Source organism: Streptococcus sp. HMSC078H03 (genome assembly GCF_001808655.1).
GTDB classification, from domain to species: Bacteria; Bacillota; Bacilli; order Lactobacillales; family Streptococcaceae; genus Streptococcus; species Streptococcus salivarius_G.
The window spans coordinates 52366-110036 of record NZ_KV794113.1 but is presented as its reverse complement, the minus strand read 5'-3'; the positions used below and the strand labels follow the sequence as shown (position 1 = coordinate 110036).

At 40.8% G+C, this 57671-nt stretch carries 51 protein-coding genes (1 of these 51 running past the window's edge); 46 read left to right on the top strand and 5 right to left on the bottom strand.

Annotated features, from left to right (window positions below; genetic code table 11):
• The 5 genes from ptsP to HMPREF2607_RS06400 form a co-directional block, all read left to right on the top strand.
• A protein-coding gene (gene ptsP / locus HMPREF2607_RS06420; protein WP_013990779.1) for a phosphoenolpyruvate--protein phosphotransferase crosses the window boundary here: on the top strand, positions 1 to 258 show its end. Its footprint begins 1476 nt before the window's first position; the window shows 258 of its 1734 coding nt (coding positions 1477–1734); the start codon falls outside the window, past its left edge; it ends in the stop codon at positions 256 to 258.
• A 218-nt stretch (positions 259 to 476) separates the two neighbouring features.
• Positions 477 to 1910, top strand: coding sequence for an NADP-dependent glyceraldehyde-3-phosphate dehydrogenase (locus HMPREF2607_RS06415; protein ID WP_021144358.1), 1434 nt, complete (start codon positions 477 to 479; stop codon positions 1908 to 1910).
• 115 nt (positions 1911 to 2025) lie between these two features.
• Positions 2026 to 2853: an alpha/beta hydrolase gene (locus HMPREF2607_RS06410; protein ID WP_002884105.1), complete on the top strand. Its 828-nt coding sequence runs from the start codon at positions 2026 to 2028 to the stop codon at positions 2851 to 2853.
• Between the two features lie 47 nt (positions 2854 to 2900).
• Positions 2901 to 3641, top strand: coding sequence for an esterase family protein (locus HMPREF2607_RS06405; protein WP_002884014.1), 741 nt, complete (start codon positions 2901 to 2903; stop codon positions 3639 to 3641).
• A 46-nt stretch (positions 3642 to 3687) separates the two neighbouring features.
• Positions 3688 to 4851, top strand: coding sequence for an ATP-grasp domain-containing protein (locus tag HMPREF2607_RS06400; RefSeq protein ID WP_070476382.1), 1164 nt, complete (start codon positions 3688 to 3690; stop codon positions 4849 to 4851).
• Between the two features lie 52 nt (positions 4852 to 4903).
• Here HMPREF2607_RS06400 and HMPREF2607_RS06395 read toward each other — a convergent pair whose 3' ends face one another.
• Entirely contained in the window at positions 4904 to 5986 is a 1083-nt protein-coding gene (locus tag HMPREF2607_RS06395; RefSeq protein ID WP_070476381.1) for a DEAD/DEAH box helicase, read from the bottom strand.
• 91 nt (positions 5987 to 6077) lie between these two features.
• On the opposite strand from HMPREF2607_RS06395, the gene udk reads away from it, so the two are divergent.
• From udk to mprF, 5 genes are all read left to right on the top strand, one after another.
• The gene (gene udk / locus HMPREF2607_RS06390; RefSeq protein WP_002890688.1) at positions 6078 to 6713 is read left to right on the top strand and encodes a uridine kinase; all 636 of its coding nucleotides are present in this window, start codon (positions 6078 to 6080) and stop codon (positions 6711 to 6713) included.
• Positions 6714 to 6749: 36 nt separating this feature from the next.
• Entirely contained in the window at positions 6750 to 8669 is a 1920-nt protein-coding gene (locus HMPREF2607_RS06385) for an ABC-F family ATP-binding cassette domain-containing protein (RefSeq protein WP_021144355.1), read from the top strand.
• Between the two features lie 89 nt (positions 8670 to 8758).
• Positions 8759 to 9019, top strand: coding sequence for a YiaA/YiaB family inner membrane protein (locus HMPREF2607_RS06380; RefSeq protein ID WP_002883990.1), 261 nt, complete (start codon positions 8759 to 8761; stop codon positions 9017 to 9019).
• Between the two features lie 195 nt (positions 9020 to 9214).
• Positions 9215 to 9934: an alpha/beta fold hydrolase gene (locus HMPREF2607_RS06375; RefSeq protein WP_013990774.1), complete on the top strand. Its 720-nt coding sequence runs from the start codon at positions 9215 to 9217 to the stop codon at positions 9932 to 9934.
• The gene (mprF, locus tag HMPREF2607_RS06370) at positions 9931 to 12486 is read left to right on the top strand and encodes a bifunctional lysylphosphatidylglycerol flippase/synthetase MprF (RefSeq protein ID WP_070476379.1); all 2556 of its coding nucleotides are present in this window, start codon (positions 9931 to 9933) and stop codon (positions 12484 to 12486) included. Before HMPREF2607_RS06375 ends, mprF begins: the two co-directional genes overlap by 4 nt.
• A 53-nt stretch (positions 12487 to 12539) precedes the next feature.
• Here the strand turns inward: mprF and gatD are convergent, their stop codons facing one another.
• A complete protein-coding gene (gene gatD / locus HMPREF2607_RS06365; protein WP_021144353.1) occupies positions 12540 to 13328 on the bottom strand; it encodes a lipid II isoglutaminyl synthase subunit GatD in 789 nt (262 codons plus the stop codon).
• Positions 13328 to 14671: a lipid II isoglutaminyl synthase subunit MurT gene (gene murT / locus HMPREF2607_RS06360; protein ID WP_021146983.1), complete on the bottom strand. Its 1344-nt coding sequence runs from the start codon at positions 14669 to 14671 to the stop codon at positions 13328 to 13330. The genes gatD and murT overlap by 1 nt, the downstream gene beginning before the upstream one ends.
• A gap of 101 nt (positions 14672 to 14772) precedes the next feature.
• On the opposite strand from murT, the gene cdaA reads away from it, so the two are divergent.
• From cdaA to HMPREF2607_RS06200, 32 genes are all read left to right on the top strand, one after another.
• Complete coding sequence (cdaA, locus tag HMPREF2607_RS06355; protein WP_037620369.1) at positions 14773 to 15624, top strand: diadenylate cyclase CdaA; 852 nt, start codon at positions 14773 to 14775, stop codon at positions 15622 to 15624.
• Positions 15621 to 16586: a CdaR family protein gene (locus HMPREF2607_RS06350; RefSeq protein WP_002890696.1), complete on the top strand. Its 966-nt coding sequence runs from the start codon at positions 15621 to 15623 to the stop codon at positions 16584 to 16586. Before cdaA ends, HMPREF2607_RS06350 begins: the two co-directional genes overlap by 4 nt.
• A gap of 220 nt (positions 16587 to 16806) precedes the next feature.
• On the top strand, positions 16807 to 18159 hold the full coding sequence (glmM, locus tag HMPREF2607_RS06345) for a phosphoglucosamine mutase (RefSeq protein ID WP_037600533.1): 1353 nt from the start codon (positions 16807 to 16809) through the stop codon (positions 18157 to 18159).
• A 2-nt stretch (positions 18160 to 18161) separates the two neighbouring features.
• A complete protein-coding gene (locus HMPREF2607_RS06340; protein WP_013990768.1) occupies positions 18162 to 18602 on the top strand; it encodes a GtrA family protein in 441 nt (146 codons plus the stop codon).
• 97 nt (positions 18603 to 18699) lie between these two features.
• Entirely contained in the window at positions 18700 to 19386 is a 687-nt protein-coding gene (locus HMPREF2607_RS06335; protein WP_070476378.1) for a tRNA (adenine(22)-N(1))-methyltransferase, read from the top strand.
• The gene (locus HMPREF2607_RS06330; protein WP_021144348.1) at positions 19376 to 20164 is read left to right on the top strand and encodes a Nif3-like dinuclear metal center hexameric protein; all 789 of its coding nucleotides are present in this window, start codon (positions 19376 to 19378) and stop codon (positions 20162 to 20164) included. Before HMPREF2607_RS06335 ends, HMPREF2607_RS06330 begins: the two co-directional genes overlap by 11 nt.
• 12 nt (positions 20165 to 20176) lie before the next feature.
• Positions 20177 to 21004 carry a ZIP family metal transporter gene (locus HMPREF2607_RS06325; RefSeq protein ID WP_021144347.1) on the top strand — a complete coding sequence of 276 codons (828 nt, stop codon included), beginning with the start codon at positions 20177 to 20179 and terminating at the stop codon, positions 21002 to 21004.
• Positions 21005 to 21070: 66 nt separating this feature from the next.
• Positions 21071 to 22159, top strand: coding sequence for an NAD(P)/FAD-dependent oxidoreductase (locus HMPREF2607_RS06320; protein ID WP_021144346.1), 1089 nt, complete (start codon positions 21071 to 21073; stop codon positions 22157 to 22159).
• Between the two features lie 184 nt (positions 22160 to 22343).
• The gene (locus tag HMPREF2607_RS06315; RefSeq protein WP_070476376.1) at positions 22344 to 23690 is read left to right on the top strand and encodes an acyl-CoA thioester hydrolase/BAAT C-terminal domain-containing protein; all 1347 of its coding nucleotides are present in this window, start codon (positions 22344 to 22346) and stop codon (positions 23688 to 23690) included.
• Between the two features lie 213 nt (positions 23691 to 23903).
• Positions 23904 to 24773, top strand: coding sequence for a glucose-1-phosphate thymidylyltransferase RfbA (rfbA, locus tag HMPREF2607_RS06310; RefSeq protein ID WP_002883992.1), 870 nt, complete (start codon positions 23904 to 23906; stop codon positions 24771 to 24773).
• Positions 24773 to 25366, top strand: coding sequence for a dTDP-4-dehydrorhamnose 3,5-epimerase family protein (locus tag HMPREF2607_RS06305; RefSeq protein WP_014633275.1), 594 nt, complete (start codon positions 24773 to 24775; stop codon positions 25364 to 25366). The genes rfbA and HMPREF2607_RS06305 overlap by 1 nt, the downstream gene beginning before the upstream one ends.
• 202 nt (positions 25367 to 25568) lie before the next feature.
• Positions 25569 to 26615 (top strand): dTDP-glucose 4,6-dehydratase, encoded by a 1047-nt coding sequence (gene rfbB, locus HMPREF2607_RS06300; RefSeq protein ID WP_070476375.1) that lies wholly within the window; start codon positions 25569 to 25571, stop codon positions 26613 to 26615.
• Between the two features lie 64 nt (positions 26616 to 26679).
• On the top strand, positions 26680 to 27765 hold the full coding sequence (locus tag HMPREF2607_RS06295; protein WP_070476373.1) for a hypothetical protein: 1086 nt from the start codon (positions 26680 to 26682) through the stop codon (positions 27763 to 27765).
• A gap of 208 nt (positions 27766 to 27973) precedes the next feature.
• On the top strand, positions 27974 to 28714 hold the full coding sequence (locus HMPREF2607_RS06290) for a hypothetical protein (protein ID WP_070476371.1): 741 nt from the start codon (positions 27974 to 27976) through the stop codon (positions 28712 to 28714).
• Positions 28715 to 28809: 95 nt separating this feature from the next.
• The gene (gene hemW / locus HMPREF2607_RS06285) at positions 28810 to 29946 is read left to right on the top strand and encodes a radical SAM family heme chaperone HemW (RefSeq protein WP_013990758.1); all 1137 of its coding nucleotides are present in this window, start codon (positions 28810 to 28812) and stop codon (positions 29944 to 29946) included.
• Complete coding sequence (locus HMPREF2607_RS06280; RefSeq protein ID WP_070476369.1) at positions 29947 to 30690, top strand: acyl-ACP thioesterase domain-containing protein; 744 nt, start codon at positions 29947 to 29949, stop codon at positions 30688 to 30690.
• A 1-nt stretch (position 30691) separates the two neighbouring features.
• Entirely contained in the window at positions 30692 to 31465 is a 774-nt protein-coding gene (locus HMPREF2607_RS06275) for a TIGR01457 family HAD-type hydrolase (RefSeq protein WP_021145568.1), read from the top strand.
• Positions 31455 to 32099, top strand: a complete 645-nt coding sequence (locus HMPREF2607_RS06270) for a TIGR01906 family membrane protein (protein ID WP_070476367.1) — start codon at positions 31455 to 31457, stop codon at positions 32097 to 32099. Before HMPREF2607_RS06275 ends, HMPREF2607_RS06270 begins: the two co-directional genes overlap by 11 nt.
• A gap of 8 nt (positions 32100 to 32107) precedes the next feature.
• On the top strand, positions 32108 to 32842 hold the full coding sequence (locus HMPREF2607_RS06265) for a PHP domain-containing protein (protein ID WP_070476562.1): 735 nt from the start codon (positions 32108 to 32110) through the stop codon (positions 32840 to 32842).
• Between the two features lie 161 nt (positions 32843 to 33003).
• Positions 33004 to 33927 carry a phosphodiester glycosidase family protein gene (locus tag HMPREF2607_RS06260; RefSeq protein ID WP_070476364.1) on the top strand — a complete coding sequence of 308 codons (924 nt, stop codon included), beginning with the start codon at positions 33004 to 33006 and terminating at the stop codon, positions 33925 to 33927.
• Positions 33908 to 34297, top strand: a complete 390-nt coding sequence (locus HMPREF2607_RS06255; protein WP_037610984.1) for a hypothetical protein — start codon at positions 33908 to 33910, stop codon at positions 34295 to 34297. The genes HMPREF2607_RS06260 and HMPREF2607_RS06255 overlap by 20 nt, the downstream gene beginning before the upstream one ends.
• A gap of 750 nt (positions 34298 to 35047) precedes the next feature.
• Positions 35048 to 36100 (top strand): histidinol-phosphate transaminase, encoded by a 1053-nt coding sequence (hisC, locus tag HMPREF2607_RS06250; protein WP_014634290.1) that lies wholly within the window; start codon positions 35048 to 35050, stop codon positions 36098 to 36100.
• Positions 36097 to 37077 carry an ATP phosphoribosyltransferase regulatory subunit gene (locus HMPREF2607_RS06245; protein ID WP_014634291.1) on the top strand — a complete coding sequence of 327 codons (981 nt, stop codon included), beginning with the start codon at positions 36097 to 36099 and terminating at the stop codon, positions 37075 to 37077. The genes hisC and HMPREF2607_RS06245 overlap by 4 nt, the downstream gene beginning before the upstream one ends.
• The gene (hisG, locus tag HMPREF2607_RS06240) at positions 37070 to 37720 is read left to right on the top strand and encodes an ATP phosphoribosyltransferase (protein WP_014634292.1); all 651 of its coding nucleotides are present in this window, start codon (positions 37070 to 37072) and stop codon (positions 37718 to 37720) included. Before HMPREF2607_RS06245 ends, hisG begins: the two co-directional genes overlap by 8 nt.
• Complete coding sequence (gene hisD, locus HMPREF2607_RS06235; RefSeq protein WP_014634293.1) at positions 37717 to 39000, top strand: histidinol dehydrogenase; 1284 nt, start codon at positions 37717 to 37719, stop codon at positions 38998 to 39000. Before hisG ends, hisD begins: the two co-directional genes overlap by 4 nt.
• A 19-nt stretch (positions 39001 to 39019) precedes the next feature.
• Complete coding sequence (hisB, locus tag HMPREF2607_RS06230; RefSeq protein ID WP_002888923.1) at positions 39020 to 39604, top strand: imidazoleglycerol-phosphate dehydratase HisB; 585 nt, start codon at positions 39020 to 39022, stop codon at positions 39602 to 39604.
• Positions 39601 to 40209 carry an imidazole glycerol phosphate synthase subunit HisH gene (hisH, locus tag HMPREF2607_RS06225; RefSeq protein ID WP_014634295.1) on the top strand — a complete coding sequence of 203 codons (609 nt, stop codon included), beginning with the start codon at positions 39601 to 39603 and terminating at the stop codon, positions 40207 to 40209. The genes hisB and hisH overlap by 4 nt, the downstream gene beginning before the upstream one ends.
• A gap of 48 nt (positions 40210 to 40257) precedes the next feature.
• Positions 40258 to 40977, top strand: coding sequence for a 1-(5-phosphoribosyl)-5-[(5-phosphoribosylamino)methylideneamino]imidazole-4-carboxamide isomerase (hisA, locus tag HMPREF2607_RS06220; RefSeq protein ID WP_022495758.1), 720 nt, complete (start codon positions 40258 to 40260; stop codon positions 40975 to 40977).
• 1 nt (position 40978) lies between these two features.
• Positions 40979 to 41737 (top strand): imidazole glycerol phosphate synthase subunit HisF, encoded by a 759-nt coding sequence (gene hisF / locus HMPREF2607_RS06215; protein ID WP_064520541.1) that lies wholly within the window; start codon positions 40979 to 40981, stop codon positions 41735 to 41737.
• A complete protein-coding gene (hisI, locus tag HMPREF2607_RS06210; protein WP_014634297.1) occupies positions 41734 to 42072 on the top strand; it encodes a phosphoribosyl-AMP cyclohydrolase in 339 nt (112 codons plus the stop codon). Before hisF ends, hisI begins: the two co-directional genes overlap by 4 nt.
• 8 nt (positions 42073 to 42080) lie before the next feature.
• Positions 42081 to 42395, top strand: coding sequence for a phosphoribosyl-ATP diphosphatase (gene hisE, locus HMPREF2607_RS06205; protein ID WP_064520542.1), 315 nt, complete (start codon positions 42081 to 42083; stop codon positions 42393 to 42395).
• Between the two features lie 349 nt (positions 42396 to 42744).
• Complete coding sequence (locus tag HMPREF2607_RS06200; RefSeq protein WP_070476362.1) at positions 42745 to 43404, top strand: hypothetical protein; 660 nt, start codon at positions 42745 to 42747, stop codon at positions 43402 to 43404.
• A gap of 135 nt (positions 43405 to 43539) precedes the next feature.
• Here HMPREF2607_RS06200 and HMPREF2607_RS06195 read toward each other — a convergent pair whose 3' ends face one another.
• Positions 43540 to 44223 carry a DUF4956 domain-containing protein gene (locus HMPREF2607_RS06195; protein WP_064520544.1) on the bottom strand — a complete coding sequence of 228 codons (684 nt, stop codon included), beginning with the start codon at positions 44221 to 44223 and terminating at the stop codon, positions 43540 to 43542.
• Complete coding sequence (locus HMPREF2607_RS06190; protein WP_064520545.1) at positions 44216 to 44995, bottom strand: polyphosphate polymerase domain-containing protein; 780 nt, start codon at positions 44993 to 44995, stop codon at positions 44216 to 44218. The genes HMPREF2607_RS06195 and HMPREF2607_RS06190 overlap by 8 nt, the downstream gene beginning before the upstream one ends.
• A gap of 431 nt (positions 44996 to 45426) precedes the next feature.
• On the opposite strand from HMPREF2607_RS06190, the gene HMPREF2607_RS06185 reads away from it, so the two are divergent.
• The 4 genes from HMPREF2607_RS06185 to HMPREF2607_RS06170 all read left to right on the top strand — a co-directional run bounded on the left by HMPREF2607_RS06185 (position 45427) and on the right by HMPREF2607_RS06170 (position 57495).
• Positions 45427 to 46707, top strand: a complete 1281-nt coding sequence (locus HMPREF2607_RS06185) for a carbohydrate-binding domain-containing protein (protein ID WP_070476360.1) — start codon at positions 45427 to 45429, stop codon at positions 46705 to 46707.
• 33 nt (positions 46708 to 46740) lie between these two features.
• The gene (locus tag HMPREF2607_RS06180) at positions 46741 to 47763 is read left to right on the top strand and encodes a glycosyltransferase (protein ID WP_002884005.1); all 1023 of its coding nucleotides are present in this window, start codon (positions 46741 to 46743) and stop codon (positions 47761 to 47763) included.
• A gap of 273 nt (positions 47764 to 48036) precedes the next feature.
• Positions 48037 to 52512, top strand: coding sequence for a glycoside hydrolase family 70 protein (locus HMPREF2607_RS06175; RefSeq protein WP_070476358.1), 4476 nt, complete (start codon positions 48037 to 48039; stop codon positions 52510 to 52512).
• A gap of 426 nt (positions 52513 to 52938) precedes the next feature.
• A complete protein-coding gene (locus tag HMPREF2607_RS06170) occupies positions 52939 to 57495 on the top strand; it encodes a glycoside hydrolase family 70 protein (RefSeq protein WP_070476356.1) in 4557 nt (1518 codons plus the stop codon).
• Positions 57496 to 57671: the final 176 nt, after the last annotated feature.

Genomic DNA, 57671 nt, shown 5'->3' with positions numbered 1-57671 from the left:
ATCAAAGCGGCTCATGCTGAAGGTAAATGGGCTGGTATGTGTGGTGAAATGGCCGGTGACCAAACTGCTGTTCCACTTCTTGTCGGAATGGGCTTGGATGAGTTCTCAATGTCAGCGACATCTGTTCTTCGTACACGTAGCTTGATGAAGAAACTTGACACAGCTAAAATGGAAGAATACGCTAACCGTGCGCTTACTGAATGTTCAACAATGGAAGAAGTTCTTGAACTTTCAAAAGAATACGTTAACGTAGACTAATCATAAAAAGTGGAGGCTTAGGCTTTCACTTTTTTTATAGCTAAACAGAGACAAAATAATTGACTCATTCTTTGCTTAGGAGTAGAATACTGCTAACCTAGGTTAATAATTAAAACTATTTTTTGTCAAAATTTTCTGAATAATTCTCGTTTAAATCTTGGATTATTTCTAAAAAAATGATAAAATAGGTCTTATAATAGATAAAAGGAGTTACTATCTTGGCTAAACAATACAAAAACTATGTCAATGGTGAGTGGAAAACATCTGAAAACGAAATTACTATTTACGCACCTGCAAACGGTGAGGAACTTGGATCAGTTCCAGCGATGAGCCAAGCTGAAGTAGACGAAGTCTACGCAGCAGCTAAAGCAGCACTTCCAGCATGGCGTGCGCTTTCATATGCTGAACGTGCAGCTTACCTTCATAAAGCAGCAGATATCTTGGAACGTGATGCAGAAAAAATCGGACAAGTTCTTTCTAAAGAAATCTCTAAAGGTTTGAAATCTGCAATCGGTGAGGTTGTTCGTACTGCTGAAATCATCCACTATGCAGCTGAAGAAGGTTTGCGTTTGGAAGGTGAAGTACTTGAAGGTGGTGCGTTTGACGCTGGTAGTAAGAAAAAAATCGCTGTTGTTCGTCGCGAACCAGTAGGTCTTGTCCTTGCTATCTCTCCATTTAACTACCCAGTAAACTTGGCTGGTTCTAAAATTGCTCCTGCCTTGATTGCTGGTGACGTTGTTGCCTTCAAACCACCAACACAAGGTTCTATCTCAGGTCTTCTTTTGGTTGAAGCATTTGTTGAAGCTGGTATCCCTGCAGGTGTCTTGAACTCTATCACAGGTCGTGGTTCTGTTATCGGTGACTACATCGTTGAACACAAAGCAGTTGATTTCATCAACTTCACAGGTTCAACACCAGTTGGTGAAAACATCGGTCGTTTGGCAGCTATGCGTCCAATCATGCTTGAACTTGGTGGTAAAGATGCCGCTATCGTTCTTGAAGATGCTGATCTTGACTTGACTGCTAAAAACATTGTTGCTGGTGCCTTTGACTATTCAGGTCAACGTTGTACAGCTATCAAACGTGTTCTTGTAATGGATAGTGTTGCAGATGAATTGGTAGAAAAAGTAACTGCTTTGGTAGGTAATATCACTGTTGGTATGCCTGAAGAAAGCGCAAGCGTTACACCACTTATCGATACAAAAGCAGCTGACTTCGTTCAAGGTTTGATTGATGATGCCGTTGAACAAGGTGCTACTGCTAAAACTGAATTGAAACGTGAAGGTAACCTTATCTACCCAGCTGTCTTTGACCATGTGACAACTGACATGCGTCTTGCTTGGGAAGAACCATTTGGTCCAGTATTGCCATTCATCCGTGTATCTTCAGTAGAAGAAGCAATCAAGATTTCTAACGAATCTGAATTTGGTCTTCAAGGTGCAGTCTTCACTCAAGACTACCCACGTGCGTTTGCAATTGCTGAACAACTTGAAGTTGGTACAGTTCACATCAACAACAAAACACAACGTGGTACAGATAACTTCCCATTCCTTGGTGTTAAAGGATCCGGTGCCGGAACTCAAGGTGTGAAATACTCTATCGAAGCTATGACTCGTGTGAAATCAACAGTATTTGATATCACAAACTACTAAGAGTTTAGCTATTCAATCATTAAAAAAGTGTAAAGAGTCCTCATTATAGGGACTCTTTTTCTTTTAAAATATGGTATAATAGAACTAAATTTCGAATATAGAGAGTTTTCTGACAATGAATAAATCTTATTTTTACTTGGTTATGAAGACGCATGAGTTAGAGGTGCCATACACTGGGAAACTTCGTCGTGTGCGTGTTCTTCTGCCTAAGAACTATGAAACGGATACAGATCGTTCTTACCCTGTCGTGTATTTCCATGATGGTCAGAATGTTCTTTATAGTAAGGAGTCATTTTCTGGCTATTCTTGGAAGATTATCCCAACAATCAAACGTAATCCTGATATTTCACGTATGATTGTTGTTGCTATCGATAATGATGGCCCTGGCCGTATGAATGAGTATTCTGCGTGGAAGTACCAAGAATCGAATATTCCTGGTGTTCAGTTCGGAGGCAAGGGAGTAGAGTATGCGGAGTTTGTCATGGATGTGGTTAAACCCTTTATTGACAAGGAGTACCGTACCCTCTCAGATCGTCAGCATACAGCTATGATTGGATCATCTCTTGGTGGTAATATCACTCAGTTTATGGGGCTTGATTATAAGGAGCAGATTGGTTGTCTTGGGGTATTTTCTTCAGCTAACTGGTTGCATCAAGATGCCTTTGATCGTTACATGTCGCGTCAAAAGCTCGATGCAGATCAACGTGTCTACATTTATGTAGGGACTGAGGAAGCTGATGATACTGACAAGACCTTGATGGCTGGTAACATTAAGCAGGCTTACATTGACTCTTCATTGAGCTATTACCATGATTTGATTGCTCGTGGGGTTGATTTGGAAAATATCAAGATTCACATTCAATCTGGCGCTGAACACAATGAAGAAGCTTGGGCTGAGAATTTACCAGACTGTCTTCGCTTTTTCGCTGAAAAGTGGGACTAGTCTATATTAACGCAAAATATTTTTAATTTAGGAAAAGGAATATAAATATGAATATCGAACATCTTAGCCACTGGAGTGGTCAACTTAATCGTGAAATGTATGTTAACCGTTACGGGCACGCTGGTATCCCTGTTGTGGTTTTTGCCTCATCAGGTGGTAGCCATAACGAATACTATGACTTTGGTATGATTGATGCTTGTGCACGTTTTATCGAAGAAGGACGCGTACAATTCTTTACGCTTTCAAGTGTGGACAGTGAAAGCTGGCTTTGTGATTGGAAAAATCCACACGATCGTGCTGAAATGCATCGTGCTTATGAACGTTATGTTATTGAAGAAGCTATTCCATTTATCAAACACAAAACTGGTTGGTTTGATCCAATGATGACAACAGGATGTTCAATGGGTGCTTACCATGCGCTTAATTTCTTCTTGCAACACCCTGATGTTTTCAATAAAGTAGTAGCCCTTAGTGGTGTCTACGATGCTCGTTTCTTTGTGGGTGAGTTTGGAGGGGATGAAGCTATTTACCAAAATTCCCCATCAGATTATATCTGGAACCAAAATGATGGTTGGTTCATCGACCGTTACCGTCAAGCTGAGATCATCGTATGTACAGGTCTTGGTGCTTGGGAACAAGATGGTCTTCCTTCTTACTATAAACTTAAGGAAGCCTTTGAACAAAAGAATATTCCAGCTTGGTTCTCTGAGTGGGGCCATGATGTCGCTCACGATTGGGAATGGTGGCGTAAACAAATGCCTTATTTCCTTGACAATATGAACCTATAATTTCTTTGTCTATCCTATCTAAATAACTATAAAAGAGGAATCACTAATGAATTATCTTGTTATTTCACCATACTATCCACAAAACTTCCAACAGTTTACAGTTGAACTTGCAAATAAGGGTATTAACGTTCTTGGTATTGGTCAAGAGCCTTATGAACAGTTAGATCAACCTTTGAAAGATGCTTTGACAGAGTACTTCCGTGTAGATAATCTGGAAAACTTGGATGAAGTTAAACGTGCGGTAGCCTTTCTTTTCTACAAACATGGCCCAATCGACCGCATCGAATCTCATAACGAATACTGGTTGGAATTAGATGCTGCACTTCGTGAACAGTTCAATGTTTTTGGTGCTAAGCCAGAAGATCTTAAGAAGACTAAATTCAAGTCTGAAATGAAGAAACTCTTCCAAAAAGCTGGTGTTCCAGTTGTGCCAGGTGCTGTCATTAAAACTGACAAAGATGTGGATAAAGCTGTGAAAGAAATCGGTCTTCCAATGATTGCTAAGCCAGATAATGGGGTTGGTGCAGCTGCAACCTTCAAACTTGAAACAGAAGATGATATCAATCATTTCAAGGCTGAGTGGGATCATGAAACAGTTTATTTCTTTGAAAAATTTGTAACTTCAAGTGAAATCTGTACTTTCGATGGTTTGATTGATCATGATGGTAATATTGTCTTCTCAACAACTTTCGATTATGCCCACACTCCACTTGACTTGATGATTTACAAGATGGACAATTCTTACTACGTTCTTAAGGATATGGATCCTAAGTTACGTAAGTATGGTGAGGCAATTGTCAAAGAATTTGGTATGAAGGAACGTTTCTTCCATATTGAGTTCTTCCGTGATGGTGATGAGTATATTGCTATTGAATATAACAACCGACCAGCAGGTGGCTTCACAATCGATGTCTATAACTATGCTCATTCGTTTGATTTGTACAAGGGCTATGCGGATATCGTTGCTGGTGAACCATTCCCAGCTTCTCAGTTTGAGCCACTTTACTGTTTGGCAACTTCACGTCGTGCAAGCTCTCACTATGCTTACTCAGAAGAAGAACTTTTCGATAAGTATCGTGAACAACTTAAAGTTAAGAAAATCATGCCTGCAGCCTTTGCAGAGTTGCAAGGTGACTTCCTTTATATGTTGACAACTCCAAGTCGTGAGGAAATGGAACAAATGATTGAGGACTTTGGTAAAAAAGCCTAATCTGTATATGTTAAAAGCACTTCAGAGTAAACTGAAGTGCTTTTGTAATGGCTTATTTTTCGTGAAGCTCTTGGTTTTTAAGAACCAGTTCTGAAACTTTAGCGAATTTTTTAAGTTTTTTGAGGTCTTCTGGATGAGTTACCAAGCTAATGACGCTACCTTCATTTCCCATACGGCCGGTACGACCTGCACGGTGAGTGTAGGCTTCACGGTCTCTAGGGATATCGAAGTTGATGACCACTTCCAGATTTTCAATATCGATGCCTCGTGCCAAGAGGTCAGTACCTAGTAAGAGTGAAATCTCATGGTTCTTGAATTTTTCCAAGATAATCTTACGGAATTTGACGTTGATGTCACTAGCCAATGATACCGCTGAAGCTCCGTTAAATTGGAGGCGCTCTTCAGTAGCCCCAAGGTCAGAAAGACTGTTGAAAAAGACTAGACCACGGAAGTCAGGAATATTGGAGAACTTACGGAGAAGTTCGACACGGTTACGTTTATCAACACTGATATAATAATGTTTAATGGTGTCTAATTCCTGATCAGACAGGTCATAAACGATAGTATTTTCGACAAGAACTTGATCGTCAATTTTGTTGGTTGCTGAAATATAGATCATTTGATGATCACGAGGAACATGGTGGCTGATTTTTGTCACAAAATGGTATTGGCTATCACTGAGAAGCTCATCAAATTCATCAAGGACGATAGTATTGACGTTCATCATCTTGATCTTTTTGAGTTTAATCAGCTCAAAGACACGGCCAGGGGTTCCGATGAGAATTTCTGGTCCTTTCTTCAGGCGTTCAATTTGTCGCTTTTGACTAGAGCCAGAAAGGAAGAGCTGGGCAGTGAGTCCTAGTGGCTCAGCCCACTGTTTGGTTACGTCGAAAATCTGTCCAGCAAGTTCAGAATTAGGTGCTAGGATAAGCAGTTGCTGAGCTTTTTTGGGTTTGAGTTTGAGGAGCAGTGGGAGAAGGTAGGCAAGGGTCTTACCTGTTCCTGTAGGACTGATACCTAGGACATTATCTCCTTCAGTGATTGGTGCAAAGAGTTCTTTTTGAATGGCAGTCTCTGTAGTGATTCCTTTTTCTTTAAGGAGGTCTTGCCATTGTTCAGGAAAGTTTTTAAACATAAAAGTCTCATTTTCTATATGGATTTGCTTTTATTATATCATGATTTAGTGTAGAATAGATAGGAAAGACTATATTAGATAGGAATTTACCATGCCTAAAAAACCGATTATTATTGGGGTTACGGGTGGCTCTGGTGGCGGTAAGACCAGTGTTTCTCGTGCCATTCTATCAAATTTTCCAGATGAGAAAATTGCTATGATTGAGCATGATTCTTATTATAAGGATCAGTCACATTTGACTTTTGAAGAGCGTGTGTCAACGAACTACGACCATCCTTTTGCCTTTGATACAGATCTTATGATTGAACATATCAATGAGCTGATTGCTGGGCGTCCAGTGGATATTCCGATTTATGACTACACGCAGCATACACGCAGTGAAAAGACTTATCGTCAGGAACCACAGGATGTCTTCATTGTTGAAGGAATTTTGGTACTTGAGGATAAACGTTTGCGTGATTTGATGGATATCAAGCTTTTTGTAGATACTGATGATGACATTCGTATTATTCGTCGTATCAAGCGTGATATGGAAGAGCGTGGCCGTAGCTTGGATAGTATCATTGAGCAATATATCAGTGTGGTTAAACCTATGTACCACCAGTTTATCGAACCTACGAAACGCTACGCAGATGTGGTGATTCCTGAAGGTGTCACAAATACTGTTGCTATCGATTTGATTAATACTAAGGTAGCAAGCATTTTGAAAGAAAGTCAGAAAGCCTAAGCAGGAGCTTGGCTTTTTTGGTATAATTGAAACGTTATGATTATTTTACAAGGAAACAAGATTAAGCGCTCTTTCTCAGGAGATGTGCTCTTTGATAATATTAATATTCAGGTAGATGAACGTGATCGTATTGCCCTGGTTGGCCGTAACGGTGCTGGAAAATCAACCTTATTGAAAATCTTGGTTGGAGAGGAAGCGCCGACGAGTGGTGAAATCAATACAAAACGTGATTTGAATTTGTCTTACTTGGCTCAGGATAGTCGCTTTGAGTCTAGCAATACCATCTATGCAGAAATGTTAAATGTCTTTGCAGACTTACGTGCAGATGAAAAACGTCTGCGTGACATGGAAATGAAGATGGCCGAGTTGACTGGGGTAGAATTGGACAAGTTAATGACTGACTATGATCGCCTTTCTGAGGATTTCAGACAGCGTGGTGGTTTTACCTATGAATCTGATATCAGAGCTATTCTCAATGGTTTTAAGTTTGATGAAAGCATGTGGGAGATGCCCATTTCAGATCTTTCTGGAGGGCAAAATACACGCCTTGCTTTGGCGAAAATGCTGCTTGAGAAGCCTGAGCTCTTGGTACTGGACGAACCGACCAACCACTTGGATATCGAAACCATTGCCTGGTTGGAGAATTACTTGGTCAATTATCAGGGAGCTTTAATCATTGTCAGTCACGACCGTTATTTTTTGGATAAGGTTGCGACAGTAACCCTAGATTTGACCAGACATAGTTTAGATCGTTATGTCGGAAACTATTCAAAATTCATGGACCTTAAGGCTGAAAAGTTGGCCACTGAAGCAAAGAACTTCGAAAAGCAACAAAAGGAAATTGCTAAGCTGGAGGACTTTGTTAATCGTAATATTGTCCGTGCCTCTACAACTAAGCGTGCTCAAGCCCGTCGCAAACAGCTAGAGAAAATGGAACGCCTAGATAAGCCAACAGAAGGTCAGAAGTCGGCAAATATGACCTTTCATGCGGACAAGGTCTCTGGAAATGTGGTCTTGACAGTGAGGGATGCTGCTATTGGTTATGACGATGAGATTCTCTCAGAGCCTATTTCTCTGGATGTTAAGAAGATGGATGCCATTGCCATTGTGGGACCTAATGGTATCGGAAAAACAACCTTTATCAAGTCGGTAGTAGGTAAACTGCCATTTATCAAGGGAACATCAACTTATGGTGCCAATGTTGAAGTGGGTTACTATGACCAAACCCAATCTGCCTTGACACCGTCAAACACTGTTCTTGATGAGTTATGGAATGATTTTGCGACAACTCCTGAAGTTGAGATTCGTAACCGTCTGGGAGCTTTTCTCTTCTCAGGTGATGATGTCAAAAAGTCGGTTTCCATGCTTTCAGGTGGTGAGAAGGCTCGGCTGCTCTTAGCTAAATTATCAATGGAAAACAACAACTTCCTCATCCTAGATGAGCCGACCAACCATTTGGACATTGATAGTAAGGAAGTCTTGGAAAATGCTCTCATTGACTTTGATGGAACGCTTCTCTTTGTCAGCCATGACCGTTACTTTATCAACCGTGTGGCAACCAAAGTGATGGAAATTTCTGAGGATGGGGCAGCCATTTATCTTGGAGATTACGATTACTACCTTGAGAAGAAGGCGGAGCTTGAAGAGTTGGCACGACTTGAGGCAGAGGAAAATCAAGTATCAGAGGAAGTCCAAGTAGCTTCAGCGGGAGCTAGTGATTATCAAGCTCAAAAAGCCAATCAAAAAGAGATGCGTAAACTAAGTCGACGCATAGAGCAGATTGAAAATGAGCTAGAGACGATTGAGGAACGCTTGGAGGAAATTTCTGCTGCCATGCTTGAAACAAATGATGTGGCAGAATTGTCTGACTTGCAGAAAGAGCTGGATGACTTAACAGATTCTCAAGAGGCTCTAATGGAAGAGTGGAGTGACTTATCAGAACAAATGGAAGGTTAAGGGATGATGAGAACCTTTTCATGTTTTGAGTTGTGAAAGGCTTACATTGTTGGTATAATGGTCTTAGTATATAAAAGGAGACTAACTTTATGAACAAAGTAAAGAAAAAAGTGTATCGTAACACAACATCTTTCAACATGATGGCATGGGGATCATTTGCCTTCTTCGTAATCTTGATGTTGGTAGGCCTCTATACCCTTAAAGAGCCTTTGATGGTTAAGGGTTACTACCTCATGGGATGTGTTGGCTTGATTTCATCTTCCTTTACAGTATCTAAGGTTGTCCGTGATAATCAAGAAGATGAAGAAAACTATAACAAACTCATCGCACAACAAACTTTCGAACAATAAGAAGAGAAGCCTGAAAAGGCTTTTTCTTTTTGCAGAAAATGCACAATTATTCTGCCTCTTCCCTAGTGGAAATGTTATAATGGAGTGAAGAAGGGTAGATGGTTTTGGAATGAGATAAGTCCAATTCATCAGCCTCAATGCCTTATAAGACTAATTATCGTATAAGAATGCGTTAGTGAAAAGGTAGGTAATATTATGGAATTCAAAGTGAAAGATGGTCAAATCATCTATTATCGTGATCTCGGTAAGGGCTTTCCAATTGTTTTTTTGCATGGCAATAATTTGTCAGGAAATTACTTTGGTAAGCAAGGAATTCTGTATCGAGACTATCGTTTAATTTTCATTGATAGTCGTAATCACGGCAGGTCCAGTCGTCAGAGTGTTAAGATGACCTTTGAACAGATGGCTGCCGATTTGGAGGAAATTTTGCAATATTTGAATATCAAGAAGGCCTTATTTGTCGGTCATAGTGACGGTGCCAATTTGGCTATGGTTTATGCTAGTCGTTATCCTGACCGGATCGCAGGGCTCTTACTTAATGCGGGAAATATGACCTTTAATGGGTTGACGAGACGCTCAAGATTCGCGGTCTATATACAATATCTTTGCTTAAAAGCCTTGTCACCATTTTCATCTAAAATGGATATCATGGCTCAGGTAACGGGGCTTATGCTTCATGACTTGCCACTAGATAGGGAACGTCTACATCAGGCTGCCTATCCTGTTTGGGTAGTTATGGGGCAAAGGGATGTTATCAGTATCAGGCATTCTAGGGAGATTTCGGAACTCTTTCCAATTCATAAGCTCTATGTCCAACGTCGAGAAGGGCATCGTCTAGCTCAACGTAAATATAAGATTTTCAATCAAATGATTCGTGAGCTTGTGAGAATTAGTCGAAAAGAGGTGGTGGCATGAAGCGTCTTTTAGAGAGACTTCAACCTTTAAAAGCGGCCGTTAAATCTATCTTCTTTATCTCGATTACGGTTCTTGTAGTCATAGAATTGGTTCGCCTCAAACGAACCATCACTCTAGAGTCACTTGAGTCAGCCCTGGCCGGTTTGTCTATTTGGCATCTTGTTTTGATGGCTATTATCGGACTAGTCGCTGTCTCCCCTATGCTCTTTTATGACATCATACTGAATAAGGAGCTAGAAACGGATTATTCCAGATCCTATATCTTAGAAACAAGTTGGGCTGTTAATACCATTAATAATTTAGCTGGTTTTGCTGGTTTGGTCGATGTGGGTCTGCGATATTCCTTTTATTCTGAGGATGGGCAGGAAAAGACAGGTGTTAAGGCACTTTCTCGCTTATTGCCTTACTTTATGTCGGGCTTATCCCTTTTAAGTGGTTTGGTATTCGCTGTCTTTTGGTTCTTCCCTCTAAGTCCAGATTTAAGAAAGTATTGGTTACTGTTATTGGGGATTTTCCTTTATCTACCTTTTATTTTCTTTGTTTCTAGTCGGGAAAAATTAGCCTATTTTGGTCAAGTACCATTGAAAACGAGGCTAAGTCTTCTTTTAGCTTCGACAGCTGAATGGGGAACGGCCCTTGGGAGCTTTGTAAGTGTAGCTTATTTAATGGGCTTACATGTTCCTCTTTATAATCTGATTCCTCTTTATTTCCTAGCGGTTATTATTGGTATCTTCTCAATGATTCCAGGTGGGATTGGTAGTTTCGATTTGATTGTGATTACCGGTCTGACCTCTATGGGGGTTAGTAATGCTCTTGCGGTTAGTCTGCTCTTGCTCTTTCGTTTAACTTACTACGTTATTCCCTTCTTGTTAGGTGTTGTCTTCTTTTTCAAACACATGGGAGGGCGTATCAACGAGAAATACTTCAAACTTTCTTCACGAGTATTTGGTGGAAGTCTCCACCGCTTTCTTGTGTATTTGCTACGTTTTTCAGGGATTTTCTTGATTTTGTCAGCCTTAATCCCAGAACGCTTGGCAAATGTCTACTTTATTAGCCGTTTTAATCCTATTCAGGAACAGTTGATTTGGCAATTCCCAAGTATCCTATTTGGAACTCTATTCATTTTCATGGCTCGGCTCATCAGGCGTCGGGTTAAGGGAGCTTTCATTACTTCCTTAATAACCTTTGTCTTGACCTTGATTTATGTCAATCTCAATGGTATTTCTTGGGCCATGTCTTTCCTAATTGTACTCTCTTTGGTGCTTATGTTGATCATCAGAAAGAGGTTGTATCATCGTTACTTTGTTTATAGTTGGGAAGACAAAACAAAGGATTTCCTTTTCCTAGCCTTTACTATTCTGGTTCTTCTTGTTCTGGGTGGCAGCGGTTTTTGGTCTCATTTATTGCCACCTAAGAACCGGGATGTTCTTGGACATTTTGTTCATATTTGGTTTGATATTTTACTGGCATCAGTTATCATTGCAACTATTGTTTGGGGAGTCTTGAGAATTTTGGCACCCCGTAGGCTTTTTGGTCAAAGTATGGATGATGAGCGCTTCACAGCTCTCCTTGAGAAATATGGGGGTGCATCAGAAAGTGCCCTGGCTTATTTACATGATAAACGCCTCTTTTGGTATCGTGTCGATGGACAAGACCAGGTAGTTTTCCAATTTGCACAAACCAGCAATAAGTGTGTGGTTATGGGAAATCCAATAGGTAATGAAAACTATTACCGAGCAGCTTGGGAATCTTTCTTGAAGACACTATCAGATTGGAATTTACAAGCCTTGTTTTATGAGGCAGACGAGAGTATTACCCTGATGCTTCATGATTATGGCTTTGATTTTATGAAATTTGGGGAAAACGCCATGGTTGATTTGACGACATTCTCTGTCGATGGTAAGCATGGTAAGAAGTTCCGTAAACCAACCAATCGTGTCGAAAAAGCAGGTTTCCAGTTTAAGTTACTTGATCCTCCATTTTCAGAGACTCAGATGCAAGAAATGAAGGCTGTCTCAGATATTTGGCTTAACGGTCGTAAGGAGAAGGGCTTCTCTCTTGGTTTCTTTGATGAAGCCTATCTGCAGCAGGCACCGATTGCTATTGTGGAGAGTGAGGATGGAGAAATTGTAGCTTTTGCCAACATCATGCCAACCAAAAACAAACGGGTGGCGACGATTGACCTTATGCGTTATGACTTTGAAAAGGCACCTGAAGGCATCATGGATTACCTCTTTGTCAAACTCTTCCAGTACTTCCAAGCAGAAGGAAAGCAATACTTTGATATGGGGATGGCTCCACTCGCGAATGTGGGTACTGAAGAAGATAGCTTCTTGGAAGAAAAGGTCGCCAATTTGGTCTATGTCTTTGCCCAGCGTTTTTACTCTTTTAGTGGGCTCCAACGTTATAAGGAGAAGTTCTCTCCAATATGGTCTCCAAAATACATTGTTTATCCTAAACGAACTTGGCTCTTGTTTGATATGATTGCCATTTTAAGAATTGATAATCGTAAAATTGAAGATAGATTGAAGAAAAGACGTCTTTGGAAATAGATATGAAAAAATAGCGAAACCCTAAGGTTTCGCTATTTTGCTATGTCATAGAATTATTTCTCAAATTCTGCTTTTGATTTAGTATCTGCGTATTCTTCAGCAATCTCACTTGAGAGAATGGCATCATAACTTGGCAATTCAATGTCTTGGCCATATTTGTTACGAAGGGCAGTTGTAACCAAACGGTAGGCAAGGTTGGCGTTACGAGAAAGAATTGGTCCATGGAAGTAGCTACCATAAACATTTTTATAGTGGACACCCTCAGTACCATCTTCCTTGTTATTACCATTACCGTAGACCACTTTGCCAAGTGGTTTTTCGTCATCAGAAAGGAAGGTACGCCCTTGGTGATTTTCAAAACCATAGTAAGTTTCATCGAACTCTTCGTTATGGATTTTGATATCACCGATGTAACGGTTATTTTCTTGATTAAGGGTGTAGTGGCCCATGACGCCGATACCATCAATACGGACACCGTTAGCCTGGATGTAATATTGTCCAAGAAGTTGGAAACCACCACAGATGGCTAAGATTACTTTATTATCTTGGATGAATTGACCAATGGCATCACGTTTAGATGGGAGATCTTTGGCAACGATGGATTGTTCGTAGTCTTGACCACCTCCAAAGAAGACCATGTCGTAGTGGTCCTTGTCGAAGTCATCTCCAACTGAAACGATGTCGAAGGTCATCTTAGCACCAAGTTTTTCACCCACATATTTGATCATAAGGACATTACCGTTGTCACCGTAGGTATTGAGCAGATTACCATAAAGGTGGGCAATATTTAGGTCGTAGGTGTAGTCAGGATTTTCTGGAGATTTGAGTGAAGTATAGGTCATTAGTTCATCTCCTTTCCAACAGCATGACGTTGAGCAAGAATGTCACGGAATTCAAGCATGGCAGTATAGGTCGCTAAGATATAGGCATGGTCACAATCTTGTTTTTCAATCAAGGCCATAATATCTTCAAGTTTTTCTGCTTGCGTAATCTTATCCTCTGGATAGCCAGTCACACGAAGGCGGCGGGCAATTTCAGAATGGCGAACACCACCAGCATTAATCTCAGGGATATCCATCTCGAGAATGCTTTCAAAGTTGGCATCCCAAATCCAGCTAGTATCAATACCATCAGCATAGTTAGCGTTAAGAAGGACTGACAAGCTAAATGGATAATCGGCAAGTTTAATCATGTCAAGAGCTTGGCTAGCTCCTACGGGATTCTTAATTAGTACGAGAGTACATGATTTGTCACCAATCTTAAAGTTTTCTTGGCGTCCAAAGACAGCACGACTCTTATCAAAACCAGCTTTGATTTGCTCTGGAGCCACTCCGAAGAACTCAGCGACAGAGACGGCAGCAAGGGCATTGTAGATGTTATAAAGACCACCGACATTAATCTTGTAATCTTGTCCATCAATGACAAATTCAGAAGTAGTGTTAGTGATTTTAGTCAACTCTGTTAGCTTATAGTCTAATTCTGGACGGTGGAAGTCACAGTTGAGGCATACATAGTCACCCAGATTAGCATAAGTATTGAGGTGATACTGAAGAATGCTCTCACAATTAGGGCAGACAATTCCTTCGGTATTATAATGTGCCAGCTCTGGAGCGTGTTTTTCAGTGTCAAAACCATAGAAGCGTACAGGATTGACCACTTCTTTAGAATTAAAGAGAGGACTGTCCCCATTGACCAAAATAGTGGCCTCAGGTGCCTTAGCAGCACCATCTAAAATCATCTGATAAGTAGTATAGATTTCACCATAGCGGTCCATTTGGTCACGGAAAATATTTGTGAAGACAAAAAGACTTGGAGTGATGTATTCAGTGATTTTTGGAAGGCTAGCCTCGTCAATTTCCAAGACAGCGATTTTCTTACCAGACTTGGCTTTTTTAGCTGTTAGGAAAGTAGAAGTGATTCCTGTGATCATGTTGGCCCCACTAGGGTTGGTCACAATCTCACCAAAAGCTTCTTTAAGGATTCCTACTGTTAAAGCTGTTGTCAGAGTCTTACCATTGGTTCCAGTGACAACGACAATCTCGTAATCCTTGGCTAAAGTGTCTAAAATATCTTTGTCAAATTTAAGGGCGATTTTTCCAGGCAGGGTTGAGCCACGTCCCAATTTTGAAAGGACGAAATGGCTAGCTTTTCCCGCTAGAATTCCCATGGTAGTTTTCATAGTCATGAATTTATTTTATCACAAAAAGTAGTGATTGTAGTCTCAAAATAGTTAGAATTCGTGGTATAATAGAAACTGTTTAAAAATTAAAAGAAAGTGTGATATGTATGGGAATACTTTCGTCCATTGATATTGATTTTTGGCGGTCACTCTTTGATAGTCCGCTGAAAGTTATCGTCAATAGTTTGGACATATTGATTGTTGCTTTTTTAATTTATCGCTTTATTAGGGCCCTACGAGGGACAAAAATTATGACCCTTGTTCAAGGGGTTGTCTTATTTATTTTAGTCAAACTGATTTCTGATTTTATAGGCTTCACGACGATTTCTTATTTGATGAATCAGGTTATCAACTATGGAGCCATTGCGGCGGTTGTAATCTTTGCGCCAGAGCTTCGTTCTGCACTTGAAACCTTTGGACGTACGCCTCAGCATTTTTTGCAAAATAAAGAGGTTAGCTCAGATGAGAAGTTGGTTCAAGCCTTCGTTAAAGCTGTTAAGTACATGAGTCCTCGTAAGATTGGGGCGCTGGTTTCTATTGAACAGACTCAGACCCTACAAGAGCAGATTGCGACTGGCATTCCACTTGATGCAGTGGTGACTGGGGAACTATTAATTAATATTTTCATTCCAAATACACCGCTTCATGATGGGGCAGTTATTATCAGAGATAACAAGGTTGCGACGGCTTGTTCTTATCTGCCATTGACGGAATCTAATAAGATTTCCAAAGAATTTGGAACTAGGCACAGGGCTGCCATTGGTCTTTCAGAACAAACAGATGCGCTTACCTTTGTTGTGTCAGAGGAGACTGGGGCGATTTCCATTGCTTACAAGGGAAATTTCATCCATGATCTCTCTGTTCAAGAATTTGAACAAGAGTTGAGTCTTATCTTGTTGAAAGAACAAGAACCACGTCAGTCATTCTTCCAACGTTGGATGGGAGGTAGCAAAAAATGAAGCGTTTTGTAAATTTCTTTAAAAACGATCGTTTATGGCAGATGCTAGTTGCTCTCTTCTTTGCTGTGGTACTCTTTTTCACGGCATGGTCGGGAAATACGCAAAATAAAAACAATAGCTCAAGTGCATCTAATACCTTTACACAAACCGTTGAGTCGGTTCCTGTGGATATTAAATATGATAGTGATAAGTACTTTATCAGTGGTTATTCCTATGATGCCGAAGTCTATTTGACAGCGACAACACAGCTGGCTTTAACGACTGAGACAAGTAGTGATACGCGTCACTTTAAATTAGTTGCTGATTTGTCGAATTTGGGTCAAGGAACCAGTCGAGTACCTATTCAGGTTAAGGATCTTCCAGCTGGAATGTCTGCGCAAGTATCGCCATCAACCTTGACGGCGACTATTGGTAAAAAAGCCAGCAAGACCTTTGACGTCGTAGCTAACATCACATCAGATAAGTTAGCAAATGGCTATGAAGTTAAAAAAGTTAGCCTGGATGCAACCAAGGTAGAGGTAACTTCGAGTGAAGATATCATTAACCAGATTGATCATGTTCAAGCAGTATTGGAAGGCGATTCCAACCTGTCTGAAGATTATGATGGGAACTTGGTCCTTCAAGCAGTTTCGACCAATGGAACAGTCCTAGCAAGTTCAATCTCACCAGCTAAGGTGCATGCCAAGATTAGTTTGCGAAAATTAAGCAAATCTGTTCCTGTCAAGGTCGAACTGACTGGAGATAAGGCTAGCAATGTGTCTAGTATCAGCTATAGCTTTAATCGTGGACATGTGACTATTGTTGGTAGTCAAGAAGCTATGGATAAGATTGATAGCATTACAGTCCCTGTGGACATTAGCCAAGTGACTAAGGACACTTCAAAAACAATAGACCTTAAGGCAGAAGGTGTTACGGTTCAGCCTGGCACTGTTAAGGTTAACTTAAAAGTTACGCAAAAATAGGGGAGTTACATTTTTCCTAAATTCATGTATAATGGATGGGATTGAGAGGGACTAATCTCATAAAAATGTAACCAATTAAAAATGTTTAAAATCAAGGGTTGAAAATATTGGCGAAATCTTATAAAGTTAGATTGTCTAGATAGATTTCACTAGATTGACTCTTGCTAAACAGCATCACAGTTTAAGGAGGATTTAGTGCTCAAGCACTAATAATAAAATTATGGGTAAATATTTTGGAACAGACGGTGTTCGTGGAGAAGCAAACGTTGAGCTTACGCCTGAATTGGCCTTTAAATTAGGTCGTTTTGGTGGTTATGTGCTTAGCCAACATGAGACTGGCCGTCCTAAAGTTTTTGTGGCACGTGATACACGTATCTCTGGTGAGATGTTGGAATCTGCCTTAGTAGCAGGTTTGCTCTCAGTGGGTATTGAAGTCTACAAACTTGGAGTGCTTGCGACACCTGGCGTCTCATACTTGGTCCGTACGGAAAATGCAAGTGCTGGTGTTATGATTTCAGCCAGCCATAATCCAGCTCTTGATAATGGTATCAAGTTCTTTGGTGGCGATGGTTTTAAATTGGATGATGCGCGTGAAGCGGAAATTGAAGCCCTTCTCGATGCTGCAGAAGATACGCTTCCACGCCCTTCGGCTGAAGGACTTGGAACACTTGTGGATTATCCAGAGGGTCTTCGTAAATACGAAAAATTCTTGGTGGCTACAGGTGTTGACCTCGGTGGCATAAAAGTTTCCTTGGATGCGGCTAATGGAGCAGCTGCGGTATCTGCACGTAACATTTTCCTTGACTTGAACGCAGAAATCTCTGTTATTGGTGACCAACCTGATGGCCTTAACATCAATGCTGGTGTTGGTTCGACACACCCAGAGCAGTTGCAAGCCTTGGTTAAAGAAACTGGCTCAGCTATTGGTCTTGCCTTTGATGGTGACAGTGACCGTCTCATCGCTGTTGATGAAAATGGCGATATTGTTGATGGTGATAAGGTGATGTATATCATTGGTAAACATTTGTCTCAAAAAGGCGAGTTGGCTAAAAATACTATTGTAACAACAGTTATGTCAAACCTTGGTTTCCACAAGGCACTTGACCGTGAAGGCATTAACAAGGCAGTGACTGCTGTTGGTGACCGTTACGTTGTCGAAGAAATGCGTAAAAACGGCTATAACCTTGGTGGTGAACAGTCTGGACACGTTATTATCATGGATTACAACACAACTGGTGATGGTCAATTGACAGCTATCCAATTGACTAAAGTCATGGTTGAAACAGGTAAGAGCTTGTCTGAATTGGCTTCAGAAGTGACCATCTATCCACAAAAATTGGTTAATATCCGTGTGGAAAATAGCATGAAAGATAAGGCTATGGAAGTTCCTGCAATTGCCGCTATCATTGAAAAAATGGAAGCTGAGATGGCTGGAAATGGACGTATCTTGGTTCGTCCAAGTGGTACTGAACCTCTTCTTCGTGTTATGGCAGAAGCCCCAACAGATGATGAAGTGAACTACTATGTTGATACGATTGCCGATGTTGTTCGTGCAGAAATTGGATTGGACTAAGTATGATAGCTAAGCTCAGAGCCTTCATGGCCACCGAAGTTTTCAAGTACCTTTTCTTTGGTGTCTTGGCAACTTTGGTCTATATGGTCAGTCGTACTTTGATTTTCCAGTTTACCCAACAAGGAACACTTTCAGCAGTCTTAGCAAATGCGATTGCCATTATCTTTGCCTTTTTTACAAATGACATGTTTGTCTTTAATCAGGAAAAGACAGGTATGGTTACGCGCTTTGTTAAGTTTGTGGGTGCTCGCCTATTGACCTTGGTCTTGGATTTGGCTCTGGCCTATTTCTTGGTCGATACCTATCCAGAAATTATTGGTCAATTTGTTGGTCATAGTCATGCTTGGGTAAACGGTATCGAGAGCCTCTTCTCTCAGGTCCTTATCATTGTATTGAACTATATTATTTCTAAATTCTTCGTCTTTACAGGCGAGAAAGTATAAACAAAAAGGAAGTTGTTAGGAAATGTGTTAAAACCATTTCTTACCAACTTCCTTTTTTGATATAATTGAATAGACTTAAAAAATAGAAAGATGAAATATGTACGTACAATTATCTCAACGCCTCAAGGACGTAGCAACCTATGTTCCCAAAGGTGCAAAACTCTTGGATGTAGGCAGTGATCATGCCTATCTTCCGATTTATTTACTTGAAAAAGGCCTGATTACTTCAGCTATTGCTGGTGAAGTTGTAAAAGGGCCCTATGAATCTGCTCTCGCTAATGTCTCAGCTTCTGGTTTCCAAGATAAAATCGAGGTGCGCTTGGCTAATGGCTTGGCTGCCTTCGAACCTTCTGATGCTGTCACAACCATCACAATCTGTGGCATGGGAGGACGTCTTATTGCGGATATTCTTGATGCTGGAAAGGACAAACTTAAGGGCGTAGACCGTCTGATTTTACAACCAAATAATCGTGAAGATGATCTCCGTATCTGGTTGATGGAAAATGGTTTTGAGATTATTGCAGAGTCTATCATGACTGAAAATGGCAAATACTACGAAATCATGGTGGTAGAAGCTGGACACATGAACCTTTCGGACAAGGAAGTGCGTTTTGGTCCTCATCTCATGAAAGACCAATCTCAGGTTTTCCAGCTCAAATGGCAACGCGAAATCAATAAATTAGAGATTGCTTTAGGATCCATTCCATTGGCCAATCAGGCTGATCGTACAGCTATCGAAGATAAAATTCAAACCATTAAGGAGGTTTTGAATCATGTTAGCTAGTGAACTTATTAAGACTTATGAAGAATTTTGTCCACAGGAGCTTTCTATGGAAGGTGATGTGGTTGGCTTGCAGATTGGTAGTCTGGACAAAGAGATTCAGAAGGTCATGGTTACCTTGGATGTTCGTGAGAATACGGTAGCCGAAGCCATTGAAAAAGGTGTGGACCTCATTATTGCTAAACATGCTCCAATTTTTCGTCCAGTTAAGGATTTGGTGTCTTCGCCTGACCGAGATATTTTACTTGACCTGGTTAAGCATGATATTGCAGTCTATGTGAGTCATACTAATATTGATGTCGTTAATGATGGGCTGAATGATTGGTTCTGTGACTTACTTGATATTAAAGACACCACTTATTTAACGCAGACTTCTGAAAATCATGGAATCGGTCGAGTAGGTGATATCGTGCCTCAGACTATTGAAGAACTTGCTCTTAAAGTCAAGTCTGTTTTTGCCTTAGATAGTGTTCGCTTGGTTCGTTATGACCATGAAAACCCTCTTGTTAGCCGTGTGGCTATTTGCGGTGGTAGCGGTCAAGGATTTTACAAGGATGCTTTGAAAAAGGGCGCACAAGTCTTCATCACTGGTGATATTTACTACCATACAGGACAGGAAATGATTACTAATGGTCTCTTGGCAATTGATCCTGGGCACCATATCGAAGCCCTTTTTATCCCAAAGATTGCTGAGAAACTTGAGGCTTGGAAACTTGAGTATGATTGGAATGTGACGATACTTGAAAGTCAGTCCTCAACCAATCCTTTTGACCATTTGTAGGAGGATGAGTCTGTGACTTGGCTTTTACATCAAAATGTGGTCTTTTTGGCCTTGCTTGCTGGTCTTTTTACTTGGGGCTGTACCATTGTCGGATCGGCCATTGTTTTCTTTTTCAAGAATATTAGCCGTAAATTGCTAGATATCATGATGGGCTTTGCGGCAGGTGTCATGATTGCGGCCTCTTTTTGGTCACTTTTGGACCCCTCTTTAACTTATGCGACTCAAAATGGCTATGGAAAGTGGTCATGGTTCCCTGCGGCAGCTGGTTTCTTGCTTGGAGGTATTGCCCTTCGTTTGATTGATGCCGTCGTTCCCCATTTGCATTTGGGAAATGACATCTCTAAAGCAGAAGGTATTCAACCTCGTAAGAAAAAGTTGTCCAAGACAGCCCTGCTCTTTTTGGCTATCACCATTCATAATTTTCCAGAGGGATTAGCAGTCGGTGTGACTTTCGGAGCCTTGGCTGGTGGCAATATGACATTCGCTGGTCTCATGGGAGCCATTGGTTTAGCTATAGGTATTGGTTTGCAGAATGTCCCTGAAGGTGCAGCCCTCTCAGTTCCTATTCGAGCTGATGGAAAATCTCGTATCAAGGCCTTTTATTGGGGATCTATGTCAGCTATCGTGGAGCCTATAGGGGCTGTTATGGGAGCTGCTCTTGTCATGTTGATGATGGCGATTATTCCTTATGCTTTGGCATTTGCGGCCGGAGCCATGATTTTTGTGGTAACGGAGGAATTGATTCCTGAATCACAAACCAATGGTAATACTGACGTAGCAACCTTGGGCCTTATGGTTGGCTTTGTCGTCATGATGGTCATGGACGTGGCCTTGGGGTAAAAGAATAATAAAAAGCTGTGCCTATTGATATAGGACTCAGCTCTTTTCAAATAGATGGAGTAAAAAATGAAAATTGCAATCGTTGGTGCAGGTATCGTCGGTTCAACGGCTGCCTACTACTTATCAAAAGAAAAAGGCGTAGAAGTTACAGTATTTGATCATGGTCTTGGACAAGCAACCAAGGCAGCAGCAGGGATTATCAGCCCCTGGTTTTCCAAGCGTCGTAATAAGGCCTGGTATCGCATGGCCCGTTTGGGAGCCGATTTTTACCAAGATTTAGTTTCAGATCTTGAAAATGATGGTTACGACACGAGCTTCTATGATCAGTCTGGTGTAGCCCTTCTCAAGAAAGATGACAGTAAGTTGGACGGTTTGTATCAGCATGCAGAAACTAGGCTAGAAGAATCACCCATTATTGGTGAACTCTCTATAAAAAATGCTGCCGACCTCCCTGAATTTACTGGATTTGACCGTTATCTATATGCTTCTGGAGGTGCCAGAGTGGAGGGAGCAGAATTGACAGCTACTTTGATTGAGGCCTCTGGTTTTGAAAAGGTAGAAGGTCGAATCACACTCTCTCCTCTTGACAATGGCACTTACGAGATTAATGGTCAAACTTTTGATAAGGTCATTCTCGCTTGTGGTGCCTGGCTAGGTCAAACGCTTGAACCCCTTGGTTTTGAAGTAGATGTTCGCCCCCAAAAGGGGCAATTGCGTGACTATTTCTTTGAGGGCATGGATACTGCTAAATTACCTGTTCTGATGCCGGAGGGCGAATTAGATGTCATTCCTTTTGCTGGTGGAAAGATTTCGGTAGGGGCTAGCCATGAAAATGACCAAGGCTTTGATTTGACAGTTGATGAGACTGTACTTGCAAGTCTGGAGGAAGAGGCTAAAACCTATTTTCCTGACTTAAGTACTGCCAAGTCCTTCTCAGAACGTGTGGGAACTAGGGCCTACACGAGTGACTTCTCTCCTTTCTTTGGAGAAGTTCCAGAACTTGAGAGTGTCTTTGTCGCCTCTGGTTTAGGATCTTCAGGGCTTACGACGGGGCCACTGATTGGAAAAAATCTGGTTGAATTGGCCATGAACCGACCTGGTAGTTTGGACAGTGCAGACTATCCAGTGGCTCAGTACGTTAAGAAAAAAGACTAATAGTATTAAAGCCCTCCAATATATTGAATTTATGAATCAGTTAGCTATTTCTCCTTATTGAGGGATGCTAGCTGATTCTTTTTTATTAGAGTTATTTATATCTATTTCTTATTTAATTAGAAGATGATAAAATAGTAACTGTTCATCGATTGTAGGTGAATACTAATAAAAAAGGGGAGGGACTATGTTCCAAAAAGTTAAAGTTTATGTGACAGTCATTGTTACTTTGCTAGCCATCAGTTTAGGCCTGTCTGTCAAAGCAGGGGCAGCAGAAGACTTGGTTGTGACAAAGACAAGTATTGTTTTAGAAAGTTATGAGTTTGGACCGGCTGTAACCAAAGTTATTTTTGAATTTAATCAGAAGGTCACGCCAGAGGTTGTCCACAGCTCAACTCAGGTTACAACAGCAGGGATCAGTCGTCAGGTAACGAACTCTTATGTGTCTGATGATCAGGGGCATGTGGTCTATTATGACAACAGCAAGTATGTGACGCTTGAATTGAGCCTACCGTCTTATAATCGCTACAACATGGGTGGAAATGCTGAACCTATGTATTTTAACCTTTCTACTTGGACCAATCAATGGCTGGAAAGTTATATGGTATCAATGAAAGACTTGTCAGTAGTGGCAGAAGGTAATAGTCAGTCACAGATGGTTTCATCTGAGCAAGATGCCATCAACAATCGTTTGATGCCAACGACGGAGGTTTTCGGCGAGCGAGGACAGGTAGGTAACATGCAGTATGCGGCTTATAGTGCCCAGACTGGTACGGGGAATAGCACCAAACCATTGATTGTCTGGCTACACGGCATTGGTGAAAGAGGGACAGACATGAATATTCCCCTGCTTTCAAATGACGTCTATGCGCTTACCCAGCCTGAGATTCAAGGCCATTTCTTAACAACTGGTGATCAGGCGCGTGGGGTTAATGTTCTGGCTGTTCAAACACAGACACCTTGGGGGTCAGATAATGCAGCCCAACTCAAAGAGACCATTGATACCTACCTAGCTAATCACCCTGAGGTAGATAAGGGACGAATCTATCTTGCGGGAGTTTCAAATGGTGGTGGTATGGTTTTGACCATGGGAGCAACCTATCCAGATTATTTTGCAGCTCTCATTCCAATTGCAGCGCCACTAACTGTTGACCAATCTGGAATTGATAAACTGAAGAACCAGCCTATGTGGTTGATTCACACAAAGGCAGACGCAACAGTACAACCAGAAAATAGTGTCTTGCCTTTATATAAGAGCTTGATTACCTCTGGAGCTACTAACAAGTGGTTTTCATACTTTGAAACAGCGACTGGGACTGATCTTCCTGGTACAGAGTATGATGGGCATTGGGCTTGGATTTACTTCTTCCATGACCAGGTGATTGGCGTTCAGCATCCTGAAAATACGAAAAATTGGGATGGTTATAGTGGTATGGTAGCCACTGACCCAACCTATGGCGGTGGCTCTCGAGCTAGTGTCAATGGGCAAACCTATAACAGTATCTTTGACTGGATGAGTGCACAAAGGCACTGAAGAAGATGATGATTACGCTTTCTAAGGAAAGTGCTACAAGAGGTTATCTTCAATCTAAAAGGGTTTCAATCGAAATCCTTTTTTCATTGGATTAAGAAAATGGACACTTGTGATTTTCTTAATGAAAGCTTAAGAACATAGGGTTTACCGTGACAAGAGGGCTGAAAAATGCTAAAATATAGGTAATATATTAGAGAAAAAAGGAGCCTTCTTATGAAAGGTATTATTCTTGCAGGCGGTTCAGGGACGCGTTTGTATCCATTGACTCGTGCTGCATCAAAACAACTGATGCCGATTTACGATAAACCAATGATTTATTACCCACTATCAACGCTTATGTTGGCTGGTATTAAGGAAATCCTCATCATCTCAACACCACAGGACCTTCCACGTTTTGAAGAGCTCCTTGGTGATGGTTCTGAGTTCGGTATTTCCCTTTCTTACGCAGTACAACCAAGTCCAGATGGATTGGCTCAAGCCTTTATCATTGGTGAAGACTTCATTGGTGACGATAGTGTTGCCCTTGTCCTCGGGGACAACATTTTCCATGGCAATGGTCTTTCTGCCATGCTTCAACGTGCTGAAGCTAAGGAAAAAGGCGCTACAGTCTTTGGTTATCAAGTTAAGGACCCAGAACGTTTTGGAGTTGTTGAGTTTGACGACAATATGAATGCCATCTCAATTGAGGAAAAACCTGAGCATCCAAAATCAAACTTTGCTGTAACTGGTCTTTATTTCTATGACAATGATGTTGTGGAAATTGCCAAAAACATCAAGCCAAGCCCTCGTGGCGAACTTGAAATCACGGATGTTAACAAGGCTTACTTAGAACGTGGAGATCTCTCTGTTGAGCTTATGGGACGTGGCTTTGCTTGGTTGGATACAGGCACTCACGAAAGTCTCTTGCAAGCTGCTCAGTACATCGAAACAGTTCAACGTTTGCAAAATGTCCAAGTAGCTAACCTTGAAGAGATTGCCTATCGCATGGGTTATATCACTAAAGAACAGGTTCTTGAATTGGCACAACCACTTAAGAAAAACGAATACGGACAATATTTGCTCCGTTTGATTGGAGAAGCATAATGACTGAACAATTTTTTGGTAAAGAACTAGCTGCCCGCAAGATTGATGCTATCCCAGGTCTGCTTGAATTTGATATTCCTGTTCATGGAGATAACCGTGGATGGTTCAAGGAAAACTTCCAAAAGGAAAAGATGTTGCCACTTGGTTTTCCAGAGTCATTCTTTGCAGAAGGAAAATTGCAAAATAACGTTTCTTTCTCACGTAAAAATGTTTTGCGTGGCTTGCACGCTGAGCCTTGGGATAAATACATCTCAGTAGCAGATGAAGGAAAGGTTCTTGGAACTTGGGTTGACCTCCGTGAAGGCGAAACGTTTGGGAATACTTACCAAACTGTTATTGATGCCTCAAAAGGAATCTTTGTTCCTCGTGGTGTTGCCAATGGTTTCCAAGTTTTGTCTGACAAAGTGTCATATAGCTACCTCGTAAACGATTACTGGGCACTTGAACTTAAACCTAAATATGCCTTTGTCAACTACGCTGACCCAAGCCTTGATATTAAGTGGGAAAACTTGGAAGAAGCAGAAGTCTCAGAAGCAGATAAAAATCACCCATTGCTCAAAGACGTTAAACCACTAAGAGCAGAAGATTTGTAAGAATAAACCTTGCACAGTATTTTTGCGACTGCAAGGAGCCTGGTAGTATCGTTCCTGCCCTAGTGATAACAAGATTGCCGTAGGGAATCTTGTAGGGAAATCCGGAGACTTCGGCTTCGGATTTAGCCATGAAACCGAAGGGTTGTTGGCGTCCCTCACTAGCGAAAGGAACGATAAAAAAACTAAAATTTTTGGAGAAAAAATGACTGAATATAAAAATATCATCGTAACCGGTGGCGCAGGTTTCATCGGTTCAAACTTCGTACACTATGTCTACAACAATCATCCAGACGTACATGTGACTGTCCTTGACAAACTCACTTACGCTGGTAACCGTGCCAACATTGAAGAAATCCTTGGTGACCGTGTTGAATTGGTTGTTGGTGATATTGCTGATGCTGAATTGGTTGATAAATTGGCTGCTAAGGCTGATGCTATCGTTCACTATGCGGCTGAAAGCCACAACGATAATTCATTGAACGACCCATCACCATTTATCCACACAAACTTCATTGGTACTTACACACTCTTGGAAGCTGCTCGTAAATACGATATTCGTTTCCACCACGTATCAACAGACGAAGTGTATGGTGACCTTCCATTGCGCGAAGATCTTCCTGGACACGGTGAAGGTCCTGGTGAAAAATTCACAGCAGAAACAAAATACAACCCATCATCACCATACTCATCAACTAAGGCTGCTTCAGACCTTATCGTTAAAGCATGGGTGCGTTCATTTGGTGTTAAGGCAACTATTTCAAACTGCTCAAACAACTATGGACCATACCAACACATCGAAAAATTCATTCCACGTCAAATCACCAACATCTTGTCAGGGATTAAACCAAAACTTTATGGTGAAGGTAAAAACGTCCGTGACTGGATTCACACTAACGACCACTCAACTGGTGTTTGGGCTATCCTTACTAAGGGCCGTATCGGTGAAACTTACTTGATTGGTGCTGATGGTGAAAAGAACAACAAGGAAGTGCTTGAGCTTATCCTTGAAAAAATGGGTCAACCCAAAGACGCTTACGACCGTGTGACAGACCGTGCTGGTCACGATTTGCGTTACGCTATTGATTCAACAAAATTGCGTGAAGAACTTGGTTGGGAACCACAATTCACAAACTTTGAAGCAGGTTTGGAAGAAACAATCAAGTGGTACACAGATCACCAAGACTGGTGGAAAGCTGAAAAAGACGCTGTCGAAGCTAACTACGCTAAGACACAAGAAGTGCTTAAATAATTGGAAAATCTATCACTTCCAAATTAGTGATAGATTTTTCTGTTAAGAACTGTTAGGAGAGATGATGAATAGAAAAGAATGGATTGAATATTTTGAAGCGATTAATAATCGTAAGCCCACTATTCAGGAGTGTCAGCAGGCCCTTCTAAATGGTGAATTTGTTATGGAAGGAAAACAAGCCACTTTTTCCAACAATGGAAAGTCTGTGACTGAAGAAGTCATGCCTTTACCAAATCAAATGACTGGTCAAATGGTCAACCCAGCTTATTCACAGCAAATGGTCTTTGTTAAGAAGAAAAAGTTTGGCAAGAAGACTTTTATTGGTCTTGGGATTGCTTTATTTCTTGTTGTAGCAACAAGTCTTGTCCTCTTTTTGTTTTCTTCTAAAGGAACAAACTTGGGTGGCTTGTGGGTAAATGGTAATAATGCTGGTTTGGTTTATGAGTTAAGTGGGAAAAAGTCAAAACTTGTTGCAGGCCATAGGGAAGAAGAAATCAAAGAAATCTCTATTGGCCAGAAAGTAAGACAGAAGTTTGAAACAAGCTTAGAGGACGTCAGTGATTCAAAACTAAAAACGATTGCTGATTTTGACAAGAAATACCAATTACAGACAAAAGAGATCATCCTGGTAAAGACGAAAGTGTTTGGATACTATAATCTGATTCAGAAAGATGGGACAAACTTAGTTCTAGATTTATTCTTATCAGACCTCTACTACGGATCAAGAAGTACCAAAGATTTAAAAAAGACATGTCTTTTTCATAAGGCAGCGGTTCCAAAAGTTTTTGTTGGGCAATGGAAAAAATTTGATTCCGATGATGATTCAGAAGGAGAAGGGACTATCTCTGAAAATGGGGTTGTTACTACAGATTCTGATGGTAAAGATATCTTAATTGCTAAGCCTTTAAAAGAATATCTGGTGGATCAATCAGGCAGTGTAGATAATGATAAGGTGCAAAAAGAGTTTGCTAAAATACAGAAGTCTCTTAAGTCACATGGTTATCAGGCTAAGAGTGTTAATGACATCTACCACGATGCGAGAAAGTCATACTATTATATCGTTGTAGATGGTGGTAAGCGCATTATTATCTTGGAGGATAGCTTCAACATTCTCTCCATAGGGGGTTATATTGAAAGAGAAGACAAATAGTAATTAGGATACCTCTAGCAGATAAGAAGTACCTAGATAAGATGCAGAAGCCTATCATTCCTCTAGGAGTGATGGGCTTTTTTTACTTGTAAATACGACATTAACTTATGACAGTGATACAATTAATTACATAATTGTTACAAAAATTACATAAAATACTTGAATTTTGTAACAAAATAGATATAATAGACATATAGAAAAGAGGTTTATGAAAATGAAAAGAAAAGTTATTCGTGTTTGTTCCCTTGTTTTGTTGTCTGTAGCTGTTTCTGGAGCACTTGTCGGATGTGGCTCTAAGTCAGAAAAAGACACTGCAGCATCATCTACAACGTCAACTTCTAAAGTAGCGAAGTCATCTCCTAATACAAAAACATCTGAGAAGAAGTCTGCTAAAAAGGCTAAGACAGAAGCTTCAGCTTCAAAGGATTCTCAAGGTCAAGAAGAAGCGAGTGCTCCTGAAGCTAGCTCTTCAAAAAATCAAGCCTCAGCTGGAAATGATGCTCAAGCAGGGACAAATAGTAGTGCTGCTTCTGAGTCAAACAAGTCTAGTCAAGCAACAGCTGATACCCAAAGTGATGCTCCTGTCCCAGCAGCTTTGGTAGGAACTTGGACTGGTACGAGTCCTCAAGCAACAGACATTAGTTTTACAGTTGATGCTGATGGCAACATCACTTCAAAGGCAAATTTCAATGTCGATTACGAACCCTATCGTCAAAGCTCTACAACTGCAACAGCTGTTCAAATTTCTGGTAATCTCTACGTTTGGGAGGGTGGCGATTTTTCTACCTTGCTTCCTGGGATTACAGGAATAGGGGGAGCTGGTTTCCAAGCTAAGCCTGGCTTTATTCTTGAAAATGGAACTTACACGCCAGTTCAATTTATCTCTGACTTGGGACCAACCTTTGATTATAGCAACTATAATGCTTTCCCATTCTCATTAACAAAATAAAGTATAGAAGCTATCTGAAGAGATGGCTTCTTTTTTGGCTCAAACTCTTATCATTCGAGGTCTCATTTCTGCTTAAAAAATGGTAGAATAGTTACATGCAAACAAAACCAACGTCAGCCTATGTGCACATTCCATTTTGCACACAAATTTGTTATTATTGTGACTTTTCCAAGGTCTTTATTAAAAATCAGCCCGTTGATGACTACCTACGGGCTTTGATTCGTGAGTGGGAGCTTTTAGATATCAAGGAGCTTCGCACCCTTTATATTGGTGGTGGGACACCGACAGCTATTTCTGCGGAGCAATTGGACTACCTTTTAAGCAATCTTCAGAAAAACTTGGATTTGTCTAAGTTGGAGGAGTTTACCATTGAGGCCAATCCTGGGGATTTGACGGTTGATAAGATTGAGGTGCTCAAAAAATCAGCTGTTAATCGCGTATCTTTAGGGGTTCAGACCTTTGATGACAAGCACTTGCGTCAAATTGGTCGCAGTCACAATCAGGCACAGATTTACGAAAGTATTGATAGCTTAAAGGCTGCTGGTTTTCATAATATTTCTATTGACCTCATTTATGCACTACCTGGTCAAACCATGGATCAGGTCAAGGAAAATGTGAGAAAGGCACTGGAACTGGATATTCCACACCTAAGTCTCTATAGTTTGATATTGGAACATCACACGGTCTTTATGAATAAGATGCGTCGAGGTAAGCTCAATCTCCCAACGGAGGACTTGGAAGCAGAGATGTTTGACTATATTATCCAAGAGTTGGAAAACAATGGTTTTGAGCACTACGAGATTTCAAACTTTACCAAACCTGGGATGGAGAGTCGTCACAATCTCATGTATTGGAATAATGATGAGTATTATGGTGTGGGTGCTGGAGCCTCTGGTTATGTCAATGGTGTTCGTTATCGCAATAGAGGCCCTATCCAGCATTACCTAAAGGCTATAGCTGAGGATGGCCATGCTAGACTTCACGAAGAACATCTGACTAAGGCGGAGATGATGGAAGAGGAGTTCTTCCTTGGTTTGCGTAAAAAGTCGGGTGTGTCTATTAAACGTTTTGAAGAGAAGTTTGGCTTGTCATTCGCGGATACTTATGGAGACATTGTAAAAAAACTACAGGAAGATGGGCTCTTGGTCAAGGATCCAGAGGTGGTTCGTATGACTAAACGAGGACTCTTTTTGGGTGATAGTGTCGCTGAACAATTTATCTTGGAGGATTAGATGGGATTAAAATTTAGTATTCCTTATCAAATTCCGTTTTATGAGACGGATATCACGCATCAGGTAAAATTACCGCACTTATTGGCGTTTTCATTGCAAGTATCTGGTATGCAGTCAGAGTCTCTGGGAAATACGGATAAGGAAGTTTTTGATAAGTACGGTCTGGTTTGGATTGTGACAGACTATGCGATTGAGATTGACCGTCTGCCTCGCTACAATGAAAAGGTGACGATTACAACGGAAGCTATTTCCTATAATAAGATTTTCTGTTACCGTAATTTTTACATCACAGATGAAACTGGTCAGCAAATTATGCTCTTTAAGACTACTTTTGCTCTCATGGATTATGAAACGCGTAAGGTAGCAGAAGTGCCAGATGAGGTGGTAGCACCTTATGGGGCTGATAAGACTAAAAAGTTGCTTAGAGGGCCTCGCTATAAGGCTTTGGAAAATCCAATTGAGACTTTATATCGTGTGCGTTATTTTGACCTAGACATGAATGGCCACGTTAATAATAGCAAGTACTTGGAGTGGATGTTGGATGTTTTCGATTTGGACTTTTTGACCAAGTACACACCAGCCCATATTGACCTCAAGTATGTTAAGGAAATTCATCATGGGTCAGAGATTTATTCAGGCTATGAGTTTGACCAAGAAAGTTTGAGCAGTCAACATCAGATTTGTGTTGATGGCAATATTCATGCTCAGGCCATTATCCAATGGAAAGAAATAGGAGACGAGTAAGATGACATATAAAGGTTATTTGATTGATTTAGATGGAACTATCTACAAGGGGAAGGATCGTATTCCTGAGGGAGAAGCCTTCGTTAAGGAGTTGCAGAAGCGTCAGATTCCCTATCTTTTTGTGACTAATAACAGTATGCGTACACCAGAGATGGTGCAAGAGCTTTTGCGTAATCAGTGTGAGTTGGAAACGCCCCTTGAGACCATCTATACAGCTACTTTGGCGACAGTTGACTACATGAACGATATGAATCGTGGCAAGACGGTTTATGTTATCGGTGAGACTGGGCTTAAATCTGCAATTGCGGAAGCGGGATATACGGTAGATGAGGAAAATCCTGCCTATGTTGTGGTGGGCTTGGACCGTGAAGTCACTTATGAAATGTTGGTTAAAGCAACGCTTGCCATCCACAAAGGGGCCATATTTATTGGAACTAACCCAGATTTGAATATCCCAACTGAACGTGGTCTTCTTCCAGGTGCTGGTTCCCTCTTGGCCCTTATTGAGGCGGCTACCCGTGTGAAACCAATCATTATTGGTAAGCCTAAAGCTATTATCATGAACAAGGCTCTTGAAATCCTTGGGACAGAACGTAGCCAAACTATCGTGGTTGGTGACAATTACTTGACTGATATTACAGCTGGTATTAAAAATGACTTTCCAACACTTCTTGTGACAACTGGATTTACCAAGGCGGAAGAGGTTGCGAATTTACCAGTAAAACCCGACCATGTACTTTCTAGTCTAGCGGAGTGGGATTTTGATGCGAACTAGGATTAATGCTGTTCTGACTCCGATTTGGCTCTTGGCCTTGTCTATTCTGGTGACAATTTATCTGGCATGGGGATTCTATTATTTTGATATTGACTGGATGCATCTTATGGACTATGTCATTATCGGAAAGACGGAGCTTTGGCATAATTTCAATGTCCTCATGCAGTACTTGACCTTTCCTTGGGTTGGTCATCTGACTATGGCTGATTTTCCATCGTCGGAGAGTGGGCTAAAGCATTTTCATGATGTGAAGTGGCTCTTTCATTTGGTACAGGGGCTTGTTATTCTACTGGCTTATCCAGCTGTGACCTTTCTTTGGCGAAATGTGAAGAAGGGCACCTTTGGTCTTTATCGTAGGCTTTATATGAGTTTAGCTGTTTTACCAATCCTTATTGGGGTTGTGGGAGTTTTTCTCGGATTTGATGAGTTTTTTACGCTCTTTCATGAAGCCCTCTTTCCTGGAGATAGCAGTTGGCTCTTTAATCCAATCTTGGATCCGATTATCAACGTTTTACCAGAAGAGTATTTCCTTCAATGTTTTGTGATTTTCTTTATTATTTATGAGGGGTTGGTGGTGAGTTTGACCTGGTTGGCCCATAAGCAGCTTACAATGTATTTGAAAAATAAGGAGTAGTTATGTCTATTCGTGATAACCATTTGCATACCCATCATTCCTATGATTCGGATGCGAACTTTACTGACTATTTGACACATTTTGATGGGGAGATTGTAACGACTGAGCATTATGATCTCTCTAATCCTTATACCAAACAGGACGATGTGCCCGAGTACGAGGCTTATAGTCACGAAATCGAAAGTCTTAACCTCAAGTATGGCAATCGTATTAAACGTGGCATCGAGATTGGTTATTACCAGCCTAGAGAAAGCGATATTTTAGACTTTTTGGATGGTAAGGACTATGATCTCAAACTGCTTTCTGTTCACCATAATGGGGTCAATGATTATCTTGATGATGAGGTAGCTGATATGGACAAGGCAAGCATTATTCAAGAGTATCTGGACAAGTTGGAGTACGCTATTGGTCGTGTAGACGCAGATGTTCTGGCTCACTTTGACTATGGTTTCCGCCTGTTTGAGGTGACTGTTGATGAACTAAAAGCCTATGAGGAGCAGCTTAAACGTATTTTCCAGAAAATGATGGCTAATGATTTGGCTTTTGAGCTGAATGCAAAGAGTATGTATCTCTATCATCACGAAGATCTTTATCGTTATGCCTTGGGGCTTGTTAAGGATTTGGGATGTTGCAAGTATTCTATCGGCTCTGATGGTCATAAATTAGAGCATTTCCGTCTGAACTTTGATAAGATTCAGGGGCTCTTGAGAGAATTTGATATTACTGAAGATATGATTATATAGCGAAGATGGCTTCAACTGAAGCTGTCTTTTTCTTAAGGAAAACTTAAAGAAAAGGCGTTGTTGTGGGAATTATAGAAGATTTTAAGCTTTGCTTGTTATGCTAATGTCAAGCAAAAGGAACTTATGGTTTCTATCTTATCTTTCAAAATTGGAGGTCTTCTATGAAATTTCTCAAAAGGCATGCCTATGCCTTACTCTTTACCCTTTTTCTGATGGGGGCAAATGTTTACTCTCTCTTAAAGGTCTTTGTCATTCCCTCAGCGGTCTCAACGGTTTCGGCCAATACGACTAGTTCAACCACAGCGTCGTCGACGGCATCTACTAGCACTGGTAAGGTGACTAAGACGGATACGACTTATAAAGATGACAATATGGATATCAAAATCACAACAGGTAAAACCAGTGATACCACTTACTATGTGGCAGATATCCAGCTTTCGAGTGCAGATTACCTTAAAACGGCTTTGGCACAAAATACCTATGGGACCAACATCACTGACACTACTTCAAGTATTGCCCAGCAAAACAATGCAATCTTTGCCATCAATGGTGACTATTATGGCGCTAATCAGTCGGGTTATGTGATTAAAAATGGTCAAGTCTATCGTGATACTGATCGAAACAGTGATTACGAGGACCTTGCCGTTTACTCAGATGGTAGCTTCAAGACCTTTAAGGAAAGCGATACAACGGTTCAAAAATTGGTTGATTCAGGTGTGGTGAATACCTTTGCCTTTGGTCCAACCTTGGTTGAAAATGGTAAGGTAGCTGTATCAGAAAATGAAGAGGTTGGTCAAGCCATGGCTGACAATCCACGTACAGCCATCGGAGTTATCGAAGAAAGTGACGGCAGTGTGCACTATATTGTCATTGTCTCTGATGGTCGTACCAGTGAGTCGTCAGGATTGACTCTTTATGAAATGGCAGAGTTGATGAAATCTTATGGCGTGACGACAGCCTACAACCTTGACGGTGGTGGCTCATCTACCATGTACTTCAATGGTCAGGTCATTAATAAGCCAACCACAAACGGAAACAAAATTTCAGAAAGGGCGGTGAGCGATATTGTTTACATCGGTTACTAAAAAATCAGCCAGCAAACACTTTTTCACCTACATCGGACTAACCATTTTTAGTCTAGTCTTTACCTTTGTTTATGAGCGCTTTTCTTATGGTGAATCATCCATGTTTATGCGCATGATGTTCTTTGCACCATTGGCTGGAGCATTTATTTATCTACTTACTGGACTGGGAATGTCTTGGGTGAAGAATCGTGCCTCAAAACTTCTCTTTAATTCAGCCATTGCTGTTGTCGCTAGTGCTTGTTTAGTTAAAGGTATTGTTGAAGTCTCAGGCCGTACGACTAGCGTGGATATGCCCTATTGGTATGTGGCAGCTGGACTACTTTGTTTGAGTCTCCTAACGGGATTTATCAGACCTAAAAGACTGGCTTAACAATGAGAGCTTGGAGCTGTGCTTCAGGCTTTTTGTCTTGCTTTGAAAAATTATTTAGGATAAATATACAAATTATAATATGAAGAAATGATTTCAATTTGGGAAATAGTCCAAAGAAATTGTCATAAAAAATAACTGAGCAAGATTTTTTGTGATAGGAATTTAGATAGAACGAGATCTTCTGTAGTGATGAAAGTACTTGAAAAAATAGTGGTTTCCAGTTAAGCTATCACAGTCAGAAGTCTCTTTAGGGATCCACTTGGTTTGTAAAAAGATACCGCATCAACTTTTTATTTATTTGAACTCAATTTCACAGCAGTTTGTTTTGGCTATTAAATATACATGATTTTCAACTTTTTATAAAAAATATACAAAAAAGGCTTGCATTGTTCTGAATTTTCATGTAGAATAATTTCAAATCTAAATCGTTGAGAGAAAAAGTCTGATCGCTTGACAGAGAATGCGGGAAGCTGAAAACGCATGAGATCAAAGACGACACATTCTTGAGAGCGTATGCGAACTCTGAATGACAGTAGTGTACGACGGGTGGTTCCGTTAGAGACTGGGAGTTACAAGAGACACCTTGTGACTTCATGAGGAAGAGGGGGTGACCCCTGTTCGAATTAAGGTGGAACCACGTGCTAACGTCCTTGCAAAAGTTGTTTTTGCGAGGGCGTTTTTTGTTACTCTTGCTTTTAGCATTTGTAGCTAGCAGTATACATGGTCGGAGTTGAACAGAAAGGATAAACTATGGAAATCAAAGGATTACGAAAGATTGAACCCTATGTGGCGGGTAGTCAGCCTGCTGAGAAAAATATCATTAAGTTGAATACTAATGAAAATGCCTATGGACCAAGTCCAGCAGTCCATCAAGCTTTAGCATACTTTGATGCCCATCAGTTACGCAAGTATTCGACTTTGGATCAGGCTGCCTTACGTCAAAATCTTTCTGAACAGTTAGGTGTTCCTGCCGATCAAGTAATCATTGGAAATGGGTCAGACGATGTCCTGTCAATGGCATTTCTAGCTTTCTTTAACAGTGAGGAAGAAGTCTTGTTTCCAGATTTGACCTATGGTTTTTACAAGGTTTGGGCAGATTTATACCACATTCCTTTTAGAGAAGTGCCTTTGACTAGCTCATTTGAGATAGACACTCAAGATTACCTGGTTGAAAATGGTGGGATTGTCATTACAAATCCAAATGCGCCAACAGGTATTTATAAACCTCTCGATCAAATTGAGAAAATCGTAAAGGCCAATCAGTCAGTAGTTGTGATTATTGACGAAGCCTATATTAACTTTGGTGGGGAGACTGCCCTACCTCTTCTAGAAAAGTATGACAATGTGTTTATCACTAGGACCTTTTCTAAGGATGCCTCCCTTGCTGGTCTGCGTGTCGGTTACGGCATAGGAAGTCCTAAACTAATGGCTGTCATCAATGCTGTCAAGAATTCAGTCAACCCCTATAATGTGGATAGCATTGCGGAAGTCTTGGCGACTGCAGCGGTTAAGTCCTGGGACTACTATGAGGACACTTGCGCAAAGATTATGGCAACACGTGACTGGTTTAGCCAAGAATTGCAGGCGATTGGTTTTGATATCTTACCTTCAAAAACCAATTTTGTTTTGGTCAAACCTCACGGAGTGACTGCAGGTCAATTGTTTGACTACCTCCAAAGTAAGAAAATTTATGTCCGTTATTTTCCAAAAGTGGAGCGTATTTCAGACAGACTACGCATTTCTATTGGGACGCAGGATGAGATGGAGCGCGTATTAATGACAATACAGGAGTTACAAGCATGAAAAAAACGACATTAGCCTTAGGAATGCACGATAAACTTTTCAAACGTGCACGTACTATGTATCAGATTGAACACCGTATCTGTGACTTGTTGATGACAAAGGGTTTCCTTCGAATTGAGACACCAACCTTAGAGCATTTTGAAGTCTTTAGTGATCTTGTGGACAATGGTTACTATAATTTCTTTGATAAAAATGGAGATCTTGTTAGTTTACGTCCTGATATTACCAGCCAAATTGGGCGCGTGATTGCTTCGACTCAAGTTCATACACCGATTAAATTTTCTTACTCCGGAAAAGTCTTTAACTACAATGAGGAGATGCGTGGCTTGTCCAATGAGCATACGCAGGCTGGTGTGGAAATCATTGGTTTTCCAGTTCATCAGGCATTGGAAGAAGCAATAGCTTCTGCTAAAGAGGCTCTAGATGCTGCAGGGGTCAAAAATTACAAGTTTGAATTTTCACATGCCCGCCTCTTGCAACTCATTTTTGAAGAATTAAACCTTCCAGCAGTAAAAGAAGCAGAGTTGGCGGCCTATATCCGTGATAAATCAATCACAGGCCTCAAGGAATTCACCAAAGAAAATCCAAGCCAATATGACAAGGTCTTGGAGCAGTTGCCATTCCTCTTTGGTGAGACAAAGGCTGTCTTGACCAAGGCGAGACAGTTAACAGACAGTGAAGCTTTTTTGACGGCTTTGGATAGTTTGGAAGTCTTAACCAATCGCCTAGCTGATAGTCTCCCAGAGACGACACTTGATTTAGCGCAGTTGCCAGCAGTGCCTTACTATACAGGCATGATGTTTAAGGTCTTCGGTGACAAGGTACCAGATGCTTTTGTATCAGGTGGCCGTTATGATAAACTATTTGAACGCTTTGGTGCTACCGAGTTAACAGCGGTTGGCTGGGCCATTGATATCGACTCAGTTTATCAAGCAGTACATGACGATGTGGAATTTGGAGGTGACTTGGATGACTAGCAATCAAATCACAATTGCCTTGACCAAGGGACGTATTGAGAAAGATACGGTTACATTACTGGAAAAAGCTGGCTTTGACATGTCTTTCATGGCCGATAAGGGACGTAATTTGATTTTCGAGAGTCCTGACAACCGGTTCCGTTTTCTCTTGGTCAAAGCTCCAGATGTGACTACCTATGTTAGACACGGTGTCGCAGATATTGGGATTGTCGGTAAGGATGTTTTGGTCGAACATCCGACAGGCTATTTGGAAATGTTAGACCTTAATTTTGGTCTTTGTAAATTCTCCGTAGCATCAACAGAAGACTATAATCCTGATGACCATAAGCGTAAACGTATTGCGACCAAGTATCCAACCATTGCGACGGATTATTTTAATCAAAAGGGTGAGGATGTTGAGATTATTTCGATTCAAGGGAGTGTAGAGATTGCCCCTGTTATTGGTCTAGCGGATGCCATTGTTGATATTGTAGAAACAGGGAATACCCTTGTTGCAAATGGCCTAAAAGTTTATGAAGATATTTGCAGGATTTCAGCACGAATGATTGTGAACAAGGCTTCTTTGAAAAACAATAAGGAAGTCCTGCCATTCATTCGTAAGATTGAATCACTTGTAGGAAACGAGGAGGTACCGTTCGAATGAAACGATTAACTGGAACAAATAAAGAAATTGCTGAGCTTCTTTATCAGGAGCAATTGGAACTTTCAAAAGAAAATAGAGACGTTGAAAGCACGGTTCAAGCCATTATTGAGGATGTCAAAAAACGAGGAGACGAGGCCCTTCGTGACTATTCAGCTAAATTTGATAAGGTTGACTTGACTGATTTTGAGGTTGGACAGGATTTGATTGATCAAGCCTTTAAAGAGATTGATCCAGAGGTTTACCAAGCCCTAGTTAGTGCCAAAGAAAACATTGAATCTTACCACAAGCATCAGTTGGAGGCTGGTTTTGAGGACCAACCAAGTGAGGGTGTTATTCGTGGTCAATTGATTCGTCCCATCAATCGTGTGGGTGTTTATGTGCCTGGAGGAACAGCGGCTTATCCATCATCAGTTCTTATGAATGTCATTCCTGCTAAAATTGCTGGGGTTAAAGAGATTATTATGATTACGCCGCCACAAGAACACTTTGTTCCTGCAATTCTGGTAGCTGCAAAATTGGCTGGTGTGGATAGCATTTACCAAGTCGGTGGGGCTCAAGGGGTTGCGGCTTTGGCCTTTGGTACAGAAACGATTCCAAAGGTGGACAAGATTACAGGTCCTGGTAATATTTTCGTGGCGACTGCAAAGAAGCAAGTTTACGGTATTGTCGGTATTGATATGATTGCAGGGCCATCAGAAATTGGTGTCATTGCTGATAGTAGTGCCAATCCAACCTATGTGGCAGCTGACCTCTTGTCTCAAGCAGAGCACGATACACGCGCACGCGCCATTTTGGTCACAGATTCTGAAGCCTTGGCTGATGCGGTTGAAAGTGAGATTGAACGTCAACTCAAGCTTTTGCCACGTGAGGCGATTGCTCGTCCATCTGTCGAAAATAACGGCCGTATTATTATTGCCAATGATACAGATGGCATGTTCGAGCTCATGAACTTGGTTGCGCCAGAACATTTGGAAATTGCTATGGACAATGCCTATGATTACTTGGAAAAAGTGGAAAATGCTGGTTCCGTCTTTCTTGGTCACTTTACCAGCGAACCAATTGGCGACTACTATGCAGGTGCCAACCATGTTCTTCCAACGACAGCAACCAGCCGCTTTTCATCAGCTTTAGGCGTGCACGATTTTGTCAAACGTATCCAATATACGCAATACGATAAGGCCGCAGTCAATAAGGCTCAGCACGATATCACAACCTTGGCTTACGCAGAAGGTTTGCAGGCCCACGCCAAGGCAATTGAAGTCAGAAACGACAATAACTGAGAGAGTAGAGGAAGAAGTTATGAGACAAGCAGAAATTGAACGTAATACCTTTGAAACCAAAATTAAGTTAAGTCTTAACTTGGATGCTCAAGAACCAGTAGATATTCAAACAGGTGTCGGATTTTTTGACCACATGTTGACCTTGTTTGCCCGTCACGGTCGTATGTCTTTGGTGGTTAAGGCTGATGGTGACCTTTGGGTTGATAGTCACCACACTGTTGAAGATGTCGGTATTGTCCTTGGTCAAGCTCTTAAAGAGGCCTTGGGCGATAAAGCAGGAATCAACCGTTATGGAACGGCTTTTGTACCTATGGATGAAACCCTTGGCATGGCAAGTTTAGACTTGTCTGGACGTAGCTTCTTGGTCTTTGATGCTAGTTTCGATAATCCAAAATTAGGTAATTTTGACACAGAACTGGTAGAAGAATTTTTCCAAGCCTTGGCTTTCAATGTTCAGATGAATCTCCACCTCAAGATTCTCCACGGAAAAAACAATCACCACAAGTCAGAAAGTCTTTTCAAGGCTACAGGACGTGCCTTGCGTGAAGCCATCACAATCAATCCTGACATTCACGGCGTAAACTCGACAAAGGGGATGCTATGATTATCGTCATTGATTACGATGCGGGGAATACCGCAAATGTTCTGCGTGCCCTTGAAAAGATTGGTGTGACTGCAGAATTGTCTGCCGATAAAGAAAAAATCCTAGCTGCAGATGGGTTGATTTTACCTGGTGTAGGTGCCTATCCAACGGCTATGGCAGAGTTGGAGCGAAGAGGCTTGGTAGCTGTTATCAAAGAGGCAGTCGCACAGGGAGTTCCCCTTTTGGGAATTTGCCTAGGCATGCAGATTTTAACAGAAAAAGGACTGGAACATGAAGAAACAGATGGTCTTGGCTTTATTCCAGGTGTCTGCCGTCCTATTCCAGCCTGCAAGGAGCAACCTGTCCCACATATGGGGTGGAATAATTTGGCTGTTAAGCAAGCCAGCCCTTTGACAGATGGTTTAGATGGCCAAGCTGTCTACTTCGTTCACAGTTATTTCACAGATGTCCCTAGCCAATACATTGATGTTACCGCAGATTATAGTATTGAGGTGCCAGCCATGATCCATAAAGATAATGTTTATGGGGCTCAATTCCATCCTGAGAAATCAGGGGATATTGGCTTAGGTATTCTTGAAAAGTTTGCAGGTTTATGTAAAGCCTAGAAGCTAGTGAGAGCAAAGACTTTTTAGTTAGAAAGGATGGTAGGGGAGATGCAAATTCTACCAGCAATTGATATTAAGGATGGACAGGCTGTTCGTCTCTTTAAAGGAGATTTCAACCAACAGACCGTTGTCAATCCAGATGTTATTGAGCAGGCAAAGACCTTTAAGGATGCGGGCATTCAATTTATTCATGTCGTCGACTTGGACGGTGCCCTAGATGGTCGTGCCACTAACCGTGACTTGATTGCAGAGGTCAAGAAGGTTTCTGGACTTGGCATCGAAGTTGGTGGCGGTATCCGTACTTTGGAGCAGATTCGTGACTATTTGGAAGTTGGCATCGACCGTATCATTATCGGATCAATGGCCGTTAAAAATCCTGACTTCGTTCGAGCAGCTTTAGAGGAATTTGGTGCCGATAAAATTGTCGTGGGTATTGATGCCAAGGCAGGGTTTGTCGCTACCGAAGGTTGGTTGGAAACAAGCAATGTAGACTACATCACCTTGGCCAAGGAAATGGAAAAGATGGGCGTAACCCTCTTTGTCTATACAGATGTTGATCGAGATGGCACACTGACAGGACCCAATCTTGATCACTACAAACGTTTGGTATCTGAACTCACGACCGCCAAAGTCATTGCTTCAGGTGGAATTGCAGAAGTAGCTGACTTAGATCACCTAGAAGAGATTGGTGTAGCAGGAACCATTGTCGGCAAAGCCTACTATAACGGCAATATCACATTAGACCAACTCAAGTCTTTCGGAGGTTAATATGCTTAAGAAACGTATTATTCCCTGTTTGGATGTCAAGGATGGCCGTGTCGTAAAGGGGGTTAATTTTGTGAATCTGACAGATGTTGGAGACCCTGTTGATTCTGCGCGTGCTTACTATGAGGCTGGTTGTGACGAACTTGTTTTCTTGGACATCACAGCTACTTCAGATAATCGTGAAACAACGGTTGACATGGTGCGTCGTGTTGCCAATCAGGTCTTTATTCCTTTCACGGTAGGTGGTGGTATCCGTTCAGTCGAAGACATGAACAAGATGCTCAAAGCCGGTGCTGACAAGGTTGCCGTCAATTCCTCAGCCCTTGCCAATCCACAACTAATCGCTGATTGTGCTCAAAAATTTGGAAATCAGTGTGTAGTGGCTGCGATTGATGCGAAAAAGATGGCTGATGGGAGCTGGCATGTCTTTGTGGCAGGTGGCCGTAAGGATACAGGTAGAGACCTCATCCAATGGGCTCAAGAAGTCGTCGCCTTGGGGGCTGGAGAGATTCTCTTAACTAGCATGGACAAGGATGGCACTAAGTCTGGTTTTGACTTGGAAATGCTCAATCGTGTGGCGGAGGTCGTTGATGTTCCGATTATTGCCTCTGGTGGCGCGGGAAATATCGAGGATATTGTAGAAGTCTTTGAAAAGACAACAGCGACGGGTGCTCTGGCAGCCTCTATCTTCCACTTTGGTGAGGTGAATATAGGCGAAACCAAACAAGTCTTGACAAATACAGGAATTGAGGTGAGACAATGACAGAGATTAAACTTGATTTTGACAAACAAGGCGGGCTGGTACCAGTCATTGTGACAGATTACAAGACGGGGCAGGTGCTCATGTTGGCCTATATGAATGAGCTGTCCTATCAGTTGACCCTTGAGACCAAACAAATGCATTACTGGAGCCGTTCTAGAAATGAGCTTTGGCATAAGGGAGCTACATCTGGTCATTTCCAACATGTCAAAAGCATCAAGACTGACTGTGATCAGGACACCTTGCTTATCGCCGTTGAACAAGAAGGAGCAGCCTGTCATACAGGAGCCTACAGCTGTTTCTTTACGGATATATATGATGACAATCAAGATAGATAGGAGTAGCTATGTTAGAAACACTTTATAAGGAAGCCTTAGATCGTAAAAAAAATCCCAAAGAAGGATCGTATACCAATTACCTTTTTGACAAGGGCCTAGACAAGATTCTTAAAAAGGTTGGTGAAGAAGCAACAGAAGTTGTGATTGGAGCAAAAAATGGTGATAAAGAAGAAATTGCCAACGAGACAGCAGACGTCCTCTATCACCTAGCAGTCATGCTCGTTGAAACAGGGGTCAGCCCTGAAGACGTAGAAGACGTACTTAAAGCACGTCAAGGCAAACAAAGCAATGTCCATGACCGAAAAGAAGTAACAGATTATTAAGGATTATCTCAACCGATTTGAACTAAGATGAAAAGCCTGAAGTGATGATTAATTTCAGGCTTTTTTTCTATGAGGAATTTTAATTATTTTGTTCCTCTAACTACCATGAGAAAGCGCTTTAAAATGCTATGATAGGAGTGAAGGAAGCTCGTTTTATTTGAAGGATTTGGTGTGCTTATTTATACAAATCATTGAGGAAAGGAAGGATGTACTATGAAGAAAAATACTCCTAATATTTTAAAGTTTTCTTACTTAGCTATTCTCCTCCTCTGTTCTATTCTTTTAGTTCGTTGCACAGTGCTACTTCCAATTACTTACTCAAAAGCCAGGGAAAAAAACGCAAAGAATCTTGGCTCATAATGGTTTTAAGGGAAAGGTCCAAGTTAAGCATATCGAAAAGGTGTTTCTAGATAGTGCAGGCATTTATGTCGATTATATCTATTCAGAGGAAACCTGCGATAATCAACCCATAATATTAGATGGAAAAATTACATTTCAACTGGACTGGACAGTTTATAGTGAAGAATATCTGACTCCTGGCCTTTACTCGGAAACCTATTTACAACAAAAATCTGTAAAAAAAGAAGAGCAAAAACTCTTTAAGGAGCTTAAAAAGCAATCTTTAGGCCTTGATATCGAAAATTTCTCTTTCAAAGATAATACACTGATAGATCAAGAGGCTTCTGATAATTTAGTGCGCATAGCCAAAGAAAACCGTAAAAATGGCAAGCATGATTTTTATGGCTATTATCAAATTCCTTATCAAACAATGATTGATGAACATATTGTTACTATGTCAATAAGAGTAAGTGATACAGAAAATACCAGTAAGAAAGATTTAGAAGAGGCCGCAACTAAACTGGATGCTAGCAAGCTTCCTAACGGAGAGTACGAATTTTATTATTTCACAACTGATAAAGAAAATTCCGCTTATTATGACAATTCCGGATATATTGGCTATACCTTTAACATACAAGATGGCAAGGTTGTCCAAGATGACGATGATTAGATGATACTTTGATTCCTGCGATAATCTCGCACTCCATACTGGCGGCATAGAGGTATAGGCTATAGCTAAGTGAAAATGTTAACCTCAAAGCATGCAAAAACATCTCCGAAAATCAGTTGGAGATGTTTTTTTGTCTTACAAATTCTTTTTCTTTTTAGCTTTTTTGGTTAGGGCAAGATCACAATTTTCAATGTTTGAAATCAGGTGATTAGTCAATTGGAAGTCGTCCACTTGGGGATTCAAGTCCACTTCGTAGACCAGTTGCATGGTCTCGCCTCCACCTGTGGTATTAAGGGAAATCAGGTCGCATTCACTGGTGAAATTGAGCAGGGCTTTAGTGATTTTTTGGTCAATCAAGTCTTGGTAAGGGACGTTAATGGTCAGGAGCCTACGACGTTGGTTGTCGGTACGACTTTGACGATTTTCCAAAAGAAGCCAAACAGCCAAAAGGAAGATGGTAAAGAGGACGGCTAGTAAGAGGTAGCCTGTCCCAGATGCCAGACCAATAATCATAGCCATAAAGACAGCAATCAGTTCTCTGGAACCACTAGTCGCTGAACGAAAACGAATGAGACTAAAGGTCCCTGCCACGGCAATAGAGGTTCCCAAACTACCATTGACAAGGAAGATAACTAGGGTCATCAAACATGGAAGTAGGGTCAAACTGATGACAAATTCTCTGGTGTAGAGGGTCCGGTATTTGTAAGTCCAGGTTAGGGCCAATCCTAAAACAAGGCTGACCAGTAAGGCCAGCATGAGTTGAAGGGGACTAGCGGTTGCGGTCGCATCATTAAAGATAGAATTGAAGAGATTAGACATAGGCGGCAGCTCCTTTTTCTTGTGCTGGACGTGGTCCGTAGTCTAGACCTTGAGATTTATGGTAGGCACAGCTGTATTTTGAGAATTTCTGCTCTTCCAAACCATGTTTATCTAAGATAGCTTGAAGCCAGTCTGGTTTTTGTCCAGGTGCCTTGATTTCCATGATTATCGTATCTTCATCTAGAAGGGGAAACCCATGATTTCCCTTAAAGAGACTGACGTCTTCATCACGGTAAGTCAAATTTTGGTCAAGGGTAACACGAACTTTATTGTAGGCATAGCCTTCGATAGTCTCTTTTACTTTCATCGAAAAACGGTCGTAGTAGATATACATACGAGGTTTAAGCCCCTCATCATATCGTTGACGTAAGTGGTGGATATCCTGTAATAGCTGGCGGTCAGTGATTTGACCATGATTCTTACCATCTGTCATCAAGTTAGTGATGGCAAGCGGTGTTGAAACGAGACGAAACTTATGACCGATTCCTTCATCATCTTTGGCTTTAACCTCTAAAAAGACCTTACTATCAATTTTGGGATTGGCTAGGTAGGTACGCATGCGGATTTTCTCTTGACGGTGATTACCATCTAGGGCATCTTGGATGACGTCAAAATTATCCGTATCAAAGTAAATATTTGAAATGGTAGATGTCGGATAATCATCCTCTACCAAATACTCCTTAAGATCAGTGAGCAGGTCCTCAAGATTTTCCTTTGAGACCACATATTTTGTTTCAATACGTTTAAAACGTGTTTCCAATTGTTTAACCATGAAAAAACTCCTTTTATAGATAAGATACAAAGCCGTAAAGCAACTCCCAGGAAAATAGGGGGACCAGTCGCTGGAGTTTATCTCCAAGCAGGGCCCATCTTTTTCCACCGAGTTGTAGGCGAGTTCAATTAGATAAGATACAAAGCCGTAAAGCAACTCCCAGGGAAATAGGGAATTTGTTGTAGGAACATCTATTTCCAAACAGTCGACTTATTGTTTTAATTCTTTTTTATAGTAGAAAAGTTGAGCGAAAATGTACTATTTTATAGCACTTACTTGCTCGCCTATTAGTCTATGGGATTTTTCTGAAAGTTTTCCTAAGATAAACTTTCACCAAACTTAACTTAAGATAAGTTTTAGTTAACCTTTAGAAATGTTTTAGCTAAGACCCGTAAACTGTAATCATCCAAACGAACCCGAGAGGAAAAAATATGAAATCAAAAAAACTAAAAAAATGGACGACTTTATTGACCTGTGCGACTGCCCTAACAGTCATGACAGCTTGTAGCCAATCAGGCAGTCAGTCAACTGGGACGACGTCAAGCACTACATCAAAAACAAGTGCTGTAACAGCAACGACCAGCAAGAAAACAAATAAGAACAACAGCAACTATTTTACTTCTAAAGATTCTGATACCTCTTATAATGAAAGTTCAGCTACTAAGATTAAGTTATCAGGCTCATCTGCGGATGTTTCAGGTGATGGTGCATCCCTATCAGGTTCAACTGTAACCATCTCCAAAGCTGGGACCTACGTCATTTCAGGAAAATCCGACGGTGTGCAAATCAAGGTAGACGCTGGTGATTCAGACGATGTCCATATTGTTTTGGATGGTGCTACCATGACAAATACAAATGCAGCAATCAATGCCACAAAAGCTGGTCATGTCTATCTGACACTTAAAGATGGCACTACAAACACACTTTCTGATTCAAGTTCTAATAGTGATGAAGATGCGGATGCTGTGATTTTCTCTAAAGGAGATTTGACCATTAACGGTTCAGGTACTCTAAACATTGATGCCAAGAAAAACAACGGTATTAAAGCCAATGACAGCCTTCATATGACTGGCGGTACCTATAAGATTTCCTCAGTCGGTGATGCCTTCAATGTCAATGATGAACTCAATATCACAGGAACAACTATGACTATTGAGGCTGAAGAAGATGCTGTTAAGGTTGATAATGATGACGACACCTCAGTAGGTACCATGTATCTGTCTGACAATACCATGACCATCAAAGCTGGTGATGACGGTATCCATACTTCTGGTGACCTTATTATTGATAGCGGTACTTACAAAGTTGAAAAATCAACCGAAGGTATCGAAGGTAAATCGGTGACTATTAATGGCGGAAATATCGATGTCTATGCGACAGATGACGGTATCAATGCGGCCAATGCTAATGCCAGTCAAAGTGAGGTTTTCTTCAAGATGACTGGTGGAACCCTAAATGTTGAGGTTGGCGAGGGCGATACAGACCCAATTGACTCTAACGGCGATATTATTGTATCGGGTGGAACGATCAATTTGACTGGTCAGTCTGGCTTTGACTTCGACGGTTCAGCGACCTATACCGGTGGTGACATTACTATCAATGGTGAAAAACAAACTAAGATTGAAAACTCAATGCCTGGCGGCGGTGGCCCTCAAGGTGACGGTGGTCCCCAAGGTGGTGGGCAACCAGGTGGCTTTGGCGGAGGTCACTAAAGAGTCATAGGATGAAACAGAAAGGAAGTGCCTATGTATATTATTATTCCAGCTTATGAACCAGACAAACGCCTGATTCAGGTGGTTCAAGATATTACCATAAAACTCCCTAAAGCCCGTATTATTGTTGTTAATGATGGGAGTGGCCCAGGCTATAACGACTATTACGACGAAACGGCTTTTATTGGAGCGACTGTCCTTACCCATCCTATCAATAAAGGAAAAGGAGCTGCTCTCAAAACTGCCTTTGCTCACATTCAAGAAGAAGTAGTCAGTCAGCACCTTTCGGCTCAACCTATTGTCACAGTTGACAGTGACGGTCAACATCTGATTAAAGATATTGTCCGTGTGGCCAAGGCAATCGAGGAAAATCCCAGTCATCTTGTTTTGGGTGCGCGTGCCTTTGTTGGTAAGGTGCCAGCACGTAGCCGCTTTGGAAATAAGGTGACTGCTGGACTCTTCCGTCTAGTAACTGGCCAAAAGGTGACAGATACTCAGACAGGGCTTCGAGGCATGTCAACCGACCTGATTCCATGGCTTCTTAATCTGGATGGCAATCGTTTTGAGTACGAGTTTAATATGTTGCTTGAAGCCAAAAAGTCAGGCCATCAAATCTCTGAAGTCCCTATTGAGACCGTTTATCTGGAGGAAAATAAAAGTTCGCACTTTCGCCCCATTCGTGATTCCATCCGTATTTACAGCCCTTTTTTAAAGTTCTCTGGCACGGCTGTTTTGGCCTCAGTCATTGATGCAACAGCCTTATTTGTGCTCTTTGCCTTGACGAAGAATCTGCTCCTTTCGGTCGTGCTAGCTCGTGTGATTTCGGCTTCCAGCCAGTGTCTACTGAACGCTAATGTGGTCTTTAATCCGACAAGCTCCCTCTTTAGATCGAGTGTTCGTTACTTTATGTTGGTCCTGGTCCTCCTGGCTTGTAACTATTTCTTACTTAGTAGTCTAGTTGCCATTGGTTTAGGCCTGGTTCTGGCAAAATTGGTTACAGAAACCTTGCTCTTTTTAGTCAGCTACAGGGTCCAACATAATGTGGTTTTTGCTTAATAGCTGACTTGAAAATCGCTAACTGATTGAATAGAGATAGTTTATTTACCTCTCAATTACCTCTAAAAATTTTCCTAAAAATATAGAAAAAACTACCGTTTTCGACATTCGGTAGTTTTTAATGATTGTCAAAATGTTTTTCAATTTACATTATGATTAAAAATTGAAATGACTTGATAAAGACTCGAAAAGGCTGAAAAAAATATGCTATAATGAAATTGTTTGAATTATGTAGATTTCATTCAAACTAGGAAAATGAAAAGAGGACCTAAAATGGGAAAAAAGGTACATTATAAGCTTCACAAAGTTAAGAAGCAGTGGGTGACGATTGCCGTCACTTCGGCAGCACTTGCCTCTATCGTAGGTGGCGCTACAGTTGCCAATCAAAAGGTTTCAGCTGATGAAACAACTCAACCAGTTGCCTCTACGACAGCTGAAAGCGATGTTGTCGTCGAAACGCATGAAGTAGCCGCTCCTGCAGCAACTGCTACGACAGATGCGACAGCAACAACAACTGACAAGGCTGCTGATACTGCAACAGTCGAAACCCCTGCGGCAGCAACCACTGCAGCAGATACAACTACTAATACCGCAACACCAGCAACAACTGATCGTGCAGCAGTAGCAAATGGTGCGACAACAGAAACACCAGCTGCAGCAGCGACAGATACAACGCTTACAGTAGCTGAAAAACCAAAATCTGGTGTTACTGAAAAAGAAGAAACAGCAGCACTCTCTTTGGACAACATCAAACAAGTTGATGGTAAATACTATTATGTCAAAGAAGATGGTTCATACAAAACAAACTTTGCTGTTTCAGTTAATGGCCAGTTGCTTTACTTCGGTAAAGATGGTGCTTTGACAAGCACATCAACACACTCGTTCACACCAGGTACAACTAATCTAGTTGATGCTTTCTCTTCACATAATCGTGCTTACGATTCTAAGAAAGAAAGCTTCGAGTTGGTAGATGGATACTTGACACCAAACAGCTGGTATCGTCCAGTCACTATTTTGGAAAATGGTGAAAAATGGCGTGTATCAACTGAGAAAGACTTTCGTCCACTTTTGATGGCATGGTGGCCTGATGTAGATACACAAGTTGCCTACCTCAATACTTTCTCTAAACACTTTAACCTTAACGCAACTTATTCAACCAGCCAAAGTCAATCTGAATTGAATGCAGCTGCTAAGACAATTCAAATTAAGATTGAACAAGAAATTTCAGCTAAAAAATCAACTGAATGGCTTCGTCAAGCAATTGAGTCTTTTGTAAAAGAACAAGACCAGTGGAATACTACAACTGAAAACTATACCCTTGCTGACCACCTTCAAGGGGGAGCTCTTCTTTATGTCAATAATGACAAGACACCTTGGGCAAATTCTGATTACCGTTTGCTTAACCGTACACCAAGTAACCAAGATGGTTCTCTAAATGGTACAGGAAGATACTTGGGTGGTTATGAATTCCTACTTGCCAATGACGTTGATAACTCAAATCCAGTTGTGCAAGCTGAGCAGTTGAACCAAATTCACTATCTTGTGAACTGGGGATCAATTGTTATGGGTGATAAGGATGCTAACTTTGATGGTATCCGTGTTGATGCAGTTGACAATGTCGATGCTGACCTTCTCCAAGTTTATACAAACTACTTCCGAGCAGCCTTTGGTGTGGATAAATCTGAAGCCAATGCACTCGCTCACATTTCTATCCTTGAAGCTTGGGATTTAAATGATAATGCTTATAATCAAAAACATGATGGTGCAGCCCTTGCCATGGATAATAACCTTCGTTATGCAATTATGGGTGCACTTTATGGATCGGGCTCTTCATTGAAAGATTTGATTACTAGCAGTTTGACAGACCGTACAAATAATAGTAAGTATGGAGATACACAAGCTAACTATATCTTTGCACGTGCTCATGATAACCTTGTTCAAGATATCATTCGTGATATTGTTCAAAAAGAGATCAATCCAAAATCAGATGGTTATACCATGACTGATGCTGAATTGAAACGTGCCTTTGAAATCTATAATGAAGATATGAAGAAGGCAGAAAAACGTTATACTATTAACAATATTCCAGCTGCCTATGCTTTGATTCTTCAAAATATGGAGCAGGTAACTCGTGTTTATTATGGAGATCTCTATACGGATAACGGCCAATATATGGCTACCAAGTCTCCTTACTACGATGCTATCACAACGCTCTTGAAGAACCGTATGAAATATGTTTCAGGTGGACAATCGATGAAAGTCGACACGTTCAATGGAAAAGAAATCTTGTCATCTGTTCGTTACGGTAAAGATATTATGACTGCTGACCAAACTACGGGTGTAGCAGAAACAAGTAAACATTCTGGTATGTTGACACTTATTGCCAATAATCAGGATTTCTCACTGGGTGATGGTACTTTGAAAGTTAACATGGGTAAACTTCATGCTAACCAAGCCTACCGTCCATTACTTCTTGGTACTGATAAGGGAATTGTCACTTACGAGAATGATGCAGCTGCAGCTGGAAAAATTAAATACACCGATGCTGAAGGGAACTTGACTTTCAGTGGAGATGAAATCAAGGGATATCGAACTGTTGATATGAGAGGTTATCTTGGTGTTTGGGTACCAGTAGGTGCGCCTGATAACCAAGATATCCGTGTTAAAGGTTCAGATAAGAAACTTGACAAGACATTTTCTGCTACTGAAGCATTGGACTCACAAGTTATCTATGAAGGTTTCTCAAACTTCCAAGATTTTGTTGAAAAAGATAGCCAATATACTAATAAATTGATTGCAGAAAATGCAGAACTCTTCAAGTCATGGGGAATCACATCATTCGAGATGGCTCCTCAATTTGTATCGGCTGATGACCGTACCTTCCTTGATTCTGTTATCCAAAATGGTTATGCCTTTACTGACCGATATGACCTTGCCATGAGCAAGAATAACAAATACGGTTCTAAAGAAGATCTTCGTGATGCACTTAAAGCCCTTCACAAGCAAGGTATTCAAGCAATTGCTGACTGGGTACCAGATCAACTTTACCAATTACCAGGACAAGAAGTTGTAACAGCAACACGTGCTAATAGTTATGGTACTCCAAAGGCCAATGCTTATATCAATAACACTTTATATGTTGCAAATTCTAAATCATCAGGTAAGGACTTCCAAGCTCAATATGGTGGTGAGTTCCTTGATGAGCTCCAAAAGAAATATCCACAGTTGTTTGAAGATGTGATGATATCAACTGGTAAGAAGATTGATCCATCTGTTAAAATCAAGCAATGGTCTGCTAAGTACATGAATGGTACTAATATCCTTGGTCGTGGTAGTCGTTATGTTCTCAGTAACGATGCTACTGGTCGCTACTATCAAGTTACTGATAATGGTATCTTCTTGCCAAAACCTTTGACAGATCAAGGTGGTAAGACAGGTTTCTACTATGATGGTAAGGGTATGGCCTACTTTGATAATAGTGGTTTCCAAGCTAAGAATGCCTTCATTAAATATGCTGGAAATTACTATTACTTCGATAAAGAAGGTTATATGTTAACTGGTCGTCAAGATGTCGATGGTAAGACTTATTTCTTCTTGCCAAACGGTATCCAGCTTCGTGATTCTATTTATCAACAGGATGGTAAATATTATTACTTTGGTAGCTTTGGTGAGCAGTACAAAGATGGTTACTTTGTATTCGATGTATCGAAAGAAGGTACTTCAGAAACAGAAGCTAAATTCCGTTATTTCTCACCAACTGGAGAAATGGCTGTTGGCTTGACTCATGCTGGTGGAGGATTGCAATACTTTGATGAAAATGGCTTCCAAGCTAAAGGTACTAAGTATGTTACTCCAGACGGAAAACTCTACTTCTTCGATAAAAATTCAGGTAATGCCTACACAAATCGTTGGGCTGAAATCGATGGTATCTGGTATGAATTCAATGATCAAGGCTATGCACAAGCTAAGAAGGGTGAATTCTACACAACAGATGGCTCAACATGGTTCTACCGTGATGCAGCTGGTAAAAATGTGACAGGTGCCCTTACTTTGGATGGTCACGAATACTACTTCCGTGCAAATGGTGCCCAAGTTAAAGGTGAATTTGTTACTGAAAATGGCAAGATTAGCTACTACACTGTAGATAATGGTTACAAGGTTAAAGACAAGTTCTTCGAAGTAAACGGCAAGTGGTACCATGCTGATAAGGATGGTAACCTCGCCACAGGTCGTCAAACAATTGACCACCTTAACTATTACTTCAATGCTGATGGAAGCCAAGTCAAATCTGATTTCTTCACTCTTGATGGTGGTAAGACATGGTACTATGCCAAAGATAATGGTGAAATCGTGACAGGTGCCTATAGCATTGGCGGTAAAAACTATTACTTCAAAGAAGATGGTAGCCAAGTTAAAGGTGACTTTGTTAAGAATGCTGATGGTTCACTTTCTTACTATGATAAAGATTCAGGGGAGCGTCTCAATAACCGTTTCTTGACAACTGGTAACAATGTTTGGTACTACTTCAAAGATGGTAAGGCTGTAACAGGACGCCAAAATATCGATGGTAAAGAGTATTACTTTGATCATTTGGGACGTCAAGTTAAAGGTAGCCCAATCAGCACACCAAAAGGAGTGGAATACTACGAATCAGTTCTTGGAGAACGTGTGACAAACACATGGATCACTTTCCAAGACGGTAAGACTGTCTTCTTCGATGAAAATGGTTATGCTGATTTTGATAAATAATCAATCAATCTAATCTTAATCTGAGAGATTAAGTGAAAAACGATATGATTTGACATGAATTTATAGGTGAAATTTCTTGAAAACGAGAATCGTTTAAAGAAATTTTGCCTTTTTTTGCTCCTTAAAGAAAAAAATCTGACAAATATCAATTTTGAATCAGAATCGTTGTAAAAGCCATTGTATCAAGGGTTTTAGTGGTTTTTATAGAAAATAGTTTTACTTATCAAATGATATGAAAATGAGAATTGAAAGCCTATGAAATAGGTGTGTTACAAAACTTTTCTAATGTTGCTGTTATGTTACATATAATTTATAAAAAAACAATTAATTCGAGAAATAGTTAGAAAATAATGATATAATGTAATTGTTTGAAATCGGATAGATTTCAGTCTGATTTTGACAAATAAAATCACGGGGAAAATTATAATGGAAAATAAGGTACACTATAAGCTTCATAAAGTTAAGAAGCAATGGGTCACAATTGCAGTTGCCTCTGCAGCACTTGCTACTGTCGTAGGAGGATTGTCTGCAACAACATCTTCAGTTTCAGCGGATGAAACTCAAGATAAGATAGTAACTCAACCAAATTTAGATACAACAGCCGATTTAGTTACTTCTACAGAAGCAACCAAAGAAGTCGATAAACGTACAAATACAAAAGAAGCAGATATTTTAACACCTGCTAAAGAAACAAATGCTGTCGAAACAGCAACTACAACGAACACACAACCAACAGCTGAAGCAGCTACAACAGCAACAACTGCTGATGTAGCAGTGGCAGCTGTTCCAAATAAAGAAGCAGTTGTGACAACAGATGCACCAGCTGTTACAACTGAAAAAGCAGAAGAACAACCAGCTACAGTTAAGGCTGAAGTTGTAAACACTGAAGTTAAAGCGCCAGAAGCTGCTTTAAAAGATTCAGAGGTTGAGGCAGCTCTCTCTTTGAATAACATCAAAAACATTGATGGTAAATATTACTACGTTAATGAAGATGGTTCACACAAAGAAAACTTTGCCATTACTGTAAAAGGTCAATTGCTTTACTTCGGTAAAGATGGTGCCCTTACAAGCTCATCAACATACTCTTTCACACCAGGAACAACAAATATTGTTGATGGTTTCTCAATAAATAACCGTGCCTACGATTCATCTGAAGCTAGCTTTGAATTGATTGATGGTTATTTGACTGCAGATAGCTGGTACCGTCCAGCTTCTATCATCAAAGATGGTGTAACTTGGCAAGCATCAACGGCAGAAGATTTCCGTCCACTTTTGATGGCTTGGTGGCCAAATGTAGATACTCAAGTTAACTACTTGAACTACATGTCTAAAGTCTTCAATTTGGATGCTAAATATTCAAGTACAGATAAGCAAGAAACTTTGAATGTTGCTGCTAAGGATATCCAAGTTAAGATTGAACAAAAGATTCAGGCTGAAAAATCAACACAATGGTTGCGTGAAACTATCTCTGCCTTTGTTAAGACACAACCACAATGGAACAAAGAAACTGAAAACTACTCTAAAGGTGGCGGCGAAGATCACCTTCAAGGTGGTGCCCTTCTTTATGTAAATGATTCACGTACACCATGGGCGAACTCTAATTATCGTCTTTTGAACCGTACAGCAACTAACCAGACTGGTACAATTGACAAATCGGTTCTTGATGAGCAATCAGATCCAAACCACATGGGTGGTTTCGACTTCTTGCTTGCTAATGACGTAGATTTATCAAACCCAGTTGTTCAAGCGGAACAATTGAACCAAATTCACTACCTTATGAACTGGGGTTCAATCGTTATGGGTGACAAGGATGCTAACTTCGATGGTATCCGTGTCGACGCGGTAGATAATGTCAATGCAGACATGCTTCAACTCTACACAAACTACTTCCGTGAGTACTATGGTGTTAACAAATCTGAAGCAAACGCTCTTGCCCACATCTCAGTCCTTGAAGCGTGGAGTCTTAATGACAACCACTACAATGACAAGACAGATGGTGATGCGCTTGCCATGGAAAACAAACAACGTTTGGCTCTCCTCTTCTCATTGGCTAAACCAATCAAAGAACGTACACCAGCTGTAAGTCCTTTGTATAACAATACTTTCAACACGACACAACGTGATGTTAAGACTGATTGGATTAACAAAGATGGAAGTAAGGCCTATAACGAAGACGGAACAGTTAAACAGTCTACAATCGGTAAATACAACGAGAAATACGGAGATGCGTCAGGAAACTACGTCTTTATCCGAGCCCATGATAACAACGTTCAAGATATTATTGCTGAAATCATCAAGAAAGAAATCAATCCAAAATCAGATGGTTTCACAATCACTGATGCTGAAATGAAGAAAGCCTTTGAGATTTATAACAAAGACATGCTCAGCAGCGACAAAAAATATACCTTGAACAACATCCCAGCAGCATACGCTGTTATGTTGCAAAACATGGAAACAATCACTCGTGTCTACTATGGAGACCTTTATACAGATAATGGTAATTACATGGAAACTAAGTCTCCATATTACGATACCATTGTTAACTTGATGAAGAATCGTATCAAGTATGTATCTGGTGGACAAGCTCAACGTTCATACTGGTTGCCAACTGATGGTAAGATGGACAATTCAGATGTTGAACTCTACCGTACAAATGAAGTCTATGCTTCAGTACGTTATGGTAAAGACATCATGACAGCTGATGATACAGAAGGTTCTAAATACAGCCGTACATCTGGTCAGGTAACACTTGTAGCTAACAATCCAAAATTGACTTTGGATCAATCAGCTAAATTAAACGTTGAAATGGGTAAAATCCATGCCAACCAAAAATACCGTGCTTTGATTGTTGGTACAGCTGATGGTATCAAGAACTTTACATCTGATGCAGATGCAATCGCAGCAGGTTACGTGAAAGAAACAGACAGCAACGGTGTCTTGACTTTCGGTGCGAATGACATTAAGGGTTATGAAACATTTGATATGTCTGGTTTCGTAGCAGTTTGGGTTCCAGTTGGAGCTTCAGATGATCAAGATATTCGAGTAGCGCCTTCAACAGAAGCTAAAAAAGAAGGAGAGTTGACTCTTAAAGCGACTGAAGCTTATGATTCACAATTGATCTACGAAGGATTCTCTAACTTCCAAACTATTCCAGATGGTTCAGATCCTTCAGTTTATACTAACCGTAAGATTGCTGAAAATGTTGATTTGTTCAAGTCATGGGGCGTAACATCATTTGAAATGGCACCTCAATTTGTATCTGCTGATGATGGTACTTTCCTTGACTCAGTTATCCAAAATGGTTATGCCTTTGCAGACCGTTACGATCTTGCCATGAGTAAGAACAATAAATACGGTTCTAAAGAAGATTTACGAGATGCGCTTAAAGCACTTCACAAGGCTGGTATCCAAGCGATCGCTGACTGGGTTCCAGACCAAATTTACCAATTGCCAGGTAAAGAAGTCGTAACTGCAACTCGTACTGATGGTGCAGGACGTACGATTGCGGATGCTATCATTGATCACTCGCTTTATGTAGCTAATACTAAGTCATCAGGTAAAGATTACCAAGCTAAATACGGTGGTGAATTCTTGGCTGAGCTTAAAGCTAAATACCCTGAAATGTTCAAGGTAAACATGATCTCAACTGGTAAACCAATTGATGATTCTGTTAAATTGAAACAATGGAAGGCTGAATACTTCAACGGAACAAACGTTCTTGAACGTGGTGTTGGCTATGTACTTAGCGATGAAGCAACTGGTAAATACTTCACAGTCACTAAAGATGGTAACTTCATTCCTCTTCAATTGACAGGCAATGAAAAGGTTGTTACTGGATTCTCAAATGACGGTAAAGGAATTACTTACTTCGGTACAAGTGGTACTCAAGCTAAGTCTGCCTTTGTAACCTTCAATGGTAATACTTATTACTTTGATGCGCGTGGTCACATGGTTACCAATGGTGAATATTCACCAAATGGTAAAGACGTTTATCGTTTCTTGCCAAATGGTATCATGTTGAGCAATGCCTTCTACGTTGATGCTAATGGTAATACATACCTTTATAACTCTAAAGGTCAAATGTACAAGGGTGGTTACACTAAATTTGACGTTACTGAAACTGATAAAGACGGTAAAGAGTCTAAGGTTGTGAAATTCCGTTACTTCACTAATGAAGGTGTCATGGCCAAAGGTGTTACGGTTATTGATGGCTTCACACAATACTTTGGAGAAGACGGTTTCCAAGCTAAAGATAAGTTAGTAACCTTTAAAGGTAAAACTTATTACTTTGACGCACACACTGGTAATGCTATCAAGAATACTTGGAGAAATATCGATGGTAAGTGGTACCACTTTGATGCAAACGGTGTTGCTGCTACAGGTGCCCAAGTGATTAACGGCCAAAAACTTTACTTTAATGAAGATGGAAGTCAAGTTAAAGGCGGCGTTGTTAAGAATGCAGACGGTACATATAGCAAGTACAAAGACGGTTCTGGAGAGCTAGTGACTAACGAATTCTTCACAACTGATGGCAATGTTTGGTACTATGCAGGCGCTAACGGTAAGACTGTTACTGGTGCCCAAGTTATCAATGGACAACACCTCTACTTTAATGCAGACGGAAGCCAAGTTAAGGGTGGTGTTGTTAAGAATGCAGATGGTACTTATAGCAAGTACGATGCTGCAACAGGTGAGCGCTTGACTAATGAGTTCTTCACAACAGGAGACAACAATTGGTACTATATCGGTGCTAATGGTAAGTCAGTGACTGGTGAAGTTAAAATTGGTGACGATACTTATTACTTTGCTAAAGATGGTAAACAAGTAAAAGGGCAAACAGTAAGTGCTGGCAATGGTCGAATCAGCTATTACTATGGTGATAGTGGTAAGAGAGCTGTCAGCACATGGGTAGAAATCCAGCCAGGAGTTTACGTTTACTTTGATAAGAATGGTCTTGCTTACCCACCTAGAGTGTTAAACTAATAGAATAAAATAAAAAGGAGAACTTCGGTTCTCTTTTTTCATGTCTATTTTATATCAGGAAAACCTTTTGGACTTTTTGTCAACTGTAGTGGGTGACGAAAAGCTAACATCTAGAGAGGACCTGATAGGTCTTCTCTTTTTGTATGTTCAGAGTGATGAAAACACGCTTCCTAAAG

What these genes read in the sequence shown, in the direction of transcription:
- HMPREF2607_RS06275 (WP_021145568.1), top strand. Translation starts at nt 30,692, where the DNA reads ATGACATATAAAGGTTATTTGATTGATTTAGATGGAACTATCTACAAG.
- HMPREF2607_RS06245 (WP_014634291.1), top strand. Translation starts at nt 36,097, where the DNA reads ATGAAAAAAACGACATTAGCCTTAGGAATGCACGATAAACTTTTCAAA.
- hisH (WP_014634295.1), top strand. Translation starts at nt 39,601, where the DNA reads ATGATTATCGTCATTGATTACGATGCGGGGAATACCGCAAATGTTCTG.
- glmM (WP_037600533.1), top strand. Translation starts at nt 16,807, where the DNA reads ATGGGTAAATATTTTGGAACAGACGGTGTTCGTGGAGAAGCAAACGTT.
- HMPREF2607_RS06305 (WP_014633275.1), top strand. Translation starts at nt 24,773, where the DNA reads ATGACTGAACAATTTTTTGGTAAAGAACTAGCTGCCCGCAAGATTGAT.
- HMPREF2607_RS06195 (WP_064520544.1), bottom strand. Translation starts at nt 44,223, where the DNA reads ATGTCTAATCTCTTCAATTCTATCTTTAATGATGCGACCGCAACCGCT.
- HMPREF2607_RS06385 (WP_021144355.1), top strand. Translation starts at nt 6,750, where the DNA reads ATGATTATTTTACAAGGAAACAAGATTAAGCGCTCTTTCTCAGGAGAT.
- udk (WP_002890688.1), top strand. Translation starts at nt 6,078, where the DNA reads ATGCCTAAAAAACCGATTATTATTGGGGTTACGGGTGGCTCTGGTGGC.
- HMPREF2607_RS06335 (WP_070476378.1), top strand. Translation starts at nt 18,700, where the DNA reads ATGTACGTACAATTATCTCAACGCCTCAAGGACGTAGCAACCTATGTT.
- hisG (WP_014634292.1), top strand. Translation starts at nt 37,070, where the DNA reads ATGACTAGCAATCAAATCACAATTGCCTTGACCAAGGGACGTATTGAG.
- murT (WP_021146983.1), bottom strand. Translation starts at nt 14,671, where the DNA reads ATGACTATGAAAACTACCATGGGAATTCTAGCGGGAAAAGCTAGCCAT.
- HMPREF2607_RS06175 (WP_070476358.1), top strand. Translation starts at nt 48,037, where the DNA reads ATGGGAAAAAAGGTACATTATAAGCTTCACAAAGTTAAGAAGCAGTGG.
- HMPREF2607_RS06410 (WP_002884105.1), top strand. Translation starts at nt 2,026, where the DNA reads ATGAATAAATCTTATTTTTACTTGGTTATGAAGACGCATGAGTTAGAG.
- HMPREF2607_RS06170 (WP_070476356.1), top strand. Translation starts at nt 52,939, where the DNA reads ATGGAAAATAAGGTACACTATAAGCTTCATAAAGTTAAGAAGCAATGG.
- HMPREF2607_RS06350 (WP_002890696.1), top strand. Translation starts at nt 15,621, where the DNA reads ATGAAGCGTTTTGTAAATTTCTTTAAAAACGATCGTTTATGGCAGATG.
- rfbB (WP_070476375.1), top strand. Translation starts at nt 25,569, where the DNA reads ATGACTGAATATAAAAATATCATCGTAACCGGTGGCGCAGGTTTCATC.
- mprF (WP_070476379.1), top strand. Translation starts at nt 9,931, where the DNA reads ATGAAGCGTCTTTTAGAGAGACTTCAACCTTTAAAAGCGGCCGTTAAA.
- gatD (WP_021144353.1), bottom strand. Translation starts at nt 13,328, where the DNA reads ATGACCTATACTTCACTCAAATCTCCAGAAAATCCTGACTACACCTAC.
- HMPREF2607_RS06190 (WP_064520545.1), bottom strand. Translation starts at nt 44,995, where the DNA reads ATGGTTAAACAATTGGAAACACGTTTTAAACGTATTGAAACAAAATAT.
- HMPREF2607_RS06320 (WP_021144346.1), top strand. Translation starts at nt 21,071, where the DNA reads ATGAAAATTGCAATCGTTGGTGCAGGTATCGTCGGTTCAACGGCTGCC.
- HMPREF2607_RS06340 (WP_013990768.1), top strand. Translation starts at nt 18,162, where the DNA reads ATGATAGCTAAGCTCAGAGCCTTCATGGCCACCGAAGTTTTCAAGTAC.
- HMPREF2607_RS06330 (WP_021144348.1), top strand. Translation starts at nt 19,376, where the DNA reads ATGTTAGCTAGTGAACTTATTAAGACTTATGAAGAATTTTGTCCACAG.
- cdaA (WP_037620369.1), top strand. Translation starts at nt 14,773, where the DNA reads ATGGGAATACTTTCGTCCATTGATATTGATTTTTGGCGGTCACTCTTT.
- HMPREF2607_RS06290 (WP_070476371.1), top strand. Translation starts at nt 27,974, where the DNA reads ATGAAAATGAAAAGAAAAGTTATTCGTGTTTGTTCCCTTGTTTTGTTG.
- hisE (WP_064520542.1), top strand. Translation starts at nt 42,081, where the DNA reads ATGTTAGAAACACTTTATAAGGAAGCCTTAGATCGTAAAAAAAATCCC.
- HMPREF2607_RS06380 (WP_002883990.1), top strand. Translation starts at nt 8,759, where the DNA reads ATGAACAAAGTAAAGAAAAAAGTGTATCGTAACACAACATCTTTCAAC.
- HMPREF2607_RS06180 (WP_002884005.1), top strand. Translation starts at nt 46,741, where the DNA reads ATGTATATTATTATTCCAGCTTATGAACCAGACAAACGCCTGATTCAG.
- HMPREF2607_RS06185 (WP_070476360.1), top strand. Translation starts at nt 45,427, where the DNA reads ATGAAATCAAAAAAACTAAAAAAATGGACGACTTTATTGACCTGTGCG.
- hisB (WP_002888923.1), top strand. Translation starts at nt 39,020, where the DNA reads ATGAGACAAGCAGAAATTGAACGTAATACCTTTGAAACCAAAATTAAG.
- HMPREF2607_RS06405 (WP_002884014.1), top strand. Translation starts at nt 2,901, where the DNA reads ATGAATATCGAACATCTTAGCCACTGGAGTGGTCAACTTAATCGTGAA.
- HMPREF2607_RS06260 (WP_070476364.1), top strand. Translation starts at nt 33,004, where the DNA reads ATGAAATTTCTCAAAAGGCATGCCTATGCCTTACTCTTTACCCTTTTT.
- HMPREF2607_RS06295 (WP_070476373.1), top strand. Translation starts at nt 26,680, where the DNA reads ATGAATAGAAAAGAATGGATTGAATATTTTGAAGCGATTAATAATCGT.
- hisI (WP_014634297.1), top strand. Translation starts at nt 41,734, where the DNA reads ATGACAGAGATTAAACTTGATTTTGACAAACAAGGCGGGCTGGTACCA.
- hisD (WP_014634293.1), top strand. Translation starts at nt 37,717, where the DNA reads ATGAAACGATTAACTGGAACAAATAAAGAAATTGCTGAGCTTCTTTAT.
- HMPREF2607_RS06375 (WP_013990774.1), top strand. Translation starts at nt 9,215, where the DNA reads ATGGAATTCAAAGTGAAAGATGGTCAAATCATCTATTATCGTGATCTC.
- HMPREF2607_RS06315 (WP_070476376.1), top strand. Translation starts at nt 22,344, where the DNA reads ATGTTCCAAAAAGTTAAAGTTTATGTGACAGTCATTGTTACTTTGCTA.
- HMPREF2607_RS06270 (WP_070476367.1), top strand. Translation starts at nt 31,455, where the DNA reads ATGCGAACTAGGATTAATGCTGTTCTGACTCCGATTTGGCTCTTGGCC.
- hisF (WP_064520541.1), top strand. Translation starts at nt 40,979, where the DNA reads ATGCTTAAGAAACGTATTATTCCCTGTTTGGATGTCAAGGATGGCCGT.
- HMPREF2607_RS06280 (WP_070476369.1), top strand. Translation starts at nt 29,947, where the DNA reads ATGGGATTAAAATTTAGTATTCCTTATCAAATTCCGTTTTATGAGACG.
- hisA (WP_022495758.1), top strand. Translation starts at nt 40,258, where the DNA reads ATGCAAATTCTACCAGCAATTGATATTAAGGATGGACAGGCTGTTCGT.
- rfbA (WP_002883992.1), top strand. Translation starts at nt 23,904, where the DNA reads ATGAAAGGTATTATTCTTGCAGGCGGTTCAGGGACGCGTTTGTATCCA.
- HMPREF2607_RS06400 (WP_070476382.1), top strand. Translation starts at nt 3,688, where the DNA reads ATGAATTATCTTGTTATTTCACCATACTATCCACAAAACTTCCAACAG.
- hemW (WP_013990758.1), top strand. Translation starts at nt 28,810, where the DNA reads ATGCAAACAAAACCAACGTCAGCCTATGTGCACATTCCATTTTGCACA.
- HMPREF2607_RS06395 (WP_070476381.1), bottom strand. Translation starts at nt 5,986, where the DNA reads ATGTTTAAAAACTTTCCTGAACAATGGCAAGACCTCCTTAAAGAAAAA.
- hisC (WP_014634290.1), top strand. Translation starts at nt 35,048, where the DNA reads ATGGAAATCAAAGGATTACGAAAGATTGAACCCTATGTGGCGGGTAGT.